Source organism: Geomicrobium sp. JCM 19039 (genome assembly GCF_000698145.1).
Taxonomy (GTDB): Bacteria; Bacillota; Bacilli; order Bacillales; family Marinococcaceae; genus Geomicrobium_A.
Genome location: NZ_BAXB01000005.1, coordinates 1 through 57,671, shown reverse-complemented (window position 1 = coordinate 57,671; position 57,671 = coordinate 1). Strand labels below are relative to the sequence as shown.

The following is a 57,671-nucleotide window of genomic DNA, read 5'->3' as shown; positions in this document are numbered from 1 at the left end:
ACAGATCAAGTTCAAAGTGATGTTATTGATGAAAAACAGAAACAAGAGCTCATTCAAAAATACGACCGCGAATCGAATGTGCGTCAAAACCTCGGAAAGTGGATATGGATTGCCGCCATCATCGGGATATCACTCACTTCATTTCACTTATACACTGGGCTTAGGGGGACGTTTGGTTCATTAATGCAAGGTGCGGTTCACCTCGGTAGTGGACTCGCACTCATTTATATTCTTTATCCGATTAACCGTAGAGCAAGCAAAAAGATTGGCGTTCCGTTTTATGACGCGATACTTGCACTAGCGTCTTTATACTGCTGTTTTTATATTGTTTGGAATTATGATTACTTAACGTCAGCAGTGTTATTTGGCTTTTCCACTCATGACCAAATCGTTGCACTCGCAGCCATTCTCTTATTGCTCGAAGCGACACGCCGGGCCGTAGGAATGCCGATCGTCATCATTGCAGTGCTTGCCATGCTTTACGGTGTGTACGGATCTGCGAGTTGGCTCGGAGTGTTCTCTCACCCTGGGTTCACGTGGGAGTCAATGGCCACACGGCTCTTCTTTACGACCGAATCTATTTTTGGAACACCGATTCAAGTATCTTCCACATTTATCTACTTGTTCCTTTTGTTTGGGGTCTTACTTGTTAGAACGAATATCGGTCAGTTCTTTAATGACATCGCTTTTCGTTTAACAGGGAGATATACAGGAGGGACTGCAAAAGCGGCTGTTGTTGCGAGCGGTATGCAAGGGATGGTGACGGGTAGTTCTGTCGCCAACACGGTTGGGTCAGGTTCTTTTACGATTCCAATGATGAAACGTGCGGGCTTTAAACCGGAATTTGCCGGTGCTGCCGAGGCCTCTGCATCAACAGGCGGACAAATTATGCCACCAATTATGGGGGCGGCTGCCTTTATTATGGCAGGGTACGTTGGCATCCCTTACAGCGAGCTCATTATTTACGCACTCATTCCAGCACTTCTCTATTTTCTTGGCGTATTCTTAGGCGTTCACTTTGAAGCGAAGAAACAAGGGATCGTTGGATTACCGGTTTCGGAACTGCCTACCTTCCGTTCCTTTATCACTCGAATGGATATGATTTTGCCTTTAGTTACCATTATCGGCTTGATGCTTATTGGTTACACCCCTACATATGCTGCACTTTGGGGTATCCTTGCTGCGTTTGTCATTAGCTTGTTACGAAAAGAAACACGCCCGACACTGCTCGGAACACTTGATATTATGGAAAAAGCAGCTCGCACTGCCGTGCCGGTTATTGCCGCATGTGCGACTGCAGGGATTATCGTAGGGATTGTTGTTTTCACAGGGCTCGGTGGCGTTCTTGCTCGAGGTATTCTTGTTCTTGCTAGCGGCAACTTCTTCCTCGTCCTTTTCTTAACGATGGTTGCTTGTATAATTCTCGGAATGGGTCTGCCGACGACGGCGAACTACGTCGTTACAGCGACAGTTGCTGCTCCTGCGATTCTCTTGTTTGATGTAGAGCCGATTGCAGCACACATGTTTGTGTTCTATTTCGGAATTGTCGCAGACATCACGCCTCCGGTTTGTTTAGCCGCCTATGCCGGGGCCGGTATCGCCAGGGGGAATCCGATGCGAACCGGTGTGACAGCCTTTAAGTTAGCGATTGCAGCCTTTATCATTCCGTATGTTTTTGTCATGAACCCGGTATTATTGCTCCAAGATTGGACATTCGCCACTTTGTTGCCGCCGTTAATAACAGCCATTATCGGTATGGTTGCCATCAGTGCAGCGATCATGAATTTCTTTGTTGATCGAACAAAGATTCTAGAGCGGTTCGCCCTTGTGACCGGTGGAATTATGGCTGTATATCCGAACGACATTTGGATCTCACTCGGGGGTATTGGCATCATTGCGATTGTCGGTTTAATTCAATACTTTAGAAAGAAAAACAATCAAACCCCAGATCAAGCAGACACTGCTACTGCATAAAAAATAACCGGTCGGAAGTATTCCGATCGGTTATTTTTCATTTATGAAACACATCAAACGCATCCCACAGTTCCTCTAAACTTTCTAATCGTCGTTCTACTTTTTCATGTTCAGATCTCGTTACTGCTGTTATAAGGCACTGACGATGCTTTGAGGTGCCGAAAATGAGTCAATAAAGGAGTTGATTTCTGTAGCTGCAAGTAATTTACGATCCCATAGGGGACTAGAGGAGATAGCATGTGGTCGGTAATGACGACCGTTTTTGCATGCTTTTGCTTTACATATTTCAATACTTCGACCGTACGCTTCGTATAACGGTTAAACCCAAATGCAATGACAAGGTCATCTTTTTGGATATCAATTAAGTGTTCTGGCACGCCGTCAGCGGAGCGAATCATCTCTGTGTTCTGCAAGACGAGATCCAAATAAAATTCCAGAAATAAGCCGACACTCATCGCGCTTCGGTAGGCAATAATATAGATCCGTTTTGCTTGAATAATGTCTTCAATGACCGCTTCAAATTCCTTCACATCAATTTGTTGCAATGTCGTACTCAAATTGTTAATGTCGTCGGCTAACACTTCACGTAACGTGTCCACAGGCTCGTCTCCGTGCTCGGTTGTTGAAGCGAATACTTCTGCTGATGTCCATTTACGTTGAAGCGCCTCTTGCATATGCCGTTGGAAGTCGGGATACCCTTTGTATTCTAAAAAAAAGGCGAAACGAACGACTGTCGCTTCACCCACTTCTGCATTCTTCGCTAATTTAGATGCTGTTAGAAAGGGCGCTGTTTCTTGGTGATCAATCAGGTAGTTGGCGATCTTTAACTGTGATTTACTCATTTGGTTTTGTTTGCTAATCATTTGTTCATATACATCGGCCAATACGCTCTCCCCTTCTTTTTGAAAAGCGCCCCCTCCCCTAGCGGTCCATAATCGTTGGAAGAACTCTTTCATAAGCTTCCAGTGCTTGTTGCAAAGCCTCGTCATCATGAACGACTGACATGCTGTAACGATTGCCTGGTTTCACATAGACCCCTTCGGAGAATAACGCGCGATCCAAGTCATTTCTAAATGCTGTATTTAAATGTTTTAAGCTTCGATAATTGGATATGTCTTCTACATCAGTAAATAATACACTAAACATTGCACCTCTGCCAACTGTTTGAGCTGGAATGTTGTAAGATGCAAACAGTTGGCAGAGCGCTTGTTTGAATGTTTCAGTACGCTCTAGAAGACTGTTATATTGTTCATCCAGGACATCAAGCGTTGCCAACCCTGCTGCTAAAATCATCGGGTGACCATTGTACGTACCGCTATGAAAGAGCGCCTTTGACGAGCGATCGGCATGTTGGTCGGCAAAAAAGTCGAACCCTGAAAGAGGAGAGGATAATTCCATAATCTCTGCCTTTCCACCTACGACGCCAAACGGAAACCCACCGCCGATTACTTTCCCCATCGTTGTGATGTCTGGTGTGATCCCGTAAACTGCTTGCGCACCGCCCATACTTGAACGAAAGGCTGTTTTTACTTCATCAAAAATGAGAACGATGCCGAGTCGATTCGTTACTTCTCGCAGTTTCTTTATAAATTCGTGATGAGGCTCAATGATGCCGCCTTCAATCGGCTCAATAATAACCGCACCTAACTCATCTTTATGTTCAGTCAAAATCTGTTCGCAACTAACGGGATCATTGAAAGGGAGAACGATCGTATCGACGAGCCGCTCGTGATTCATGCCCCCAGAATCCGCGACAGAAAGAGGCGATGTGTGAGCACCTGCTTCACTTTCTGTAGGACTTACACTGACGAGCAAGGAATCAATCGCTCCGTGGTAATGACCTTCAAACTTGGCCACCTTATATTTGTTCGTGTACGCCATCGCTAGGCGCAAAGCGAGGAGGTTGGCTTCTGTTCCAGAATTCGTATAGCGGACGCGTTCAACAGAGGGAAAGTAATGCTGTAGTCGCTCAGCAAAAGCGGCCTCCTTATCGTGGGGGGTGCCAAACAGCCACGTGCCGTCCTGTAGAAGTTGGTTTTCAATTGCTTTCTTAACTTGTGGGTGACCGTGACCGAGCATTAACGCACCGTATCCCATCAGAAAATCGATATATTCATGCCCGTCAAGGTCATAAAGGCGGCAACCGTTCGCGCGTTGAATCGTAATCGGATACGGAGCATAATGTTTAATGTTTGCCGTCATTCCTCCTGGCATGACCCGTTTCGCTCTTTCCATATGCTGTTTAGACTTTTGTGTTTGTGCCTCATACGACAATCGTTCATTTGCAATACCCATAATCGTCCCCCATAACAAAATAATTTCATAAACAAAATAAAATGAATGATTTATTTCATTTTAAGCGATAACCGCAAAAATGTGAACCCATAATTTCATATGTTAATGATTTATGAAATATTCGTTTCAAAAATAAGTAAGTATGCAAAAGGTTTCTGATGGTTGAGAAGGTAAGAGATTGTCATTTAACGTGGTTCGTAGACCGTAATGAGGTCAAGAAGTTCCCCTTCACATTTATGGTCACTGGAGACATCCTCATCATGAAATTCTACTTTCACTTTTTATTATTTTGAATTTTTTTATTCTTTTTTGACCTTTAGAATGACTCTTGTTATACTAATTCCACTGTATTTCACTACTAGAATTGGGGGATGCTTATGGCACAGCCGAAATATATTACGAATATTGATAAAATTGCAGAGATTCCTGAAGCAGAACGAGAAAAACTTAAAAAGATTACGGACAAGTTTGTTTTCCGTGTTAATGATTACTACCTCGGTTTAATTGATTGGCAAGACCCGAATGATCCAATCAAAAACCTCGTCATCCCTAATGAACAAGAACTTTCTGAGTACGGTCGCTGGGACGCCTCTGATGAGGATACAAATTACGTAGTCCCGGGATGTCAACATAAATATGAAACGACTGCACTACTCATTTGCTCGGAAGTGTGCGGGGCGTATTGTCGGTACTGTTTTAGAAAGCGCTTATTTAGAAATGATGTCAAAGAAGCGATGAACGATGTTGACCCTGGCCTTGAATACATTCGCAATCACCCTGAAATTAACAACGTGTTGCTCACAGGTGGAGACCCAATGATTCTTGCAACGAAAAAGCTTCGGTATATCATTGAGGAGCTTCGAGCGATTCCACACGTGAAGATCATACGGATTGGTTCGAAATTGCCAGTGTTCAACCCGATGAGAATTTATGAAGATGAAGAATTACTCGCACTGTTTAGAGAGTATTCAACACCAGAAAACCGCATATACGTTATGGCCCATGTGAACCACCCTCGTGAGATTACTGAGGAAGCTAGAAAAGGGTTCCAGGCGCTTCATGATGCGGGTGTAATTGTTGTGAACCAAACTCCTGTACTTAAAGGCATAAATGACAATCCTGACGACCTTGCCGAGTTGTTGGACAAACTCTCATGGGCGGGTGTCACCCCGTATTATTTCTTTATTAACCGGCCAGTTGCCGGAAACAACGATTTTGTGCTCACGTTAAAAGAAGCGTATGAAGCAGTGGAAGAGGCAAAAGCACGAACGAGCGGTCTCGGAAAACGCATCCGTTTATCAATGAGCCATACGTCTGGTAAAATTGAAATTCTAGCAATCGAAGACGGCAAAGCCTATTTAAAATATCACCAATCTCGTGACGGAAATTACGGGAAATTTATGGTGTTAGATTGCCCTGATCATGCCGCCTGGTTTGATGACTTACCAGGGAACGAAGATTATTGGGAAATGCCGAAAAAGAAAGTGTCGGAAGTGGCGTCTGTAAATGACATGTCTGACATGCCTGAACAGCGAAGAAAGCGTGTCCGCTCATCATAACGACAAAAAGGAGGGGCTATGCCCAAGGTCTTAGAATAGACCTTGGGCATAGCCCCTTTTCCTATAAATAAATTTCATCACTTCAATCATTTACAGCTTTCCGGATCTAAAACCAGTGTTTTTTGATTTCCACTGCAGACGGATGCTTTACACTCCAGAGTACAAGTGCAACATCGGTGGCCCAAATACACCCACCGTGTTTTCTAGGCCGCGGAGGACAGGATGGGCCTCCTCGGTCTACCGACGAGGGCGATGAGAGTATGGGATTTGAATAAGCGGAGTAGGTCGGGTCGAGCAGCGTAGTGAACACTACGCTTTTTTAGTGACTTGGCGCTTTTACGTAAAAAATCCTCGGAGTGGCTCCTGGCTATGGTAAGATTTTAGCCCTACACCTTGCTCGATGCATAACATGGGTGATGGAGTTTGCACTGAAAAGGGAAATTGGAAGGCGTATACTCGTATTTTTGCTTGTTGAAAATTTAAAATTTCCTACTAACAGTTTTATGATGGGATTTTCTACATTCGCACCGCCTAAGTTGACCGAATCCCCGTGCTTAACGGGCGACCTAGTTCCAAAGATCATCGATTGGAATCAGCTTCACTCATCTTTGACCGTTTTGTCTCTTTCTGATTCCAATCGATCGGCATCTACTTCCAAACATCCGTTAATGGAATTAGATTCAGCATTTTAGAGAGAATAAACGGCAATCTAGTTCCAAAGCGAAGTTCATTGAGTCGTACGCCCTGCCCCAACACTGAGTTGAAAACCCCTAAATTCTGTCGGCGCGAGTCGCGCCGAATCGAGAACGATTTCGGTTCGGTCCCGCTGGGGCCGACAGGTCATAAGATGTTCGGTATAGTCCAATCTGCGCTCCAGTTAGAACAAACTACGCAGGAGTTTTACGAAATGAGCGCTAAAATCGCTAAAAAGAGCAAACTCGATCGCAGAATGTGAGAACTAGCGCGCACAATACGAACCGTGCCCTACCCCACCCAGTATAAACACCATTGAAGTGATTACGCTCTCGTCATTACGGTCTATTCGAATGAAAGACACGATGGAATCTCTACATCCTGGCATCCAGTGAATTTCTTTCGTTCATCTATATAGATTCTATGACCTACGAGGGCTCGTCCCGCAGAAGGCACTGCCTTTCGTCCCCAGCAGTCGGAATGGTCACCAATGCCTTGCTCGATAAATGGTATAATGAAAGGTCTTACATAAAAAATGGCAGTACAGATCAAAAGCGATCTGTACTGCCATTTTACTTTAAAGGCTTTTGATACAGCACCTGTTCTTTAAAGTTTATCGAATCATCGTGTTCTCTAGTGTTCCAATGGATGGCAGGTGAACACTTACGTGGTCGCCTTCTCCTAAAAATTTCGGGGGGGTCATGCCCTTTCCAACGCCTGACGGTGTTCCTGTGGCAATAATATCACCGGGCAGTAACGTCATTCCTTTAGAGATCACATGCAATAATTCAGGAATATCAAAAATCATATCCGTTAAAGGCGCCTGTTGCCGAATTTCACCGTTTACCTTTGTCACGATGGTGTCTTGTAGCAACGTTTCCCGTTCACTGCTGAGTAAAACTGCTGGGCCCATTGGACAGAAACCGTCAAGACTCTTTCCTAAATAAAACTGTTTGTGTCGAGCTTGTAGGTCACGAGCGGTGATGTCATTTAATAACGTAAATCCAAACACGTAGTCCCACGCTTCTTCCTTTTGAATAGCATGAGCTTTTTTGCCGATAATGACGGCAACTTCACCTTCATAATCTACTTGATCGGTCACTTGCTCATGAAGGGGCACAGGTTGTTTGTGCGCGTTGATCGTGTTTTCTGATTTTGTGAAAATCAGTGGGTGTTCAGGAATGTCTTTAGCAGACCCCATTTCAATTGCATGAGCCGCATAATTCTTTCCTACACATAATATATTCTTGGGTGGTGATTGTATCGGCGCTAACCACTCAAATTCTTCGTTTATCCAAAAGTCAGCGTCTAGTGTTTCATTAGCTTGTCGTAATACGTCAGCAGTAAGTACAGTAAGTGTCTCACTTTTATGAATGAACTGAATCAAATTATTCGGGCACTCTACCTCGGGTGCAAATTGTTGGAACGCTGCTTTCAATCGCAACAAGCGATTTTCGTTCGTCGCTTGGACGACAAGCTCACGCTCTCCTTTATACGAAACCATTGCATATTTCATTACACATCCCCCTATTCATGGAACTTTTCTACATATCGCCTGACGCTTTTGAGCATTGCTTCATGCTCGTCTCGGTCCGCCTGGACAACATACCCTAAGTGTAAAGGCTCCACCATCTTAAATCCACAAAAATCGGCGATGCTTGCTTTCACAATTCCTTCTGCACATGCTTTTTCTTTTTTGGCCCATGATGATGTTGGTGAACCCGTCGTATAGATCATACCTAGTGGTTTTTCATTCATTTTTGGGATCGGCGTTTCTCCGTCAAGTTCATACGCAAATCCATAAGAGAGAACCCGATCAAGATACCCTTTACCGATTGCAGGAAAACTGCCCCACCAGATAGGATAGATGAATGTAACAGCGGTCGCACTTCGCCACAGTGCGTGTTCTTTTGTCACCTCTGCCGGATAGGAAGAAGAAAGAGAGTTCGTGTACTCTTCAAGACCGAGAACAGGGTCGAACGATTGTGCATATAAGTTACGTATGACGACGTCTTCATCCCGTTGTCTCCATTGTTCCCGGTACGTATGTAGCACTTGCCCGTTAAAGCTGTCAGTTGTCGGGTGCATGTATATGATAAGATGCATCGCTCACTTCTCCTTTTCTTCATTTTTGTTTCAATTGCTTAAAAAGAGGTTATAGATATAATACCTAACTGCGGTATGTGGATTAGTAAACATAAAGAGGTGACTCCCATGCATAAGTTCTCAACTGCACTTGCGGTATGGGCCATCTTCATTTTCTTAACTGGACTGTTGTTCCCTTTAGAGATGACAAGTGGCGCGGGTCAAGTGACGCAAGTGTTACACAGCTATACAGTTTATGGGTTCTTTTCGATGATCCCGATTGTGTTTTACGGTGGTTTTTTGTCATTCATGGCCGACTGGATTGCCAAGCATTACAATCGCTTCCAAGAAACCATTTCACTTAGCATTCATATGGTGGGTGGCCTCTTTGTTTATGTATTTACAGTGAACATTGACATTACGATCCTCGCCGTTGTCGCGACGATTCTCTTTTTTATCGTTGACCGTGCTTTGCTTTTACTTGAGCATCGGAAGGGGGGCGTACAACTCGCAAACGGATTATCCTTGTTTGTCGGTTGTAGTGGTGTGATGACGATGATCATCGCAAGCACCTTATAATGGCATGTTTCCATGGTTCGTTGCTGATCTTTTTTTATTGCGTAACACTCGAAGCGCCTGAGCGAGTGTGTCTGGTGTATCCATTGGATCAATAATGTCATCCACTTGACCTAAATGGGCAGCATAGTATGGATCCATGTACTCCTCTTTGTACGCTTTTATCTTTTCTTTTCGTAATTGCTCTGGGTTCTCAGACTCGCTCAACTCCCGGTGGTAAAGCACTTCTACGGCCCCTTCAGCACCCATCACAGCCACTTCTGCAATCGGCCAAGCGTATACAAGGTCCGCACCAATCGCTTTGCTGTTCATTGCTACATACGCACCTCCGTAAGCCTTTCTAATGATGACTGTCACTTTAGGCACCTCACTCTCGGCATAAGCATATAGCAATTTTGCCCCGTGACGTATGATTCCAGATTCTTGTTGCTCAACCCCTGGAATAAACCCTGTCACATCTTCAAACGTAATGACCGGGATTTGAAAACAGCTGCAAAAGCGGATAAACCTTGCCGCTTTGTCCGACGCATTAATATCGATGGCCCCGGCTTTCACTTTTGGGTTGTTCGCAACAATACCGACGGTTTCTCCTTGCAATCTAGCAAAACCAACGACCATGTTCATCGCGAACTCTCGTTGGACTTCCATAAATGAATTCGCATCAAACACCGCTTGGATGACAGATTTCATGTTATACACTTTTTTTTGATCCACGGGGACGATGTCACGCAACTGTTGCCGAACCCCCGTTTTTCTCTTAGCTGGAGCGCTCGGACATGGTGACGTGGCGTCTTGCGGTAAATATGCGAGTAACTTACGCACTTCTTGTAAACACTCTTCTTCATTATCAGCAATAAAGTGTACGTCGCCACTACGCTTCCCATGAAGCTCACTTCCACCAAGATCATGATGATTGACTTCTTTGCCTCCGACCGATTTCAGCACCTTCCCTCCAGTTAAAAACATATGCGAGGTTCGTTTCACCATAAAAACAAAATCCGTCAATGCTGGAGAGTAAACAGCACCTCCGGCGCAAGGACCATAATGACAGAGATTTGTGGGATTTTCCCAGAGTATTGAACATTTCTATAGAAGAGTTGACCGTACCCTTCCAACGCACTGACGCCTTCTTGAATACGCGCTCCTGCAGAGTCACACAAGCCAATAATCGGACAGCTGACTTGCATGGCTAAATCCATCAGTTTCGTAATCTTTAAGCTATGCATCTTCCCTAATGACCCACCGTTAACCGTAAAGTCTTGAGCAAACACGCACACATCTCTTCCGTGGATTTCTGCTGTACCCGTAACAACGCCTTCAACGCCGGAGTCTTGATCAGAATGAAAACGAAACAACTCATGAAACGTACCCGTGTCAACCAGTTGATCGATGCGTTCTCGAGCCGTTTGCTTCCCGCGGTCTTTCTGGCTTTTGGCTCGGGACTCGCCACCCCCTGCTTCAATAAACTGTTTGCGATTATTTAATTTGTCTACCGCGTCATTCATCTCCATTGTACACAATCACCCCGTAGTGTCGGATAGAAAAAAGAAGCGACGGTATGTCGCTCCTACGTATAGTGTACAAATTCTTCTATTTTTACCCATTTACGCTTTTACAAGAAATAGAGGTTGTCCGTAATCTACGAGTTCACCGTTTTCAACGAGAACTTCCACGATTTCACCAGACACTTCTGCTTCCAATTCGTTCATGAGCTTCATCGCCTCTACGATACAAACAATCGATTCATTGTTTACTGAATCCCCAACTTTGACATACGGTTCGGCATCAGGAGAAGCCGCTCGGTAAAACGTACCAACCATCGGCGACGTAATTTGTTCGGTGTTTTCACTGACTGATGGTTTCGTCGACTCTTGTTTTTCCTGTTGGTCAGTACTTGGAGTCACACCTTGGTCACTCCCCCCGCCACTTTGCTGGACGCTCGGTACATGGGATACGACAGGCGCTTGTTCAACCACAGTCGTCGTCTGCTTTCGCAGGGTAATAAACGTGTCATTATCAGACTTCAGCTCAAGCTCAGTTAAGCTCGACGTATCTACTGCCTCAATGAGTTCTTTAATTTCCTTGATCGTATACATGGTCGTGCTCCTTTGTTAGACTGTATATTTTTCTAAGAAACTCGTATCAAATTCACCTGATTTAAATACTTCATGATCCATGAGATTCAGGTGGAATGGGATGGTCGTGTCGACTCCCTCAATAACAAATTCTGAAAGCGCACGCTTCATTCTCTGAATCGCTTCTTCCCTTGAATTGGCGCGTACAATCAGTTTGGCAATCATTGAATCATAGTGAGGAGTAATGGTATAACCCGTGTACGCCGCACTATCTACTCGGACGCCAGGCCCTCCCGGTGGTACACACATGGAAATTTTTCCTGGTGAAGGTCTGAATCCTTTTTTGGCATTCTCCGCATTAATTCTACACTCAATTGAATGGCCTTGAACACGGATGTCAGCCTGCGATACCGAAATTGACTGCTTATTCGCAACATGCAGCTGTTCTTTAATCAGGTCCACTCCGGTCACCTCTTCAGTGACTGGATGTTCAACTTGAATTCTCGTGTTCATTTCCATAAAATAAAAGTTTTTATGTTTGTCCAACAAAAACTCAACCGTACCGGCTCCACAGTACGCTACCGCTTTAGCTGCAGACACGGCTGCTTGGCCCATTTTCTCCCGAATGTCTTCGTTTAATGCTGGAGAAGGGGCTTCTTCAATCAGTTTCTGGTGCCTGCGCTGGATTGAGCAATCTCTTTCGCCGAAATGAACGGCATTGCCAAAACGGTCCCCGACAATTTGAATTTCAACGTGCCTTGGCTCTTCAATAAACTTCTCAATATAAATACCGCCGTTTCCGAAGTTCGCCAACGCTTCCCGTTTTGCCATCGCCAGCGAGCGTTCTAACTCTTCTTGATGATAGGCAACGCGCATCCCTTTGCCACCGCCACCAGCGGTTGCTTTTATGATGACAGGATAGCCAATTTTCTCTGCAATCAATACAGCTTCATCATCTTCCTCAACAAGCCCATCACTACCTGGAACAATCGGGACCCCTGCATTTCTCATCGTATCCCTTGCCATTGCTTTGTCACCCATTTTATTGATGGCATTTGGAGACGGCCCAATAAACACGAGACCGTGATCTTCACAGATCTCGGCAAACTCCGCATTCTCAGCGAGAAAGCCATAGCCAGGATGAATGGCATCACACCCTGTTTTCAGTGCCGTCGCAATAATATTCGTCTTTTTTAAATAACTTTCTGCTGCAGCATGTGGACCAATACAATAGCTTCATCCGCCATCACCGTATGTAACGATTCGCGATCGGCTTCCGAATACACCGCTACCGTTTCAATGTTCATCTCTCGGCAAGCACGAATAATTCGAACCGCAATCTCCCCGCGATTCGCTATTAAGACTTTATTCATCATACTCATGAAGCTCCCTTCTAGTATCGGACCGGGTTCAATTCGTCCGCTGCAAAAAGCTGAATCAAAGCTCTTTGCTTTTATGGCACCTGATCCTAATAACAACTGCCATCACTTAAAGTGTAAAAAAATCCGACACAAACGTCAATGTCATAATTTATTCCTTGATTTTCATTCATACATTGACTTTGTTCAGACGTTTACATAAAATAGATGAGTAATTGAAAATGATTATCAATTGATAAGGAGGCACTTATGCTTCGACGTTTTTTTACCTACTATCGGCCTTATAAAAAATTATTCATGATTACCTTTATAAGCGCGATCTTCGTATCGTTGCTTGAACTGGCATTTCCGATCATTGTCAATCAAGTCGTAGACCGACTTTTACCTCAAGGAAATATTACGGTCATTATTATTGCTTGCGCAGTTTTGTTCTTGATTTACATATTTAATTCGGGTGCTCATTACATTGTTACATACTGGGGACATATTCTCGGGATTAACATTGAAACAGACATGAGAAGAGATTTATTTCAACACGTTCAACAACTTTCATACAGTTATCATGATAACAATAAAACTGGACATTTATTGTCGAACCTTACGAATGATCTGTTTGAAATTGGTGAAGTTGCTCACCATGGACCTGAAGATGTATTCACCGCACTCATGACATTATTTGGATCATTTGGGGTTATGCTCTACATCAATTGGCAATTGGCTGTCCTTACATTTATTGTCGTACCATTTCTCGCTTGGATCGTCATTTTTTGTAACCGAAAAATGTCAGGAGCGATGCGCGTCATGTTCCACAGGATGGCTGCCTTTAACGCACGAGTTGAAGACACACTCGGCGGCATCCGACTCGTACAAGCTTTTGCGAATGAAAAACACGAACAAAATTTGTTTAAAGAAGATAATGAGAATTTCAAAGAAGCAAAGATTCGCTCCTACCGCATTATGGGTATTAACAATTCATTAAGCTACATGATGATGAGAATTATGACCCTTTTTGTCCTACTCGCAGGCGCTTACTTTATGCTACAAAACCAGCTATCCGTCGGTGATTTTATGGCATTTATTCTTCTTACGAACATTTTCTTTCGACCGATTGAGAAAATTAATGCCATCATTGAAAGCTATCCGAAGGGATACGCCGGCTTTAAACGTTACATCGCCATTATGGACACAGAACCTGAAATTGACGATCACCCAGAAGCACATGATCGGTTTGGGTTAAAAGGAAACATTGAATATAACAATGTGAGCTTCGGCTACACTAAAGAACAACCTGTACTTGAAAACATTAACCTGACGATTTCTCAAGGAGAAACAATTGCCTTTGTTGGTCCATCTGGTGCAGGTAAAACAACGCTGTGCAGCCTCCTCCCTCGATTTTATGAAATTGATTCTGGTTCAATTTCGATTGACGGTCATGACTTGAGCGCCATTACGTTGGAGTCGCTTCGCCATCAAATTGGCGTGGTTCAACAAGATGTATTCATGTTTTCCGGCAGCCTGAGAGATAACATACGATATGGTAACCTTGACGCATCTGATGAAGAGGTGATGGATGCTGCCCGGCTCGCTGAGCTTGAAGAGTTTGTCTATTCACAACCTGACGGGTTAGATACGATCGTTGGTGAACGAGGGGTTAAACTATCCGGTGGACAAAAGCAACGTCTTTCCATTGCGCGCATGTTTTTGAAAAACCCTCCTATTCTCATTCTTGATGAAGCAACTTCTGCCCTTGATACAGAAACTGAAGCTGCCATTCAACGAGCACTACAACGACTTTCTACAGGTAGAACGACGCTAGTCATTGCGCATCGATTGGCAACCATTCGTCATGCTGATCGCATCGTTGTCGTCACAAAAGATGGGATTGCTGAAGAAGGTAGTCACGAACAATTGCTGCAAAAAGGTGGTCACTACAGCCGTTTGTACCATGCACAACAAACCCTTATTTAAGAGGAGGTTTGTTCCCTCCAATGGATTGGGTATAGACAAGTAGTCAATCACTTGGAGGTGCTTTTTGTATGAGTACAGCAAAAGAACAAGTTGCCCAGTTAAATGGCTGGGAGTTACAAGAGGAGACGATCGAGAAAACGTACGGGTTTAACGCCTACTTGGTCGGCATCACGTTTGTATCGAACGTTGCCAGATATGCGGAAGCCGTTCAACATCACCCACATGTCACGATCGATCACACGAATGTAACCGTAAAATGGACAACCGTAGACCAGGGTCAACTTACTGAGAAAGACATCCATGCAGCCCAAGCGTCTGACAACTTGTATGCCAGTCAAAACGAGTAGGAGGACACTAAATGAAAAGGCTGCCAGATAAAGAACGTAATCAGCAAGAACAGGAAGAAAAAATCAAGAAACTTGAGCGATTAATTGATAAAATGGAAGAGATGACGACAAGCGCTCGCTTAAAAGATATCGCCTATCATTTTAATGACAAAAAAGAAGTGATTAAGGTAAACATCATTGCAGGGGTAGCCAGAGGCGTCGGACTCACGCTTGGAACCGCCGCTGTCCTGGCCCTACTCGCCTACATAGCCACACAAGCAGCGAGTTGGCCTCTTGTCGGACAATTTATTGCTGATCTAATTAACGAAGTTCAGCGTCACATGCCAAGTACATGATGTAAGAAAGGAGAACAGAAATGGATTTACTAGGAATTGCAGCACTCGTTGCCGCTATCGCATTTGCCGTGTTGGTCATTTTTCTTGGAAAAGTATTATCCAACTTAAGTGTTGTGCTCCAAAAAACAGGAGAAACGGTCGGGAAGCTCCCAGACCAATTGGATGAAATCAGTAAAGAAACCGGCATTATTTTGCATAATACGAACGAGACCATTCTCGACCTAAACGAAAAGATTAAGACACTAAACCCAATCTTTGGTATGGTCCAAGATGCTGGTGAGGCATCCCGCAAACTATCATCCAGTCTTGTTGATATGACAGAGAGCATGAGGTCACAAACGAACCAAGCAGCCAAAATGACAGACAACAAAGACTTACGAGGCATGTACGGCCTCGCTGCATTCGTCTACTACTTGAATCAGAAGCGTAAAGAACACAAAACGACCGACTCCAATTAAAAAATGAGAATGAGCGATGCCTATGGTTTCCATCCGTTGGAGACCGTAGGTTTTTTTGTGCTCCTCGTCCGTTCTCCTCCCCGCCCTTGTTCCTTTTTCCCCATAATACCCGGACAACATTTCGCCTTCTCTCCACAAATGATGATGCACAGTTACATGTTTTGCATACACTGCTCTTAGAAAGCATAAATTGTAATCGCTTTCAATATTATTTTTGTTTATTTATCGTCTTTAATGGCGAGAATGTATACAGCTTGTAAGTACGGAGGAGGGAGTTGTTCATGTACTCATATATTGATATTGGTGAGCGTAACAACGATGTTCTTGTACTTGTTCACGGTCTTGGTAGCCGCAAGGAATCTTGGAAGTACCAATTTGAACTATCGAAAAACTTTCGTTTAATCGCCCCTGACCTTCGTGGACATGGAGATTCATCACTTGATGATGACATTACGATAAAAACATTTGCACGAGACATCATTCATTTACTCGAACAACTGGGCATTTCCGCGGCACACTTTTGTGGATTATCACTCGGAGGCATTGTCGTCCAAGAAATCGTCAAAACAAAGCCAGCGATCGTCCAGTCACTTATTCTTAGTAACACCTCTTCTTACATTCCGAGAATGACAGGTCTTTACGCGCTGTCAGAAGGAAAGAAAAACCTCGCCAAAATGAGCGATGATCTATATGAGCAGCATATAATTAAACAATGCATGTACGATGCCAAAAATGAGAAACTTTTCCACGATATTCACTCATTCTATTTTAAGCTTAACCGCAAAACGTATTTAAAAGCGGCGAAAAGCGGTGTAGGCATAAATTATCTCTCGACGTTAATGTTCTGTCCGAAGCCAATCATTATTATCGCATCGCTTAACGATCGCATCACCCCCTATTTAAATGCAACGACGATGAGTCTAGCCGCACCCTTTTCCAAAATGCATACGTTTGATCAATGTGGACATACGCCTAATGTAGAGTGTCCAGCTGAATACAACCGTGTTCTCCTTAACTTTCTCAACGAACATCGCAGCAATAAAGCGGCCTCTCAATAAGTGAAGCCATCACCATTATCAGAAGTTAACGCCGCGACAGTTTGACATGTGCAGAAAAAGCACGGATATTCTGCAGGAAATAGTTGCGTTCTCTATATGGGAGAAATTGATCTATATAGGTTGAACTTGACATTTTCCTGCTATGTTCTGTTGTTTGTTGTTTTCAATGTAGAAGGATGTTTTTACTCGATGTGCCTACTATGCTGTCCGGACTACAAGCATCCGCCTGAAGTGGAAAGCAACTTCCATCAGCTCAAATCAGGAAGATCTTAAGTTCATTCTACCTAGTCTCAACCCTCCAAACTCAATAAACCAGCCCCTTGTCTACCTAACAAGGGGCTGGTTTTATCTTATTGCTTAATTTGAGCGTTCTGCAAGCCAATCTCCTACAGTTGGATACGTCATATTCACCGCTTTTGGCCCAAAGATCACGCTCACATGCCCTGTTGGCATTTCTTCATAACGCTTATCTTTACTAGAGATCTTGTTCATCAGCGCCTCTACTTGAGCAGGTTGGGCAATATGGTCTCTGCCCGCGGAAATGTTGAGCACATTTGCTTTAATGTTCGACAAGTCGACCGTACGACCTCTTACCGTAAGTGTTCCTTGAATGAGCTTATTTTGTTGGTAAAATTCACGAATCCATTGCCGATAAGCCTCTCCAGGGAAAGGAACCCCGTCAGCTACCCACTTTTGCATCAATTTCCAACTTTGGATGAACGTTTCATTGTCCGCACGATCAACGAGATTCACGTACGGCCCGTAGAAGTTGGCGATTGGCTTCGTCATCTTATTGCCAAAGTCAATCATCTCGCCAGGCACTAAACCTAATGTTTCAACGACATGATCGACATCGAAATAGCGGTCATCTAAAAATGAACCGTACAACCCTGTATCAGAAAAATCAAATGGACTCGTCATAAAAATAAGGTTTCGAATTGGGTATTCATCGTATAGAGAAGCAAAAATTGAGGTCATCGTTCCCCCCATACAATAACCGAGAATTGAGCATTCACCAGCCCTGATTTTTGAAGAACTTTTCGGACAGCTCGCGGAATGTAGTCGACAATATAATCATCAAGCTTCATGTGTCGGTCCTCCATTCCTGGCGTTCCCCACTCGAGCAAATACACATCAAAACCTTTGTTAGTTAAATATTCAACGAGACTATTCCCTTCGGTTAAATCAAGAATATACGGTTTGTTAATCAACGCATAAACGAGTAGCAAAGGAACAGAATGTTCTCTCTCTACAGGGGGGACGTATCGATACAATGTCGCTTTGTTTTTTGTCCAAATGCTCTCCTTAGGAGTTGGACCGACTTGCGGATCCGCATCCGTTGTGAGGACTTCAAGGGCACGTTTAAATCGTGAAAATGATGCAGGCATTTGGTCCGTTAGCCATTGGTTGTTCTCTATCGTCATTCGATCACCCTTTCCATAACAACGTTTCTAGAATCTTTACATGTACAAGCCACCATTAATATTGAGCTGTTGACCTGTAATATACTCTCCGTCTTTGCAGAGGAATACTACGCCTCTTGCGATTTCTTGCGCTTGGCCTAGTCGTTGTACTGGCACGCTAGAAACGATTTGATTGAGCACCTTTTCTGGCATCTCTTGCACCATTTCTGTCTCAATAAATCCTGGGCACACAGCATTTACTGTAATGTTTTTTCGGGCAAGTTCTAACGCAAGCGACTTCGTATAGCCAATCATCCTGCTTTTGCCGCTGCATAATTCGTCTGTCCAAACCCGCCTTGTTGCCCGATAATCGAGGAGATGTTAATGATTCTTCCTGACTCAGATTCAAGTAAGTGAGGCAAGGATTTTGATACCGTATTGTACACACTGTTCAAGTTTACATTAATAACTTCTGACCAATCTTCTTCAGAAAGTTTCTTAAACGTTGAATCACGGGTAATTCCGGCATTGTTAACAAGTATGTCTAGCTGACCGAACGTATTCACAGCCGATTCGACAATTTGGCTGGCATCCTCTACGTTTGACACGTCACCTTTGACGGCCAAAGCCTCTCCACCCGAGTCATTAATTTCTTGCACAAGCTTCTCAGATGGCCCTTGGCTCGTATTGTAATTGATGACGACCCGAACACCGTTATTTGCTAATTCTCTCGTAATGGCTGCACCAATTCCTCTTGCACCGCCCGTTACAATGGCTACTTTATTATTGAGGTCTGCCAAAGATCTTCCTCTCCTTTATTCCAAATTGGACGTTGTTTAGGATTTCCCTGAAGTTGCTGCTGCTTCACTTGCACCGGACTGCACATGCTTTAAAATTGTGTCGAGTTTTTCATCTAACCCTTTCATTTCTGTTTTAAGTTTCGTGATTTCCCGTTTTATGTCTGACTTGACTGCAGTCAGGTTCATATCTTGCAATTGATCATCCAGATGATCCACTTTTTCATCAACGTTAATAATCAGTTTAGAAACCTTGGATAAATCATCAACACTTGGGACATTCGCTTGTTCCAAGTAACGACTCATCGTTTCATCCATCATTTTCTTGTACAAAAGATTCATTTCAAGCGTTGTGCCCATCCATTCTGAAAATTGCTCTTCTCTCATCTTCTCATCCAGAATGCCACTCCAGTAGGAATCGTACTGTTGATACAGGTTCTTCCACATGTCAAAGGGATCAAATCCGTTTTTATCCGCCATTCTCCTGCCTCCTTAAATTCAACTCTTCCGTGAGGAAATCTCCCATCAATTTCTTTCTATTTATAATTATAATTATTTTCGGATAATTTGTCGGATATTGTCACCTCCTATAAATAACATCATTGTTTTCAATTCCTAAGGCATCCATACACCCTCTTGTACGTATAACTTTCGACACAAATCCTTCGATCCCTTTATAAAAAAAGAAATAAGCATTTTGCTTTTGCAAACGATTTCCTCAATTCTTCTTGACATATTTTTCATATAGGTGTAAATTACACTTAGGTGAAAAAGTTAATTGAGTAGGTGTTCACATGACGGAAAAAGACAAACGAGAAGACAAAGTAAAAACAAATGCACCTAAGAATTTAATGGTACCCATGTTACTGCTAAGCCTTCGTGGCTGGGATTTACACGGCTACAAGCTTATTGAGCAACTCTCAGAGTTTGGGATGCGCTCTGTAGACCAAGGGAATGTGTATCGAACATTACGACAACTAGAAAAAGACAACATGATCAAATCGGAATGGGACACGTCAGCGGGAGGCCCTGCTAAACGAATCTATTCTCTCACCGACGCGGGTGAAGAGTATTTATCATTATGGGCAGACTCATTGGAACAATATCAATCAATGCTCGATCGCTTCTTTTCAATGTATACAAATATGATCTTTCCCCCTAGACAAAAAAACGACGACGATTAGTAGTGACCCTGCAGGATGACCTGCATCACAATACAGAGAAATTCTATAGGAGGAGTAAATAATGGCTACAACGGCTAAAAAGCAAACGGAGAAACCTGTTGCTACGTTCATTGATGCGACATGGGATGCATGGAAAAACAGCATGCACATGGTGTATTCAACGCAAAAGGAAGCAGAGAACTTGACGCTTCGCGCAATGGAACAGCAACAAGATTTGTGGCAGTCATTCCAAACGAACATGAATAAAGTGCAAACTGAGCAAAAAGCGTGGGCTGACGAAGTGAACGATCAAGTAAAAGAAAACCTTGCCAATACGAGTGGCGATGAAGCAAAACGTGTGTATGAACAATGGAATGGACGTTTCGAAGAAGTTGCGAATCGCGTTGGACAATTAACGTATACGCCGTATCGTGAAATGTTCACATTGTTTACACGCTCTCAAGAACAAATGCATGATGCAATGAAGAAAAGCGTGTCGCAACAACAGAAGAACCGTGAAGACCTTCAGCCTCTTTTTGATGATTTCACAGAGCAAATGAAAAAGACACAAAACGGCTTTTATGATGTATCAGAGAAGAATCACCAATTGCTTGTCAACTATTACAAAGCATAAATAAATGAACGAGCATGAAGACCTCAGTGCTTCATGCTCGTTTTTCGTCACAATAAACGGACAGCCATCCACTTTCGAAAACGCTTACTATTTTATTGAACGATAGGAGGAGTACGACCTTATGAAACTATTAAACAAAACAACGATTATTACGGGAGGCGCACGAGGAATTGGGAGAGCGACCGCTTTAAAGTTTGCCAATGAAGGGGCACGAGTAGTGGTCGCCGACCTAAACGCCGCTGATGTGAGATCTGCTGTACAGGAACTTGAACAGACAGGCGCTGAAGTACTTGGTGTGCAAACCGATGTGTGCAAGTATGACAGTGTGAACAATCTTATGGAACGTGTGCTCGAGCGGTTTGGCTCGGTTGACGTCGTTATTAATAATGCCGGTATTACTCAAGACGCCCTGCTCACTAAAATGACGGAAGACGAATGGGATCAAGTAATGAACGTGAACCTGAAAGGGGTGTTTATCGTTGCTCAAGCAGCCGCGAAGATTATGAAAGCTAAGCAGTCTGGCGTCATCTTAAATGCCTCTTCAGTCGTCGGTACATTTGGCAACTTCGGACAATCCAATTATGCTGCAAGTAAATGGGGTGTGAACGGGATGACGAAAACGTGGGCAAAGGAACTGGCGCGCTATAATGTTCGCGTAAACGCGATTGCTCCTGGGTTTATCTCAACACCTATGGTTGATAAAATGCCTGAAAAAGTGCTAAATAAAATGAAAGAAAACGCCTTGTTAAAACGACTAGGCAGTCCAGAAGACGTCGCGAACGGCTATGCTTTTCTTGCTTCTGATGACGCAAAGTTCATCACCGGCACGATTTTAAGTATTGATGGCGGCGTTACATTGTAAGATGTAACGACCGCCATGTGTCTTATTTCAATGTGAACCCTTGATCTTTTAGGAAGGTTGTCACTTGTTGACGTCGGGGCTTGTTTAAATAGTTCGCCATGTTCTCTCCCCAACCTTCGGTACGTTTGCCGTTGGTCCTACTTTTATAGTAATCACTCGTCTCTTGCTCATATCGGTCCAATCCTTCATGGATGCGGGATCCTTCATAACGATCTTCATGAAGTACGACCTCAACAGGAACTCGGTTTTTGCCCTGGGTCTTGATCTGGATAGCCGAGGCATAATCCCATGACTGGAAATGTGTACGACGGTAATTCCAGAATTCGCGCCACTTCATGAAGGTCATTTCTTATGCCACCAATCATTACACCTCCAAGTCCATACGAACGTGCAGTGAGCAACACGTTTTGTGCAGCCAATGCGACGTCCACGGCTCCGACAATCACATTCTCGGTCTCTTCCATCTGCATCGGCGCTTCCCATTTTTCATTATTAATCTTATGTTTGTGCCAGTCTGCGGTAAAAACAAGAAATACCGGAGCCGTTTCCACCCACGGTTGTCCCCCTGCTACATCTTTTAGTGCTATTCTTTTCTCATGGTCCGTCACCCGAATGATTGTGTATGCCTGTACATGGTGAGAACTTGGTGCCCAACGAGCGGATTCGATTAAGTCGGCAATGATGGCATCGTCTACACGTTTATCTTCATATTTACGGATGGATTGATGGGATTGGATAAGTGCTCTTGTGTCTTTCATTTTGCATTCCTCCTCGGAGTTACGAGCGTACCGACCGGTGTGCTGTCTACAATTTCTCCATCTGCCATTACCGTTTTTCCGCCAATAATCGTGCGCACCGGCCAGCCCGTAATTTCACGGCCGTCGTAAGCAGATATCTTGCTTTTGCTATGCAAGTGCTCTTTTTGGATCATGTTCGTCTTCTTTAGATCAACAATGGTTACATCGGCATCCGTACCTGGATGAAGAGTGCCTTTTTGATCCGAAATGCCATACAACCTTGCTGGGTTTTCGCTCAAAAGCTGTACGATTTGGTTGATCGTCAACCGTCCAGTGTTTACTTCGTTTAGCATGAGTGGAGCTAACGTCTCCACCCCACACATTCCTGCAGGAATTTCACTCAGTTTCCCTGCGTACTTCTCTTCCGCTGTGTGCGGAGCATGGTCGGAACAGACGACCGTGATCGTTCCGTCTTGAATTCCCGCCCAAATGGCGTCTTGATCTTTCTGCTCTTTAACGAGAGGAAAGATTTTCATATCTCGTCCTACCGATTCATAATCTTCATTCGTCAAAAACAAATAGTGAGGACATGTTTCTACAGTCACATGTTGCCCGTTTGCTTGTGCTCTTCGCACCGACTCGACACTTTCTTTCGCCGATACGTGCAAAACATGAAAATGAACCCGCTCTCCTTGGCAAGTGTAATGCCTGTATCAACAGTGAGCGTTTCTGCAACTGCTGGTCTGGACCGAAGCAATGCGTCGTATGATTCATCTTCAGGGTCTTTCTCTTCGCTTAACTGCCGTATTAACTCATGGTTCTCCGCGTGTACGGCAAACACTTGTCCCGTTTTTTCGGTTTCTTTCATCATTTGATACACTTCGCCGTCATCAAACGGCTGGATAATCGACTCATCCGCATCATCAACATTGTAGAGAAGCTGATACGTCTCCTGATGAATGCCGTAACCCCAAAAGTATTTAAATCCAATTACACCTTTTTCATGCATGTCTGGAATTTGTTCACGGTTTAGCGGTCCGAGGCAAATCCCCCACAAACCAAAGTTAATGATTGCTTTACCCGTGAGGTTCTCTACTTGCGCGTCAAATGTCGGTGCATCTTTTACCGGTGGGGTTGTGTTCGGCATTTCAAACAGTGTTGTAATGCCACCTGCTGCTGCAGCTTGTGTAGAAGTGAAGAAGTCCTCTTTATGCGTCGGCCCTGGATCTCTGGAGTGAACGTGTGTATCAATGAGTCCTGGAAGTACGTGATGACCTGTAGCATCAATGACTTCTCCCGCTTCTCGCACATCATTTGGACTTGTGACTGCCGCAATCTTCTTATCACTTATGTAAATCGTTCCCGGAAAAGTTTCGTTTCCGGTGACGATCAGGCCGTTTTCAATGCGTACATCATACATATTCTCGTCCCCATTCTGTCATATTTAAGAAAAACCGCTTCATCAAGAAGCGGCCATTCTTTTTAGTTAATATCTTTGTAAACACGGCTTCCGACGGCTTTTCTTTGTTTCTGATACTTCCCGTCGTATGGAGACGCTGCATTCTGGTCCATGCGAGCAAATACGAGTTGTGCAATTCTTCGCCCTGAGATGAGGCGAATGGGCAAACGGTTTGCATTGAACAACTCTAGCGTGATCTCCCCCTCAAAGCCAGGGTCCACCCATCCTGCATTTTGGATAAACAATCCCATTCTACCGATCGAACTTCTCCCTTCAACAAACGCAGTTAAGTCATTCGGGAGCTTTATGTACTCTCGAGTTGTTGCGAGTAAAAATGAATTCGGGGGGATAATTACTTCGTCTGCTTCAAATTCAACATATTGCGCGGGGGTATCTAAAGAGATCGATTCAATCGCATTCTCATCAATCTTCAAATAATGATTTCCAAGACGGATATCGACCGACGCAGGCTGAATTTGCGCATCGTCAATGGGCTCAATCATTAGTTCTTGTTGAGCCATCATATTCTTAATGGTTGTATCTGATAAAATCAACGGATTCTATACCTCCTGAGGACACTTCTTCTGTTATTAGTATACTAGATATTGACGCGAAAAACAAAAAACCAGCAGCTGAAAAATCAGCCACTGATTGGAGGTTTCCCGTCTTCGAAATTACATTCTAATTCATACCCATGCTCGGATATTGTGTTCCCTGTCTGATATTTAACAATCCATTCATTATACTTTGTTGTGAGTGTCGTAAAAGCGTCTTCATCTTTTTGATCGAGAGCTTCATCAATGAGTCGTTCATAGCGAGCCTTTGTAAACTCATATACAGAATACTCCAACATCATACGTGCGTATAGCGACTGTAACACTTGTCTAGGTGCCCTGTACCCCTGACGGATCATTTTCAGTTTCTCAAAGAGTTCATTCTCGTAAGTTGAACCTGCCATTGCTGCTCCCTCCCATAACTCATCGTATTATTTACGTATTATGAAGCGTTCGTCCTTGAGAGTCAATACCCGAATTTTGACAATTCCAAACGTTCATTGAAAAACGTTTCTAGTATCTTATTAAATTCTTTAAGAGAACATTCCGATCAACCGAATGCTTTTTTTCTTCTTCCTGCATTTTCTTGTTGTAAATACGAACACGCATTCGTATACTGAGCATATACTCGGTTCAGGAGGTGCGATGATGCCTGTCACTAAGGATGAGCTAACGCTGATTCATTATGCGGTTATTTTGCCGCTCGTACGCAAATCTTTTCAACGCTCTCGCATTCAGGCAGAGCAGTCTCTAAGCTTGCACGAGCCCTACTTGACGCTTATTGATGAAGCACTGGCACTTGTGCATGAAGATTTACGAACATTAAAGCAAGAACAACAAACCCGATCGATTCGCGTCTACAAAATTGACAGTGACTCGACATTTTCCGAATATGGTTACGTTTGCGGACGCTACGAAGGACAAAATCGCTATGTGAACACGAACCTAAAGCGACAGACGAGCGCCTGCATGGAACGCTATCTTCACGGCGAACGGGTCGAACCGGATTTCTTTAACAACTTGTAAACGCCATACATGATTAAAAAGACGACAAGTGACACCGCTTGAAGCACAAAAATGTAATATGGCCATGGCCCAAACCAATCAAAAGGTGACGGACTTGGAGGTTTCTCCATCAAGTACATGTAATTGGCGTACGGAACAAACCAGTTCACCATAAACACACCTGCTGCATACACGTTTAAATACACCCACACTCGAAATACAGATCGAAGAAAAACATGCTTTCTATGCACGAAAAGCATATACACGACCGCAACAATGACGAGCGCATGTGTGGAGAAGAAATGAAAAAATCGAAAGTGCGGAAATCCAAAGTTCCCAACATCAGGTGTAACTAAGGTTAAGAGAGCACTTCCGACTCCAGCAAAAAATGTAATTTCAAACCAGCGCTGCCCTTTTGTAAGAAGCATCACCACAGCTGTAATCCACGTAATACTACTCAAATGAAGGGCAAAGCAAAGTGCGCACCCCACACGCCATTCACGACGTACCACATCTGATAGACGGCCTCAAGTAGAACAAACAGCGAAACGAGAACGTAGCGAAAACTTGCATCGACAGTCGGGCGACTACGAATGGCACGCCGAAAAACAGCGATTATTACACAAACGAGAATAAGCACGCCAAAAACGGCAAGGTGTGCAGGACCGAACAAAACAAAGTCCGGACTGGGTTGTGAATAGGAAAATAAGGACACCTTAGAACCTCCACATCTAGGGAACTAGACTTTAATCTGCAGATCTTCCTCCTCCTCTACTTGAGCAAACAGATCCGTCATAATTTGCATTCCTTTCCCGATCTGTTCATCAGTTGCATGTGTATAATTAAGCCGAAGTGTATTGTATTGAGGCGTGCCCGCATAAAACGGCGCACCAGGCACGTAGGCAATACCGCGACGAACAGCCTCCTTTAATAAGGAATCGGTGTTAATACGCGGGTCTACTTCCAACCAAAGAAACATGCCACCTTCAGGATCAACAAATTCCGCTGTCTTTAATCCAGATGAACGAATGGCATCGACCATTACGTTTTTGCGATGTCCATACAGGTCACTAATTTTTTGAATATGGGCATCTAAATCAAAGTTCATACATAGCTCATACAACGCTTGATGGGCTAACGAATTCGAATGCAAATCATTGGCTTGCTTTGCTTGCGCCATCATGCGAATAATTTGGTAGGGACCTACAATCCAACCCGTACGTAGTGCTGGAACGGCTGTCTTTGAGAAAGTGCTCGTGTACACAACGTGAGAACCATCATCCAAAGCAGCCATCGGCGTGTAACCCGCATCATGATATTGAATATCTCCGTAAGGGTCGTCTTCAAACACGATAAAATTCTGCTTGTGAGCAAGTCGAACTAACGCTTCTCTGCGTTCCAAACTCCAAACTCTACCACTAGGGTTTGAAAACGTTGGAACGACGTAAACGACTTTCGGTCGGTATACTTTCGCTTTTTCTTGTAGATCATCTAAGTCCATACCATTCGCATCGCAGCGAATCGGTACGATCTTCGCTTCATACGATTGAAATACTTGTAAAGCGGCCAAATACGTCGGTTCTTCAGTGAAGATAACATCCCCTGGACCAATCATTATTCGTGAAAACAAATCGATGGCTTGTTGCGAGCCTGTTGTAAGCAATACATGTTCGGGCGTAAACCCTTGTATTCCCTTGTTTTTCATCCGTTCAATGATTACTTCCCGAAGGGGAAAATACCCTTCAGTCTCCCCATACTGCATCGCCTTCTTTCCTTTAGATAATGCTCTGGAAAAGGCATCCTCAATCGCTGCTACTGGAAAAAGATCATCATCTGGCAGCCCTCCCGCAAACGATATGACATTGCCTTGGTTGACAATTTTCAAAATGTCCCTCACTGCTGATGACTGTAGGTGTCTTACACGTTTAGCAAATGCGTATTTCATCTCCGTCTCTCCTTAGTTGTGTTCTCCTATGTCTTTCACGAAATGTTTATAAAAGTCCTTCTATTTTAGCTCATTTCACAAAAAAGTCAATCGATTCACACCGTTGTCAGCCACCAAAAAACGTGCAGGGAGCCTCCCTGCACGTGAATGATTGCTATAAGAATTGAAGTAATGTCGTTGCGATTGAGAAATAAATCGTAATGGACACAATATCATTAAATGTCGTAATAAACGGACCGGATGCAATGGCTGGATCGAGCTTAAATTTGTTAATGATAAGCGGAACAACCGAACCTACCACCGCAGCCATTGCAAGAGAAATGAGTAAGGAAACACCAACAATTCCAGCTAGATAAAGGCTATCATCGAAAAAGAACGGGATAATAATTAAGAGCACAAGCGCACAGGTAATCCCAATTAACAAGCCTGTTCCGAACTCACGCCCGAGTGCACGTACGAGACCTTTCTTCTCGAAGTTGCCGAGTGCCAAGCCACGAACAACGATCGCAAGAGACTGCGTACCGACGTTTCCTGCAGAGCCCATTAACATCGGAATAAAGGCTGAGAGTAACACGACTTGCTCCAACGTTTCTTCAAATGAACCGATAATACCTGCGGTTAGCATTCCAAATAACATGAGTAGAACAATCCAAGGTGCACGCTTTTTTGCCGCTTGAAATGCAGAAATGTTTACGTCTGTTGCCCCTCTCGTGGCAGAGAATTCGGCAAGGTCTTCCGTCGCTTCTTCTTCAAGAACATCCATCACATCATCGACAGTGACAATTCCAAGCAATACCTCGGTATTAGAAATAACAGGTACAGCTAAGAAATCATATTTCTTAATGAGTTGTGCGACGTCCTCTTGATCTTCATTAACATGGACAGAAACGACCCTCTTGCTCATCACTTCCCCGATCGTTGCATCGAGAGAAGCGACCATCAAGTCACGTAAGGAAACAACACCTGTCAGCTTTTCAGCCTCATCAACGACATATAAATAATAGATCATTTCAGCGTCAGGGGCTTCATTTCTTAAACGCTCAAGCACGGTGCTCACTTGCTCTGTTTCATGCAAGCTGACAATTTCTTTCGTCATGATGGCACCGGCGGTTTCTTCTTCATACGTTAATAATTCTTTTACATCTTCAGCATCTTCATCGTCCATGGATGTAAGGATGCCTTCACGCTGATCTTCGTGTAATTCACCTAAGAAATCGGCGACATCATCAGCATTCATATGGTTGAAGACATCACCCATCGCACTGTCTTCCCAATTGCTTGCGACCTCTTTTTGCTCTTCAAGCTCTAACTCCTCAAAAATATCGGCCAATTCCGAAGGCGTCATGAGCGTATAAAACTTCTCTTTCGCCGTTTCATCCAACTGCTGAAAAACTTCCACTTGATCAACAGGGTGCAGGTCAAGAAATTTTAAGCGAAAAACAGTTGTTTGATCTTGTTCTAATAACTCAAGTAAATAACGGCTGTAGGCTGCGCGTGTTTCTTCGTTTAGTTTTACCATCGCTTACTCCTCCTGTTCAGCCGTCAATCCTCACCTTTTGATGAGGGACAGCTCTCCAATTTACCGGCTTGCACCTATCATATTCGTCTGTACTCAAACTGGGATCCATGTCGTCCCTCACCTCCCGTGTTACCTCTTGTTATTGTGGCTCGGCGTCACTACGCCCATACGAAAAAAGAGCCGTCTACGAGAAGACGGCTCACTAAAAACAAAGCTACCTGTATCACAGAAGCTTCTTTCGCTCATATCGTCTCCGTCGTAGAGCTTTAGCACTGTACGGCATAGGCATGAATGCCAGCTACATTAAAGAGTACCTTATCTCGATAATCTCTGTTCACCCATTGGCGTCTTTGGACATTTTTGGGCAGCAGCGTATCTCCGTACAGGAGCCTCACCTAACGAGGTATATTCGTTTTGATTTCGTCTACGACTATACAGCCGTCTATCTGTTCTGTCAACCATTATACTCGAACGCTTGCATCCATGCATGACGATTCGCGGCTTCGAACATAATAACCGTGACGTAAAGGAGTGAGCAAAACAGATGAAGCGTACGCTTTCAGATCGTTATGAAGAGAATACAGAACTGTTAACGAAAGAATTGAACGTTGATAAAAACTTCGACATCATTAAACACGAGTTTCAATCTGGAGGCGTCCGCCTTTGCCTTTTTCTCGTTGACGGCTTCGGGAATGATCTGTCCATCATTCATATGCTCGAAAACCTATCGAGACTGGAAAAAGATCAACTAAAAAAAGACCCCCTCTCCATTCTGCAACAGCGTATGATTCCTAATGCAGAAATTGAACGCAGCCAAGAAATAAAAGAAATCGCAACAATGGTATTAGCCGGTCAGTCTGCGCTCGTTGTTGAAGATTGCGATGAGTTATTGCTCATCGACGCGAGAGAGTATCCGATTCGCTCGCCTGAAGAACCTGACTTGGAGCGAGTCGTACGCGGTCCACGGGATGGGTTCGTGGAAACACTTGTCTTCAATAGCGCACTCATTCGCCGTAGATTACGCGACCCTTCTTTAATGATGGAGTACTTACAAATCGGAAGAAGATCTAAAACCGATATCGTGATTGGCTATATTGGCTCGATTGCCGACCTGAACTCATTCGTAGGCTTAAGAAAAAGCTAAAGGGGATCAAGATCGACGGCTTAACGATGGGAGAGAAAACACTTGAAGAATTTCTATTTAAAAAGATGATGTCACCTTATCCACGAGTTCGTTACACCGAGCGTCCGGATACGGTAGCCTCCCACCTACTGGAGGGACACGTCATTATTATTACCGACGGCTCGCCAAGTGTCATGATTTTCCCTACGACTTACTGGCATCATATGCAACATGCTGAGGAGTATCGTCAAGAACCGATTGTCGGTGCTTTCCTAAGATGGGTAAGACTCGTTGCGGTTTTTGTATCCATCTTTTTATTGCCAGTTTGGTTTTTATTGGAGGAGAATGAAGCGCTCGTTCCTGAGGCTCTTAGTTTTATTGGCATAAGTGAGTCGTTTAGTGTACCTGTATTCGTGCAAATCCTTATTGCAGAATTCGGACTCGAGATTCTTCGCATGGCAGCGATACACACGCCAAACGCACTCGCAACCGCCCTCGGTCTTGTCGCCGCCATTCTTATTAGTGAAATTGCAATTGAAGTCGGGGTGTTTACAAGTGAAATCGTACTTTACACAGCGGTTGTTGCTATGGCTGGCTATGCGACACCTAGTTATGAGATGGGGCTATGCAACCGTCTCATTCGCCTCGGGTTAATTCTAAGCGTAGGTTTTTTTGGTCCGATCGGTTTTTTCATTGCTCTAATGGCCTTCTTTTTGACACTCGTAAAAACAAAAACGTTAAATACTCCATACATGTGGCCGTTTCTCCCCTTTAACGCGCGGGCAGCTGCGGATTTTATCTTAAGAATCCCTCAACCGTACAAAAATAATCGGCCCTCGATCGTTCATCCCATCGACAAAAAAAGACAGCCGTAATGTTACCGACGCTCGCTTGCATCGCTCAAATGATGCAAGCGAGACATTCTCATAAAGACATGATTACCATTCTTCGTGAAAGCTGACAGAAGAAGTGGTATTCTGCTATATTAAAGAAGGAATACGTAGAAATGAGGCTGTACATAATCTATGAAACAACAACAAAGAATTGAACGGAGTCGAAAATGGCTCATTGTTTTCTTACTGCTAACGACGATTTCAGCATTCGGTGTCGCCATTGCCAGCATCTATGAATATATGACGCTGTTGGACATGCCTGCAACGGCCAGCACGGAGGAGATCCCTGCTGAAACAAGACAATTGCTCGGGCAAATTAGTATTGGGGCGTTTATGCCGCGACTGTTGTTTTTTCTCATTACCGCTGTCGTTTTTTTAATATGGACGTATCGACTTTTTGACGGTGCAAGTTCAGTACTTAAAGACGATTCGCTCAATAACCCTGGATGGGTTGTTAGTTTCTTTATTATCCCATTCATGAACTTCTTTTTGCCATTGCTCTCGTTTCTTGACTTATCAAAGAAACAATCGGTGCAACGGTTTGGACACAAAGAAAGAAAAAAGTCAGCGCTCGTGATCAGTTGGTGGATGTTCTTTTTATTCTCTTTGCTCGTGTCCATGACGACTGGTTTTTTTGTAACAGAAGACGCGACAGTTGGCATGTTACGCAATGATGCACTGTCTACAAGCATTTCAGAATTCACGCTTACAATTGCGGGTGTGTTGGCGGTGCTCGTCGTCAATATGCTCACCCGGCAACAAGAAGCAATCATTGAGGAGGAAAGCACATGAAACATGTCATTATTACAGGCGCTTCCAAAGGCTTAGGGCTCGCACTGACTGATGAATATCTAGCTGAAAACGCCGTCGTTCATGCGCTTTCACGGTCAATCATGCAAGTGAAGGGCGGACACCATTATGAGATTGACCTTACGAAAGTAGACGCACTCAAAGACACGTTCACTGCGATCTTTGAACAAATCGATGCCTCTTGTACAGAACTCATTCTCATTAATAATGCAGGGATGGTGGAGCCTGTCGGTACGGTCATTGAGAACACACCTGCCTCCTTGGAAAAAAGCGTAACCTTGAACTTAACCGCACCGATGGCAACATCAAGCTTATTCTTACAGAAGAGTCAACACCTTAACGTAAAGAAAACCGTTTTGAACATTAGCTCTGGTGCCGGGAGAAGCCCGATGGAAGGGTGGAGTGCTTATTGTAGTGGCAAAGCTGGCCTGGATATGTTTACGAGAACCGCGGCTGCAGAACAGAGCGAAGAAAACAACCCTGTGCTCTTTCTGTCCCTCGCTCCAGGAATCATTGATACGGGTATGCAAGAAACGATACGCAGCTCAAGTGAAGATAGTTTCAAACATGTGGATACATTCAAATCGTATAAAGCAAATGGAGACCTTGCAAAGCCAGAGACAATAAGCGGAACGATCGTTCACTCGTTACTCAAAGACGACCTTGAAAACGGAGCCCTTCTAAGTATTCGTGATTACCTCTAAATATAAAAAGCGAGAAGACCACTTAAGGCCTTCTCGCTTTTTGTTACTCTCCATCATTTCGGTTTTTACGATCATTACGTTTTAAGAAATAGACGGTAACGCCAGCAAAGACTAGCGCGCCAATCATCGAACTCGTAATCATAACGAGGTAAGGAATTTCGTTTTCATCCTCATCTTGAGGTTCAGCGACCAATTCCATAAAACTACCGTCTAACGAAAAAACGTTCATCACTAAAAATAACACTACCCACTTCAAACGATCGTTCCTCCAATCAATCCCTCCACCTTTATGTCAACCGGTGGGCGATGACAAAATGCAAAACCGTGCATGCATTTGTAGGGTTTATATATGTATGCGGCGAATTGCCCATGAAACGAATTGTATCATAAGAGTCGAGTTCGTATTCATGGTCTTGTACACTAATCTTCAATGTTCCCTCCATTACGGTGACGTATTCAACAACGCCCGTGCGATGAGGGTCAGATTGATACACCGCATTCGCTTGCAAATAAGCTCGGTACATCTCAATGCCATTTGTTTGGAACAAAGGCTCGGCGCGAAAATGTTCATTCCCACTAGAAAGTACCATCCCTCACCCCTTCTAGCAATCTCAACGTCTGAATCGACAGATAAGAGAGACGATATCGGAATGTCTAAAGCATCGGCAATTTTCCAAATGACAGCAAGGGTAGGGTTCCCTTCTCCTTGCTCAATCTTCAGCAAAGTCAACTTACTTACACCGAATTGTTTGGCCATCGCTTCAATGCTCATTTCCTTTGCCAAACGAATGCTTCGTAAATTTTCACCTAACCTTTGGACAGGAATCTGTTTCCGTTGATGATCCATAATTCCTCCTAAATTACTCACTATATCGGTTTTCGTTATTGTACCACACCGTCACTTACTGGTATACTTTAATAAACTTATATATTATTATAATATACCAAGAGGTGGTAGAATGATTGACAAACTGGCCATTAAACAAGGGTGCATCGATGCTTTTCCTTTAGCGATCGCCATTGGTGCATACGGCCTTTCATTCGGGATGCTTGCCATTCAAGCAGATTTCACCGTTTTCCAAAGCGTAATGATGAGTGTGTTTGTATTTTCAGGAACGGTACAACTCGCATCGGTAGCGATGATCGCCTCAGGCGCTTCGCTGTTAAGCATTCTTACCGCCGCAACTTTACTGAATCTTAGAAACCTTCTTTACGGAGCAACCCTTTCAAAAGGACTCCGAAATGTAAAGAAGAAATGGCGCTTTTTACTCGCGTTTGGCGTCTCTGATGAATCCTTTGTCCTCGGTACACAGAAGTTTAAACGAGACGGACCTGCTCCTGTATATTTTGCGACTGTTGCCTTATTTTTTTACATGAGTTGGATCATCGCCACGCTATTTGGTGCACTCATTGGGGATCAAGTTGATCCGTTACAATTCGGGCTCGACCTCGCGTTCCCAGTAACGTTCGCAGCATTACTTGCACCATCGTTAAAAGAAAAAGCATCGATTACGACGGCGATTTGTGCACTCATCATCGCCACGAGCATGGAAGTCACCGCACCTGGAAATGAGTTTACGATTGTCGTTACCGGTCTTGTCGCCCCATTCGCAGGCGTGATGCTCAACAAAGGAGGACACTGATCAATGATTCAACAATGGCTATTAATCATTGGGCTCGCCATATCCACATACATATCGAGGCTTATTGGGCTGGAAGCGATGACCCGGATAAAGGCATCTCCACTTGTCGAACTCTACTTTCGATATATTCCAGCAAGTATGATCACCGCCCTCATCGTTGTGCAAATGATGAGCAGAAAATGGGCACACGTATATTTCAATTCCTGTTCTTATTGCTAGTATCGTCGGCATGTTGACGATGTTGAGGTCGAAATCGCTACTCTTGTCCCTCATCACCGGCATTCTCTCAGGGATGGGCGTTCGATATTTCTTTTGAAAATCGTAGAGAGCGGAGCATGTCTCGTCAAGAGCTTTTTAAAACGTTTAATAAAGGCGTGCAGTCAGATGGTCATAGAAGCGCTATGTGTCTAAAAAAACGAAACGGGGGTACGCGGCACATCTGTTTATTTCGGATAGTGTCCCTACCCTGAACATAATCATTAAAGACAATACCATTTGTTCCCGCCCTCCCTTGATGCACTCATTTTGTCTTATATACATGACTAAATCCGCCCGTAAAACGTCTTTTGGGCGGATTTTTTGTTGTGATGACTACCAAGTTATCATCGTTCAGATTTTTTCTACGTGCTCGCTGGTGTATCTTTGTTGGTTGATCGTTTTCGTTTGACGAGCTTGATCAACAATGGATATGAGAATGATAGCAATGTGAGTAAAGCCAATACGATCGTGATTGGTGAAGCAAACAACATATCGACGGGTTGGTCATAAATGACTAATGACCGTCTTAAGTTCTGCTCCATTTCCCCTCCGACAATTAACGCCAGAATTAATGGCACAATTGGGTAATCGAGCAGACGCATGAAGAGCCCTAATACGCCCGCAAAAATGAGGATATAGAAATCAATCGTACTATACCCGAGCGTGTACGCACCGATAAAGGACAAGATCAGTACGATCGGGTACAACACTCTCGGTGGTGTTTTCAAAATCTTGACGAGAACACCAACCATGGCAATGTTAATGATGAGAGAATGATATTACCGATAAACATACTATTAATAAGTGTCCAAACGAGATCTGGACTGTTCTCAAATAATAGCGGTCCAGGCGTAATGCCGATCATGACGAGTGCACCTAGCATAACAGCTGTTGTTGCTGAACCTGGGATTGCCATCGTAAGCATCGGAATGAGTGATCCTACGGCAGCGGAACTGTTTGCCGACTCAGGAGCCACCAGACCTTCAACCGCTCCTTTTCCGAACTGTTTTTTATTTTTTGATATTTGTTTTTCGGTGCTGTACGCCAGTAATGATGAGATCGTTCCTCCAGAACCTGGTAGCACTCCGAGAAAGAAGCCAATCGGACCACTACGAACGATCGGTGCAATGGAACGTTTCCATTGATCTTTAGTAAACCATTTACTCCCGATACTTTTGCCATCAACATCTTTCGGTTGTTTGTTAGCAAACATATTGTACAGCACTTCGCCAATAGCATAAATCCCGATAATGATGACGACAAAACTAATGCCCTCGGTAAAATGGGGAATATCAAACGTGTGGCGGTGCACACCGGTTTGTAAATCAATACCAATGGTACTAATGCCAAGCCCTAAAAACATCGTAATAAATCCTTTGACCATATTGCCGATGGAAAGGGCGACGACGGCAGAGAGGGCAAAGAAAAACAGAAATAAGTACTCAGCAGGCCCGAAATTCAACGCAAAGTTTGCCAAGGGAATGGCTAAAAAGATAAAGCCAAAAATCGCCATTACACCACCGATCAATGACGCGATGGCGGCAATACTCATCGCTTGGCCTGCTTGACCATTCTTTGTCATCGGATACCCATCGAATGTTGCTGCAATCGACGAACCATCCCAGGGGTATTAATGAGAATTGAACTTCTCGAGCCCCCAAACAAAGCACCATAATAAATCGCTGCCATGAGAATGAGTGCACTCACAGGTTCCATCCCAAACGTTAACGGAATCAGCACCGCAACACCTGTTGCCGGTCCTAACCCAGGAAGAATCCCTACAATTGTACCGAGAAATGCTCCAAGAATGAGCCATAGGAGGTTAATCGGTTGAAGCGCTGTCCATAAACCATCTAACACAAAGCTTAAATCCATACCGACTTCCTCCTTACGGTAAACTAATTTCTAGCAAATAGCTGAACACGTACCAACTGCTTCCTGCCACAACGACCGTTACAATGAGATTGAGCAACCACCGTTTCTTTCCGTTAAGGAAAAACATGAGCGCTGCTAAAAAGATAAATGTGGAAATGAAGAATCCTAGACGTTCAAAGATCAATGTATATAGCAAACAAAGTGCCAATATAATTCCTAGCGTGTATATGGTTTCTTTTTTTAGTAATGCTTTTAAGTCGTCATTCTCTGTATCAAAATGTTGTCGTACCTTGACAAGGTCGATGACAGAAAAAACGAACAACCCTGCGCTCACGACGAGCGGGAAATACATCGGCCCATACGGATTGCCGAGCTGTGCATGAGGCAATTGCAACGTGAGAATAGCAAGTGCTATGCTAATGACGATAAAAAATACAGGTAAAGAGATTCGAACGGCATTCATTGCGGCTCCTTTCTACGGCGCTAAACCTGCCTGTGTAATTATTTCAGCGAAAAACTCTTGCTGCTCTTCAAAAAATGCACCTGTTTCATCACTACTCATATAAAAATCTTCGAGATCATAATTATCGAGTACGGTTTGCCACTCTTCTGTTTCCACCATCGCGCTAAGCCACTCGTCCCATTTTTCAACTTCATGCTCTGGCATATCCTGAGGGCCATAATGCCACGCCAATGGGGAAATACCATATCAATGCCTTGTTCCTGCCAAGTTGGTATATCTGGAAAACTATCTAACCGCTCCGGCGATGTGACCGCTAAGATGTCGACTTCACCAACTTCATACTGGTCTGAAAGGTCAGACATCGAGTTGCTCGTCACATCGATATGTCCACCGAGTAGTGCATTCATAATGTCTCCTCCGCTGCTATACACAAGAAATTGCAGTTCTGTCGGATCTACGCCTGATTCAACAGCGGCTTGTACAAATGAAAGGTGATTTCCACTTCCAAGCGACGGACTTACACCGATGGTTAAAGATTTCGGATCTTCTCTTAACTGTGCCATCAGTTCATTTCCATCAGTAAACCCAGCATCCGCTCGTGTTGCGACCGCTAACCACTCCGTTGATAACATCGCCAATGGGGTGAAATCTTCATGTGTGAGTTCACTCTGCTCTAACAAATTACCTGTAACGAGTAAACTTGAGTTCACCGCCGCAAAATGACCATCTTGTTGATTTAAGTATTGCCAACCAACTTCCCCGCCCCCGCCTGGCTTATTAACGACGGTAATATCTTCTTCCACTGAACCTTCAGCATCCATTGATCGTTGAATTGACCGTGCTGTCATATCCCAACCCCCGCCTGGTGTTGCCGGCGCAATAATTTCAATCGGCTGATCTGGAAATGTATCGGCCGATGAAGAAGAATCCGAACACGATGCTAATAGAAATACAACACCGATCATCGATAACTTCTTCCACATATGTAACCCTCCTTTATGCAAGTAACCGCTTTCAATGTTTATGAATATATCATTCATCATTTCCAGAGACAATATTTCGAATTTTTATTTCTTTTTATCCTTTTTGACCACCATTTTTTTGTCGATAAAAAAGAGGAACCCAACCACGGGTCCCTCCTCAATTACACATGTACATATTTTCTTTCAGGTCGACCGATGACACCGTAATTCAACTGTGTTCGTGCATGACCTGAAGCGACCAAATGCTCTAAGTATCGACGGGCTGTCGTTCGAGAAATGCCGACCGCTTGGCACGTATCTTCAATCGTTACACCGTCAGCTACATGTTCTAATGATAGCTGAACTTTGTAGAGTGTGATGGAATCAATTCCTGAAGGAAGTGACGGCTCTTCATAACCTCCACTACCTGAACTCGTTAAAAATCGGCTAACATCCGCTTCTGTAAATGCAGACGAGTGAAGAAACCAACCTCGGTGCTGTTATATTGGCGAAGCGTTGCTCAAATCGTTCTTTAGACACCGGTTTTACGAGAAAGTCATACACACCAAAACGCTTCGCAATCAAAAGATCTTGTGGTTCATCAGAAGCGGAGATCACAATGATATCCATATCAGGATATTCACTACGAATGTGCATCAAGAGATCTGTCCCCCGCTCATCAGGAAAATAAATATCTAACAAAATCAAATCGACATCGGCTGCTTTTAGACTTGAGCGTAGTTCTTTACCGTTAAGCGCTCGGCTAACCACCTGAAAGCCTTCGACGGATGTCACGTAGGCTTCATGAATTCCTGATACCCGAAAATCATCTTCGGCAATAATAACGTTCATGAGCCGATTCCCCTTTCTTTTTTTGGTAGGATAATGGATACACAAGCACCTCCAAGTTCTGAATTAGCAATTTCTAATGAACCGTTGTATTCACGCAACGTGCTTTCAACATTGTATAAGCCGTACCCTCTTCCGGATCCTTTTCGAGAATAGCCTTGCTCTACAACGAGATGTTGCTCATCACGTGCAATACCCACTCCACTATCCTCAATTTCAATGATGATGTCATCACCAATATCCGTCATAAAGATCCCAATATTCTTTTGTTTTTCATCTTGCACAGCCTCAATCGCATTGTCAATCACATTGCCTAGCATGATCGTCATTGAGGAAATAGGGATATGCGTCGGTGATAGAGATGAGCGATCTTCTATAACCATATGAATGTTCTTCTCAGCCGCCTTTCCCATACTAGCAAGAAGAATGGCTTGGATGCCTGCATCTTCAATACGGTTTAACTTAGGTAAAAATTGATCGGTAACAATCGCTTCCTCTTGAACAAAACGAATCGCCTCATCATATTGTTCTAGTTGCAATAAGCTCATAATCACATACAGTTTATTTTTGAATTCATGAGTTTGAGCGCGCAGCCCGTCCGCATAACTTTTCATTTGATCCATCATCAGTTGAAGTTGTCTCATGTCCGTTTTATACCTGAAGCTACAGATCGCTCCAACTAATCGTTTATTCGTATACATCGGACGGAGGTTCGCAATTAATGGGTAGCCGTTAAACGTCCGCTCTTCATCATATACGAAGGTCTCCTTTTGAATCACATCATGGAGACCGAGTGCTTCTATAAGAAGTATTTTGTCTTCTTCGTGATGAAGAAGCAACCGCGCCGACGGATTAATGAGTGTAATCTTTTTATCGGTATTAATTGCGAGTATGCCCTCCTTCACGGATTCCAACATCGCTTGTCGTTCAGTAAACTTACTCGCTATCTCCACCGGCTCCATCCCTAATGTATCTTCCCGAATATTACGAGCAAATAAAACGACACCGGTGCCGAGTACCGCCAAACTGATCAACGCGACAATTCCCAGTCGAATAAACTTATCCGCAATCGAACTCATCAGTGTTTCCCGAGGATACTCAACACTCACAGCACCGACCAATCGCTCCCCATTGTCAGCCATTTGTTGATAGACCGGGGCAATAATTTGGATACTCATCTCATCCAATTCAGAATTATTCTGATAGGAACCGAACATAATGGTCCGGTCGTAGACTTCATCTGATGGCGAGAGCTGCGCATTCAGATCAAGTGAATGATATACAACATTCTTTTCGTCGTCCACAACAGAAACGATGGGCTGTTGAACTTGTAGTCGAATCCGGTCAATATGTCCTTCAAGCTCTTCTTGGTCTTGAATGGCTACCGCATCGGCAATTGCTGGCATATACCCAATTGTATTTGCGGTTTGTCTAGCTAATTGTTCATACTCGCTTCTCGTATTATCAACCTCTATAGAAGCAAAAGCGATAATAAAAATAATAAATAAAAATGAAGACAGCAGTGTAAAAAAAAGAAGCATACGTGTCCGGATTTTCATTTTTTTCATTTACATGTTGCCCCTCTCATCCATCATTCGGATTGAACATGACGATTGGCTGATGTTTTGCGTAAATGCCAGCCAAGAATTGTATTGTAAAGAGCATGGGCAATCACCGGGGCGAGCAAAGACCCTGTAAAATAAAATAAAAACGCTAACCAAAACCCCATGACGAGGATTGTCAGATGCATGAATGGCTCTCCTCGATATTGAGGGATATGTAACGCCATAAACAACAAGGCATTTAGTAGAAGGACAAGCCAGGCAGGAAACGTATCAAGAAACAAACCGACGAGTGCTCCGCGAAACAAAAACTCCTCAGCAAACCCCGCACCCAAACCGACTGTAACGAGCCCTCCGGGCATTCGAATAATTCTTTCCAATATTCTCGTCATCTCATTGTCAGGTAATTCTGTCCCCGTTAACACGAGCACTCCGGTGACGACTAGCGCCATGACTAATCCACTTAAAACGCCAATTCCGATCACAAGCAATAACGATTGATTGTCGATGGTAAACAACTGGATGAGAAACGGCAACGTCTCCCCCCATCGAAAAATGATCATGAGCACAAGGGCGGCCACAATCATTAGACCAAAACCTTGCCATATAGCAAAGAGCAGTTGTACATCAGATCTTTTCACGTCGTCACCTCCAACACATGCGTATTTGCGAGTCCAGCTCCAGGCGTTTTCTATGTTTATTTTTTTATACCATGCTCAGTTTTTCGTTTAGACCCGAGCCATAAAAGAAAGGCTGCACCTATTAGGAAGCAGCCGGATCAATCATTTCCATGAAGTTTTCAACATGCTCTTGGCTCATGCCACCTGCACGTTTTAGCACAACTTCCCCGTGTTCATCAATCAGATATGTTGCGGGAAGTTGGCCGACACCATATGCGGCAAGCACGTCACGCTGACTGTCCATGAGTATTGGGAAGTTCAAGTCATGACGATTCGCAAAACGGTCAATTTGTAGCTCACTCTCTCCTACATTCACCGCAAGAATTTCTACATCTTTATCTTTATAGTTTTGCCATTCTTCTTCCATATACGGCATCTCATCTTCACATGGTGGACAGAATGTGCCCCAGAAGTTCAAGAATACGCCTTGTCCTTCATAGTCCGCCAGCTCAACCCGCTCTCCATCCATGTTGACGAGCGAGAAGTTTGGCGCTTGATCCCCTTCACTCACTACACTAGCCTCTGCCATAAAAAAGTTGGTTACGAACACATACCCAATGGCAGCGACAATGGATAAGAGGATTGCGGTACGCATGAACATTCTACGTCGTTTACGCTTAACTCGATCTTGTTTGTCCATGGATTCACCTCTATCTTAAGTAAATATCACGATACAGATAGCATCTCATATTCTCAGAATAATAATCAAGTCACAGCGATCTTTGTAACGAATTGTTTACATTTTACTAGGATCACAAACGAATTTCCACTGAAACATCCCCATGCAGGTCATGCGATGGCCACGTTCGTAACCCTAATACTTTATAGAAAAAAAAAAACGCTACACTTGATCACCTCCACTCTCTTTGATTATTCCCAGCGATCACTTGCCAGACTAAGCGAGACTGTTTCACGCTTAAAAGCAGGTATGAGCGGCTCGAACCTACCTTTACAGAACGGCTGAACAGAATTTCACATCCGTTTCATGTTTCGGAGTAATTATGATAACAACTTCAATCCGACAGCTGAGGCTAGAATTAATGAAATGGCGAAGATGCGCTTTACGTCTTTACTTTCATTGAACAAAATCATCCCGAGAACGGCTGAACCTGCTGTTCCAATGCCCGTCCAAACACCGTATGCGGTTCCCATTGAAATATCATTCATCGCATACGTTAACAGCGCAAAACTAATCCCGAAAAATAAAACTACATAACCAATCGCGTGCCATTGTTTCATGGCCATCTTTTTTAAATTGATGACCCCAACGACTTCAAATAATCCAGCAATGATGAGTGCTGTCCAATACATTTTACGTGGCCTCCTTTATCGCTTCTGATTTCTTCTCTTGGTCATCGCTTAACAACTTCAATGAAATGACACCGGTTAATAGCGTTCCGATTAAAAGAATTTTCAACGCACTGAAGGGTTCTCCGAAAAAGAGAATCTCAACGATAACCGTTCCTGCAGTTCCAATACCCGCAAATACGGCATAGACCGTTCCAATTGGCAGTTCCCTCGTCGCTAAAATTACGAATGTAAAACTAATGCCTATTGCAACGATGGTTACGATCCATTGCCATAAGGCTGTAGAATAATTTAGTCCCGCAACCCAAAAAATCTCCAATAAACCTGCGAGTAATACGAGCAGCCAATTACGATTCATTGTTGATCACTCCAAACATGCAATTACTAACTAACGTTAGTTAGTATAAGTAAAACACGCTTTGAAAATGCCGTCAATGGTAACCACCGGAAATTGCCGTTTGACTCGTGCCATTTACACCACCGTTTCGATGCGCGGTATCGCCCATTCATATATAATGAAAGAAACGACGATGGAACAAAGAAAGGAAGGTAATCATCATGACCACAGCGCTACTCGTCATTGACTACACGAATGATTTTGTCGCTGACGATGGAAAGTTAACGTGCGGAGAACCAGGACAAAGGATTGAACAGCGGATTATGAAATTGGTACAACAGTTTCATGACACGCGCACTTCGATTGTATTTGCTGTCGATGTGCATGCAGAAAACGATTCGTATCACCCAGAAACAAAACTCTTTCCAGCTCATAATATTGAAGGTACAAAAGGCCGCGAACAGTACAAAAGCATTCAACACTTTTTAGATGGATTTACTGAACAATTGCCGGAACACATTCGCATGATGGACAAAACGCGCTATAGTGCGTTTGCTGGAACCGACCTCGCGATTCGTTTACGAGAACGTAACATCTCTACAGTTCACCTGACGGGTGTATGCACTGACATTTGCATCTTGCACACCGCTGTTGATGCTTTCAATTTAGGGTTTTCCATTGTCGTTCATGCTGATGCTGTTCAAAGCTTTAATCAACAAGGGCATCATTTCGCACTCCAACATTTTAAAAACTGCCTCGGTGCTGAAGTTGTAGAATCCTCAGACGTGCACACAATTGACCAACAGTAGACAACTTGGTTTTCCATAAAAAGGGGAATGTGCATCATGCGCATTCCCCTTTTTTATGAACGGCTCATTCGTCCTCTAGTTCTTCTCCTTCTCGAAGCACAACCATCTCGTTATAAAGCAAACGCTCTCGCAATTCATACGCTTCTCGAATGGCTAAGTGACCCGCTTGAATTTGCTCATCTATAAACACCCTTCCTTGCTGGATGCCTGCTAAATGAATGCGTTTGATTTCTTTTCGATCTTCTTCTCCTTGTTCAAGCGGTGCGTATAGTACGTGTAAATGTTGGTGCTGTTCTTCTTTTACATACATCACTTCTCGTCGGTTGTGCAACGTCTCTTCGTTTGTTAGCCTGTTCATTACGTTCGGATGAATCACATCTTCAATTTTCTTCAATAACTTAATCTCATGGGCAGCTTCTACGTGACCACGTGTAAACTGCCGTGATTCGAGCAGACCTAATTTCACGTTGAACCAATATCGTTTTAGTACCGACATGCGGATGTAAGAATCGACCTTACTTCGATACGCCGAATAAATTTGCGCGGTTCGCTTCTCCACCGTTCGTTCGTCAATGAGTACTTTTAATGTGGTTCTTTCAATCTCTTTGACGAGATCTCGCAACCTGTTGATCTCCTGCCGAGAATGACCAAGCTCGACCCCTCGTTCCACATAAATTAATTGCTTCTTAAATCGAGCAATCACCGTATGATAAAACAACATATTTGTCGTCGTTACCTTTTTCTCTAGTGAAGTCACGATTGCATCTATCATGTGCGCATGAGCTTCATTCAATGACCACGAGCGCTGCTTTTCAACCTTTTCTGCTTTGCCCATCATCGGTAAAAAGATCGTCGCTGCAATCATCGAAATTAACACGACGCCCGCTGCAATAAACAGTACGGTATCTCGCAATGGAAAAGCAGTTCCATCATTTAACTGATCTGGGATTAACAGGGCTGTCGCTAAGGTGATTGTACCGTGTATGCCACAGACTGCTGCAAACAATGCATAATAACTTCTGGAGAATTCAGAGCTGTCCTTGCCTTTTGATTGCTGACATTCTTCAATAAATAACAGAGACTTTGTAGGTGAACCTGAGAATAATGGATGCCAAACGTACACCCATACGTACCGAATGATAAATAAAGCGATGGCAATACACACGGTTAGTAACGTAATCCAGCCGAGTGGATATTCCTCACTTGCTGTTAGCCCTTGCCAAACTTCTGGTAGTAAAAATCCGAGCAGTACGAAAACGAAACCATTTAATAAATAACCGACAATCGACCACGTATTGTTGGCAACCACTTGCATTTGCATCGATGTTTGTTGGAGTTTATCCCGTTCGATGCCATACACCACACTGGCAGTGACGACAGCGAGAATTCCCGAAACGTGAACGGCCTCTGCTAGAAAATAGACGACAAACGGTGTGAACAATTGAATGGAAACTAACGAATACACATCTTCAAACCCAAATGTGCGTAACATGATGCGAATCTGAACGATAATAAGTGCGCCTAAAAAACCGACGAGCGCTCCTCCTAACGCAACAAAAACGAAGTTTGAAGAGCCTTCCCAAATTGAGAATACTCCTGTAATTGTTGCCGCTAAAGCGATTTTAAATGAGACAATCCCCGCAGCATCGTTAATGAGCGACTCCCCTTCAAGAATGGTCATTAAGCCTTTTGGCAGTTTCATTCCTTTTGTAATTGACCGCACTGCGACCGCATCCGTCGGTGATAAAACGGCGGCGAGGGCAAACGCGACACCTAAAGGCATTTCTGGGATCAATATATGAATAATGAACCCAAGACCCGCAACGGTAATGAACACAAGACCAAACGCCATAAGTAAAATGGGCCAACGATACGTCCAAAAAGCCGTTCTTGAAGCGTGATACCCGTCAAAGAAAAGAATCGGTCCAATGACTGCCATTAAAAACAATTCCGGTTCAAATTCAAACGTTAAACCCGGAAGTAGCACCCCTAAAACAGTCCCTAAAAAAACTTGAAATAATGCCGCGGGAATTTTTGAAAACTGCCGGTGCAAGATTGTGCCAACGACAACAAGAAGTAATAACATGAGAATTGATATAAATACGTGCATAACGTTCCCTCCACTACCTAACCATTGTTGCCAGTTCCAACCTTTTCCATGCAAACCAATCTGTCACCATGAGAAAAATAACAACAAAGACCATTGTCAAAATGATTCTCTAGGTAAAAGAACGTCTGCCATGCCCCGCCCATACACTAGATTTATGCCTACGTATGAGCTCATCCAAATTTCTATTTTTGGATTGACATTTATACATGTGAAGTGTAGGATTACGTTATAAGTTGCACTAAGGCAACATTCATAGCTAGAGTAAATTTGTTTGTCCTAATCAAATATTTATATAGAACTTGAGGAGTGAGAGAAATGAAGAAACAATTGCTGGTATTTGGAACAGGATTCACTATGGTGGCACTCACAGCTTGTGGTACAGAAGAAACGGAAGGAGATGCTTCCTCTTCAGGTGATGACCCAATCCAGGTCGTTTCGACGATCGGGCAGCTTGATGACGCGGTTACGAATATCGGAGGTGACCTCGTCGATAACCATGCACTAATGGGCCCTGGAATTGACCCACACATGTACAACGCGTCTCAAGGCGACGTTCAGCTTCTCGACGATGCGGATATTGTTTTTTATAATGGACTAAATTTAGAAGCGAACATGGAAGATATTTTGGAACAAATGGGTCAAGGTAAGCCCGTTTACGCTGTCGGTAACAATGTTCCAGAGGACATGATCAAAGCAGATGAAGAAGAGCAAAACATGCCTGACCCACACATTTGGTTTGATATTGACTTGTGGTCTTACGCTGTAGAAGAAGTTCGCGATGGCTTAATCGAGCTAGACCCTGATAACGAAGACGTCTATACTGAAAATGCAGAAACCTACTTGAGTGAGTTAACCGAAGTTCAAGAATGGGCATATAGTGAAATTGAACAAATCGAGCAAGACCAACGCGTACTCGTGACCGCCCACGACGCATTCCAATACTTTGGTGATGCCTTTGACTTTGATGTATTAGGGCTTCAAGGGATTTCAACTGAAGCTGAATACGGACTAAGCGACGTTCAACGCATTATTGATGAAATGATTGAGCGTGACATTACGGCGGTATTTGGTGAAACAAGTGTATCTGACAGTGCCATTGAAGCTGTGATTCAAGGAGCTGGGCAACAAGGACATGATGTTGAGCACGGCGGTGAACTTTATTCCGATGCTATGGGTGAAGAAGGAACAGAGGAAGGAACGTACATTGGTATGTACCGTGCGAACGTTTCACAAGTCGTAGACGCCTTGAAATAATAAGGACAGATAGGAGTATTTTTATGTACCCGGTATCCGCAAGCAACATCACCGTGGCTTATCACCGAAAGCCTGTGCTTCAAAACGTCAGTTTTGAAGCACCAGAGGGAAACTTGATAGGAATTATTGGTCCAAACGGTGCCGGAAAATCGACACTGATTAAAAGCATTTTAGGTCTCGTTCCAAAAGCGTCCGGAAACGTGACGATTTTTGATCAACCGTACAAAAAACAGCGGCAATTAATTGGCTATGTCCCACAACGCGGCTCTGTCGACTGGGATTTCCCGACAAATGCTTTGGACGTTGTTCTGATGGGGCGATATGGAAAGATCGGGATGTTTAAGCGACCGAAAAAAACCGATATTAACAAAGCGATGCATTGCCTAGAACAAGTCGGGATGGAACGATATGCCGACCGCCAAATTAGTCAATTATCAGGTGGGCAACAACAGCGGGTATTTCTCGCAAGGCACTCGCTCAAGACGCTTCTGTCTACTTCATGGATGAACCGTTCGTCGGTGTTGATGCAGCGACAGAGCGAGCGATTATCTCATTATTAACCTCATTAAAAGCACAAGGTAAAACGGTTCTCGTCGTTCATCATGACTTGCAAACGGTCGAAGACTATTTTGATTGGGTCATGTTACTCAACATCCGCAAAATTGCATTTGGACCGACGGGTGACGTCTTTACGAAAGATAATTTACAAAAAACGTACGGTGGGCGTCTCTCCTTTTTAGACCAAGATCAAAAGGGAGTGAGCCCCTTGCTTGATGTGTTATTACAGCCCAATACCCAGTGGGTACTTCTCGGTACGATGCTGCTCGGTATGACGAGCGGCGTGCTTGGAAGCTTTGCCTTACTTCGCAGGCAAAGCCTCATTGGAGACGCCATGAGCCACGCCGCGCTACCCGGCATTTGTATCGCGTTTATCATAGTGGGCTCTAAAGAGATGATTTTCTTAGTACTCGGAGCCGGAATCACTGCCTATTTTGGCACTTTTCTAATTCAGACGTTCGTGAAACATTCACGCATAAAGACAGATACAGCAATCGGACTCGTCTTGTCGGTATTTTTTGGAATCGGCATCGTGCTTTTAACGATTATTAATCGAAGCGCCGGTGGCAACCAAGCCGGTTTAAATGAGTTCATATTCGGTCAAGCAGCCGCCATGGTACGCAGTGATGTGTATATATTTACAGGCGCTGCCATCCTATTACTCGCCACTACTTTTCTTTTGTTTAAAGAACTAAAGTTAATTACCTTTGACCGGGAATTTGCTGAAGGTCTCGGTCTTCCTGCAACGTTAATTAACGGAATTCTCATGACGATGATCACCGCTTCGGTCGTTATTGGTCTTCAAGCTGTAGGTGTTGTACTCATGGCAGCCATGCTCATTGCACCGGCCATAACTGCTCGCTACTGGACGAACCGCTTAAGTGTGATGATCATCTTGTCAGGCATTTTAGGAGGATTTTCTGGAATTATTGGCACACTTGTCAGCACGCAGATTTCTGGAATGCCAACAGGACCGCTCATTATCGTCTCGGCTTGTTTACTGTTCTTCCTCTCACTATTTATCGCGCCTAAAAAGGGCCTCATCACAAAAGCGATTCACTTATATCGCTTGAAGAAACAAACATCTGAAGCGCAAGTGATGCAAAGTTTATATGAACTTCACGAGGAAGAACCGCGCGCCTTTACGTCGGAAGAAATTCAAGACGCCAGGCCAATAACCCCAATCATGTTTCGACGGACAATCAACTCATTGATACGAAGGCAATGGATTACGACTAAACACGATAACAGCTACCAATTGACGAGCAGTGGACAAAAGAATGGATACCGAATCACATTGAACAATCGCTACTTGCAACTGTACTCCATGTATGAGCTGCAATTTGCTCACTTACCGATGGAGAAAATGAATTGGAACTTCTTATCCCTACCGAAAGAAGACCTTCAACCTTTCGATGAACTGCTCAAAGAACACGACATGGAACCCTTGTCAGAGAAGGGAGGCGGTCACCGATGAGTTATGCCGCTTGGATTATTATGACTGCTTCTCTTGTCGGGATTACGTGTAGCATAATTGGCGTGCTTTTGGTCCTTCGCAGAATGGCAATGATTTCTGACGCCATTAGCCATACCGTACTTCTTGGCCTCGTCTCCGCGTATTTGGTCACAAACTCCTTAGACGGCCTTGCCATGTTCATTGGCGCTGCGATTACTGGGGTGCTAACTGCCGTCTTCATTCAGTTATTGAATTCAGCAGGTGTGCAAGCAGACGCATCAATTGGCATTGTGTTTACCTTTTTATTCGCCATTGGTGTCATTCTTGTTTCCATGTTTGCTCGAGATGTTCACATTGATACCGAGCATGCAATTATGGGAGAGCTTGCCTTTATTCCGTGGACGACAGTGGAATGGTTCGGGCTGCCACCCATTCCGCAAGCCGTGTGGGTCATTGGCATCGTTCTTGTCATTAACATCGTGATCTTGGTGTTATTGTACAAAGAATTTAAATTAAGTTCCTTTGACCCAGAGCTTGCTGCTGCACTTGGATTGCCTGTCGTCTTCCTTCATTATGTCCTCATGGGAATGACTTCAATTACCGCTGTCGCAGCTTTTGATGCTGTTGGAGCCATACTTGTCGTCGCCATGATCATCGCCCCTCCTGCAACGGCTTATCTTTTGACTGAGCGGTTATGGATGATGTTTGTATTGAGTGCGGTATTCGGTGTTATTTCTGCTGTGGCAGGATACTATACCGCCGCTTGGCTCGATGCTTCCATCTCTGGCATGATGGCTACAATGACTGGCATTTTGTTCATGCTCGCCTTTTTGTTCTCTCCAACACACGGCATGATCGCAAAAAGAATCAACAACCGACGCATTCGCCTGAGTCATAAGCTCAGGCGTTTTGCTGTCATTTTGTTTTGGAGGATACCGTGATATGATTAGTCACAAACCTACATACTAGATGAGGGGCAAAGAAATGATAAAACATGCATTCATTTTCGTGTTGTGCTCGTTCATGCTCTTTGGATGTGCCTCAACCTCATCCATACATATTGATCGTGCGTCATTGCAGGAAAAGCAGGTCGTTATGCCGGAGAAGTCGTTCACGAATTATCAAGCCTTTGTCGAAGAACGTCCCCCAACAGAATGGGGCGAAAACGTCACTGGTGTAATGACACGCCTGGACACTGACGATCCTGTTGTAGCTCTCACGTTTGACTTGTGCGGCGGCACACACGGGAACGAGTTGGATGAAGAGCTTTTAGATTATCTCATTACAGAAAACATCCCGGCGACACTTTTTGTAAACTATCGATGGATTCAAGACAATGAAGAACAATTTCTCGCGCTCAATGACAACCCTCTATTTCAAATTGAGAATCACGGTACAGAGCATCGCCCACTTTCAGTAAGTGGACAAGCAGTTTGGGGAATTGAAGGCACGAATAATGCTGATGAGGTCGTTACAGAAGTCATGACAAATCAAGATGAAATCAAACGTCTCACAAGCAAGACCCCTACGATGTTTCGCTCTGGAACTGCGTACTATGATGACGTCAGCGTGGAAATCGTCGAAAGTTTAGGGCTTCAAGTCGTGAATTTTGATATTGCTGGTGACGCAGGGGCAACATTTTCTGCCGACCAAATTGAACATGCACTTCTACAATCCCAGCCAGGGAGCATTGTGCTACTGCATTTAAATCAACCCGACAGTGACGTGGCAGAAGGTGTGATGCGCTCACTTCCACAGCTTGAAGGTCGCGGACTCACTTTTGTCCACCTTGATGACTACACATTAACTTCATAAGAAAGGACATTGATTATGAACATAAGAAAAGCTTCAGTAACAGTCGCAGCAGGAGCAAGCGCTGCAATCGTTTGCTATAAAGCCATTCAAAATTGGAAAGCCGCCACGCTCTTCTCAGAACATTCAAGAATCAAACGATTTCAACATATGAACGATGTGATGCCATCTAACCTTGTAAAGACATCAGAAACGCCGAGTCAGACTTTTGAGAAAGCAACTTCTCACGTTCATCGAAGTTATCTGTATAAAGGCAGAGAGCAATCCCTCGATCATTTCTTGAAAAGAACGACAACGACCGGCTTTATCGTCATAAAAAATAATCAGATCATGCTAGAAGAATATTTACATGGTAGCGACGAGCATACACGCTTTACGTCTTGGAGCGTTGCGAAATCGATGGTTTCAGCACTGATCGGCATTGCCGTTGACGAAGGCAAGATTCAGAGCATTCAAGATCCAGTCGATCAGTATGTGCCTGAACTTGCAAACAGCGCTTATCGAAACGTTCCGATTGAACATGTGCTATTAATGGCTTCGGGAGTTCAATTTAATGAAGACTACAGCCATCCGTTGTCAGATATCCGTAAGCTCTTTTATTCGACGCTCGTATTTAGCCAGTCCATTGACAATTATGTTCAGAGTCTTAGTAGCAACCGGCTATCTGGCACAATGTATCGTTATGCTAGTGTCGATACGCAAGTACTCGGCATGGTGCTCCGAGAAGCGACGGGTGTACAGCCCTCAGAATATTTCTCTCGGAAAATATGGAAGAAAATAGATGCTGAGCGAGATGCGTATTGGAATACCGATCGCAAGGGAAATGACCTCTCTTTTTGCGGCTTTAATGCCACACTTAGAGACTATGCCCGCTTCGGCAAGCTATATTTGCAACAAGGAAAGTGGAATGAAGAACAAATTATTCCTGCCGATTGGGTGTCCGCTTCTACGCAAATCGGTGACACGTCTCTTCGTAAACAACCGTCGCTCGGATACCAATATCAATGGTGGGTTCCTCACCACGAGAACAAAGATTATCTTGCGATGGGGGTATGGGGCCAATTTATATACGTTCACCCAGAACGACAGACGGTAATCGTGAAGACGAGTGTGGATCCTGATTTTGAGAAACACGAGAAAGAGACGATTGAAGTGTTTCGCCAACTCGCTGAACATATGTAACCAAAACAAAAACGAGCGCAAGGTTATCCAAACCTTGCGCTCGTTTTATTATAAGATTTTACTTAAGAAGGATTGTGTACGTTCATGTGACGTATGATCAAACACTTCACTTGGTGTACCTTCTTCAAGAATTAAACCTTCGTCCATGAAAAACACACGATCGCCTACCTCTTTTGCAAATCCCATTTCGTGGGTGACAACGACCATCGTCATCCCTTCGTTCGCAAGGTCTTTCATCACTTGCAACACATCGCCGACAAGTTCAGGATCAAGTGCTGACGTTGGTTCATCGAAGAGCATAATTTTAGGGTTCATCGCGAGTGCCCGCGCAATCGCAACCCGTTGCTTTTGCCCACCTGAAAGGCTGGATGGATACGCCGATGCTTTATCCTCTAGGCCGACCTTTTTCAAAAGCTCCATCCCTCTTTGATTTTGGTTTTCGCCTTTTGCCTTTTTCAACTTGGTTGGTGCTAACATAATGTTTTCCATGACCGATTTGTGAGGAAACAAATTAAAATGTTGAAACACCATCCCGACGTCTTGACGAACGATGTTAATATTCACTTCCCGATTGGCAATGTTTGTTCCATCAATGATGACTTCTCCAGCTGTAATATCTTCCAAACGATTCAAGCAACGAAGAAATGTACTTTTCCCCGAACCCGACGGCCCAATGACACAAACGACTTCTTGTGCATCAATCTCGGTCGTTATGCCCTTTAAGACTTCATTGTCTCCAAAGGATTTATGTAAGTCGTTCACTTTGATCATGATTTATCGAGCCTCCGTTCCGTGTAACGCAATAAAATAGATGCAGGTATAGTTATCATGAGATAGAAAATACACACCATAAAGTAGGTTTCAAACATGTTAAACGATATACTCGCAAATTGCCGGCCTTGATACATAAGTTCTGCAACCGCAATCGTTGATAGTAGCGACGTATCTTTAAGACTAATCACAAATTGATTTCCAAATGGTGGAATCATGACTTTTACAGCTTGTGGCCAAATAATGTAGCGCATCGTTTGTCTACCATTAAGCCCGAGGGACCTCCCGGCTTCCATTTGCCCTTTATCGATGGACTGCACACCACCACGAACAATTTCAGCGATATACGCCCCTGAATTAATTGCGATGACGGCAACCCCAGTAAATAACGGGTCAAAATTGTAATTAAACAATGCAGGAATACCGAAGTGAACGAATAAGATCTGTGCGAGGATAGGCGTTCCACGGATAAGTTCTATGTACGTAATGGCCATCCATCGAACCACTTTGAATCTCGCAATACTCATGAGGCCAAACATTGAACCTATGATACAACCAATTGCCACACCGACAAATGTGATAATAACGGTATACCATAAGCCTTGCGCAAGGTAAGGCATCACTTGAATAAATGCATCTGGATTTAAATTCATGACTGGCTCCTTCCAAAAAGAGAATGAAACTGCTCATACAATGGTTGTATGAGCAGAACCTGAATGATTATGTGCCCATCGGGCGCTCACCGAAATAGTCTTCATAAATATCATCATAGGTTCCATTCTCCATGAGCACTTCCAGTGCATGATTAATCGGATCAACGAGCTCATGACCTTGCGGCATGCCGATTCCATAATCATCTGCTAAAAGTGTATCACCCACGGTTACAAGCTGACCTTGTGCTTGTTCCTCAACATAATACAATACGTTTGGTTCATCGTAGAGCACAGCATCAGAGTGTCCTTGGATAACGTTCTGATAGGCTTCAACAACATCTGGTAACGCTTGAATGCTCGCATTCTCAAGGTTTTCATCGAGATAATCGTGAGAAGTCGATCCTTGGTTAGTCGCAATTGTAATCCCGTCTTGATCCAATTCTTCTAACGATCCCCACTCTCCTTCGTTATCCGCAGCAACCGCAACGATAATCCCTGCATCTAAGTAGTATGGATCGGAAAAATCAATCGTGTCTTGACGTTCTTCAGTAATGCTCATCGCATTAATGGATGCATCATATACGCCAGACTGGATGCCAGCGAGAGCTCCTTGGAATTCCATCGTTTCAAAGTTCACTTCAATTCCCATTTCATCTGCGAGTGCTGTCATCAGCTCAATATCAAATCCTGATAGTTCATTTGTATCAAGATCCATAAACGCGAAAGGAACGAAGTTGTTATCTGTAGCGACCGTAAACGTTTCGCCTGCTACGTCAGCATACGCGTCATCATCGCCTCCAGTTGCTGCATCGTCGTCACCTTCGGCGTCTTCATCACCATCTTCATCTTCCACTTCTTCCGTATCTCCGTTTGTGTCATCTACCTCTTCATCTGCTCCAGTGTCGTCATCGCCACATGCGGCTAACGCGAGCATAGATGCTCCTAAAACACCTGTAAGTAACAAATTCTTCTTCATCTTTTCTCTTCTCCCCCTAATAAATCTATAAATTAGTAATAGGAAAATCTACCTTAGTGTATCATAACTACGGAAAAATACAAAAAATGTTATGCACATTCAGAACATTTCACGTATTCATGACAGGAAATCTCACACGTTATTTGACGGGGGATACAGCCTCACAGCCATCCGCCGAAAAACGTAAACCTTCCGAACCTCAAATTGTTGAAGCGAACTATTCGTTGAAGATGGGATTCGGACTTAAAAAAAAAGGGCCTAAGAAAAACCGAACCCTTCTCCGCAGACGCTCTCTCTTTAGGGTGGTTACATGGGTCTGGAAGCAATCTATACATGTTGAAGGAAAGAAATTTACTGAGCGTTCCGTTCGAGATTAAAGTGAACCTCCTTTCCACAGCCTTTCAACGGGAAAATCTACCGGTTTTTACGGTTAAACGAAAGCACATTTCCTGCCTTAACCCTTCTGTGTTACTTTGACATCTTCGATTCCGATGGTTGTGGGCAGTTGTAACACTTTTGACCACGTGTAGAAAGACGCGAACTGCAGTCATCAAAAAGACCAACGATCGTCACTCTCTCTGCTTGTTCTTTGTGACAATTCGCCTCTCAAACGGGTTTCTTAAAATACAAACTGCATCATATATTTCATATTGTGACAGTTGGTGGCGTTTATGTGACCATTTAGGTGAAGTGTGATGCCTTTTCCTTAACTATTCGTCACTAAAATGGGTTTTTGTGACGATTGGAGACTCTCTCTAAACCCTAAGTGAACTCTGATGGGCAGCGGGGCGGAAATTGTACCATATAAATCGTGCCCCCTCGTTCATGTTAACGAGTAAATCAAAGTTCCTCTTGTTAAGTATTGTTCCTTTCAGTTAGAAAGAGCGAGGTGCTAATTTTCAGTGATTCAGGTAGACAAAAGCTGTGCGATGTTACCCTACAAACCTCAATTAAAAGCATCCGATTATCGTTACGCTTTTAGACGCTCAGATTAGCCTAACAAATTTAGGCTCTACACGAACCTATATAAACGGATGTTCCATGAGAACAAACGGTTTTTTATCTTATTTGATTAGAGCATTTTCTTTTCAATTGTCACCAACTCTATACAAACACATAGCACTTGCAATGCCTTCGCAAGCTCTTCCATGCTTGGATACGTTGGTGCGATACGGATGTTTTGATCATTCGGGTCTTTTCCATATGGGAAAGTTGCTCCTGCACCTGTGAGTGTAACACCGGCATCTTTCGCCATTTGCACAATCTTCTTCGCTGTGCCTTTGGCTGTATCGAGACTAATGAAATAGCCCCCTTCTGGTTCAGACCATGTCGCAATGCCTTTATCACCAAGTTGCTCACGGAACGTTTCATACACGAGGTCAAACTTCGGCTTAATGATACGCGCGTGCTTTTTCATATGTCCTTCAAGTGACGTCACTTCAGTGAAAAAGCGAACATGACGAATTTGATTCATCTTATCGTAACCGATTGTTTGTGCTGCCATTTTACTTCGAACATCATCTAAATTTCCTTCACTTGCAGCAAGTGTTGCGATTCCAGCTCCTGGGAAAGTGACTTTGGATGTTGAAGCAAAGATATAGGGCCGGTCTTCATTGCCCGCAGCTTTTGCGGATTTGAGTATGTTCTTCAGCGAGAGTGGCTCTGTGCCTAAATGATGGATCGTATACGCATCATCCCAAAAGATTCGAAAGTCTGTAGCTTTTGTTTCCATTGAAGCCAATCGGTCTACAACTTCATCCGAGTATGTTGTCCCATTTGGGTTGCTATATTTAGGGACACACCAAATGCCCTTGATCGTTTCATCTTGCTTTACAAGCTCTTCGACCTGGTCCATATCCGGACCGTCTTCCTTCATATCAATGATAATCATCTCAATGTTATAACGTTCACATATTGCAAAATGGCGGTCATACCCCGGGCTTGGCGCAAGAAATTTGATTTTATCATAATTTGACCAAGGTTTTTCACTCCCTTTAACACCGTCAAACATCGCACGTGTTACAGCATCATGCATGAGCGTAAGACTAGAATTACCACCAACAATGACTTCTTCTTCACCTACATCAAGAAGGTTAGCAAAAAAGCGTTTCGCCTCTGGAATTCCATCCAATTGACCATAATTTCGAAGGTCTACGCCATTTTCAGAAACCATGGACGAGCTTGAATCCAACACATCCAACATGCCCATAGATAGTTCAACTTGCTCCGGACAAGGTTTTCCCCTAGCCATATTCAGGTTCAAGTTTTGCTGAACGGCATTTTTGTACTGTTCTTTTAACTCATCCAATCTTTCGGTTAATTGATCTTTAGACCATTCACTTAACTGTGTCACAAGTTTTAGCTCCTTTGTTTTTGACTCACTTACTATTGTAAAACAACCAACAAACAAATGTCAGCTATCGCCCCGTTGTGGACTTCCCCATTCGAGTAAAAATTGTTCTAAAAACACTTCGATGAATTGATGCCGCTCTTCAGCGATCTTTTTACCTGTTTTTGTATTCATCAAATCCTTTAATTTAAGAAGTTTCTCATAGAAGTGATGAACAGCCGAACTTTGTCCATGTCGATACTCCTCTAAGGTCATCTTAGAACGGACTTCCCGCTGTGGCTCATAGATTGGCTGACCTTTTGCACCGGAATATTGAAAAGTTCGTGCCACACCAATTGCACCCAATGCATCGAGTCGGTCGGCATCTTGTACAACTTTTGCCTCTATTGTTTTTAACTTCTCTCCATTTCCACCTTTATAAGAAATTGAAGTAATGATTGTTAGAATATGTAGCCTGTCGGACTTACTCACATGAAAGCGATCAAGCCATGCTTCAATTCTGTCCAGCCCTGCCTGTTCGTCTTTCACTACTTTGTCGTCTGCTAAATCATGCAAAAGCGCTGCCATCGCAACAATGAATGGGTCTGCCCCTTCTTCCTTAGCTAGACGAATGGCCATTTTATAAACTCTATCAATATGATACCAATCATGACCTGTCTTTTCAGCAGTTAACTGTTGTTCAACCCATCGTTTCGTTTCGCTGATCACTTTGTCCATCTAATCCCTCCAAAAAAAGTCACAGCTCATTATACCATTGAGCTGTGACGATCTACTAACCGACTGTACCTGTCGCTGTACTTATCGTTCCCGTAGCATTTGCTGCATAGCGAAGAATTGATACATGCCCTGCAGTACCAGTAATACCAGTACCGTTCACTAAACTTACAGCGGCTGGTGAAGAATTGACAATTTGGATGGTCGTTCCTGCAGTATAGAAATTCGAACGGTGCACATCAATGATTCCGCCACTGTCAGCATTACCAATCGCTGCCGCTAGTGTACCGTTGATTAATAATCCAAAAGATGCTCCGGCAGCTGTAGCCGCTGCCGTGTTGAGTGTAACGTTAAAGAAGTACAGACCTGGGACCTGAATTGTAAACAAGCCTGTGGCAGGTGTATACGTGATACCTGCAAATTGCCGTGGAATTAAGTTGATAACTGGAGCTCCTACGGCTACAGTCTGCGCCTGAACGTTACTATTAAAGAACGGAGATGAATCATCGGCTGTAGGTCCAGTTGGTCCAGTGACCCCCGTTGCTCCTGTTGCTCCGAGCAAACCTGTCGCCCCTGTCGGCCCAATGATGCCAGTGACTCCAGTGACGCCTGTAGGTCCTGTAATTCCAGTGACACCCGTGGCTCCAGTGACGCCTGTCGCTCCGGTTAGACCTGTTAC

54 protein-coding genes, 9 pseudogenes and 1 riboswitch (1 of these 64 running past the window's edge) are annotated in these 57,671 nt (G+C 43.8%); of the genes and pseudogenes, 24 read left to right on the top strand and 39 right to left on the bottom strand.

What is annotated here, in order from left to right; genetic code table 11:
• On the top strand, positions 1-1,974 hold the 3' portion of the coding sequence (locus JCM19039_RS06910; RefSeq protein ID WP_042425347.1) for a TRAP transporter permease. The gene continues 6 nt to the left of window position 1, outside the view; 1,974 of the gene's 1,980 nt are visible here — the last part of the coding sequence; its start codon lies beyond the left edge, outside the window; it ends in the stop codon at positions 1,972-1,974.
• A 110-nt stretch (positions 1,975-2,084) separates the two neighbouring features.
• Here the strand turns inward: JCM19039_RS06910 and JCM19039_RS06905 are convergent, their stop codons facing one another.
• Both JCM19039_RS06905 and JCM19039_RS06900 read right to left on the bottom strand, forming a co-directional pair.
• Positions 2,085-2,858, bottom strand: coding sequence for a MurR/RpiR family transcriptional regulator (locus JCM19039_RS06905; protein ID WP_307190185.1), 774 nt, complete (start codon positions 2,856-2,858; stop codon positions 2,085-2,087).
• A 37-nt stretch (positions 2,859-2,895) separates the two neighbouring features.
• Complete coding sequence (locus JCM19039_RS06900; protein ID WP_042425344.1) at positions 2,896-4,269, bottom strand: aspartate aminotransferase family protein; 1,374 nt, start codon at positions 4,267-4,269, stop codon at positions 2,896-2,898.
• Positions 4,270-4,646: 377 nt separating this feature from the next.
• Between JCM19039_RS06900 and JCM19039_RS06895 the strand changes: the two genes are divergently transcribed.
• On the top strand, positions 4,647-5,828 hold the full coding sequence (locus tag JCM19039_RS06895; RefSeq protein ID WP_042425341.1) for a KamA family radical SAM protein: 1,182 nt from the start codon (positions 4,647-4,649) through the stop codon (positions 5,826-5,828).
• A 1,306-nt stretch (positions 5,829-7,134) separates the two neighbouring features.
• Here JCM19039_RS06895 and JCM19039_RS06890 read toward each other — a convergent pair.
• The gene (locus JCM19039_RS06890; RefSeq protein ID WP_042425338.1) at positions 7,135-8,037 is read right to left on the bottom strand and encodes a fumarylacetoacetate hydrolase family protein; all 903 of its coding nucleotides are present in this window, start codon (positions 8,035-8,037) and stop codon (positions 7,135-7,137) included.
• A gap of 11 nt (positions 8,038-8,048) precedes the next feature.
• Positions 8,049-8,627 carry an NAD(P)H-dependent oxidoreductase gene (locus JCM19039_RS21755; RefSeq protein ID WP_052398587.1) on the bottom strand — a complete coding sequence of 193 codons (579 nt, stop codon included), beginning with the start codon at positions 8,625-8,627 and terminating at the stop codon, positions 8,049-8,051.
• Between the two features lie 108 nt (positions 8,628-8,735).
• Between JCM19039_RS21755 and JCM19039_RS06880 the strand changes: the two genes are divergently transcribed.
• The gene (locus JCM19039_RS06880; RefSeq protein ID WP_042425336.1) at positions 8,736-9,185 is read left to right on the top strand and encodes a hypothetical protein; all 450 of its coding nucleotides are present in this window, start codon (positions 8,736-8,738) and stop codon (positions 9,183-9,185) included.
• On the opposite strand, the pseudogene JCM19039_RS06875 reads toward JCM19039_RS06880, so the two are convergent.
• The 3 genes and pseudogenes from JCM19039_RS06875 to accC form a co-directional block, all read right to left on the bottom strand.
• Positions 9,180-10,693, bottom strand: a pseudogene (locus JCM19039_RS06875) (acyl-CoA carboxylase subunit beta). The gene JCM19039_RS06880 and the pseudogene JCM19039_RS06875 overlap by 6 nt on opposite strands.
• Positions 10,694-10,786: 93 nt before the next feature.
• A complete protein-coding gene (gene accB, locus JCM19039_RS06870; protein ID WP_042425334.1) occupies positions 10,787-11,278 on the bottom strand; it encodes an acetyl-CoA carboxylase biotin carboxyl carrier protein in 492 nt (163 codons plus the stop codon).
• A gap of 15 nt (positions 11,279-11,293) precedes the next feature.
• Positions 11,294-12,633: pseudogene (accC, locus tag JCM19039_RS06865) on the bottom strand (acetyl-CoA carboxylase biotin carboxylase subunit).
• Between the two features lie 252 nt (positions 12,634-12,885).
• Between accC and JCM19039_RS06860 the strand changes: the two are divergent.
• The 5 genes from JCM19039_RS06860 to JCM19039_RS21750 all read left to right on the top strand — a co-directional run bounded on the left by JCM19039_RS06860 (position 12,886) and on the right by JCM19039_RS21750 (position 16,802).
• Positions 12,886-14,604 (top strand): ABC transporter ATP-binding protein, encoded by a 1,719-nt coding sequence (locus JCM19039_RS06860; RefSeq protein WP_042425332.1) that lies wholly within the window; start codon positions 12,886-12,888, stop codon positions 14,602-14,604.
• A 68-nt stretch (positions 14,605-14,672) separates the two neighbouring features.
• Positions 14,673-14,951, top strand: a complete 279-nt coding sequence (locus tag JCM19039_RS06855; protein WP_042425331.1) for a 4a-hydroxytetrahydrobiopterin dehydratase — start codon at positions 14,673-14,675, stop codon at positions 14,949-14,951.
• A gap of 11 nt (positions 14,952-14,962) precedes the next feature.
• Positions 14,963-15,286, top strand: a complete 324-nt coding sequence (locus tag JCM19039_RS06850) for a DUF5665 domain-containing protein (protein WP_042425329.1) — start codon at positions 14,963-14,965, stop codon at positions 15,284-15,286.
• 20 nt (positions 15,287-15,306) lie between these two features.
• The gene (locus JCM19039_RS06845; RefSeq protein ID WP_042425327.1) at positions 15,307-15,744 is read left to right on the top strand and encodes a DUF948 domain-containing protein; all 438 of its coding nucleotides are present in this window, start codon (positions 15,307-15,309) and stop codon (positions 15,742-15,744) included.
• 281 nt (positions 15,745-16,025) lie between these two features.
• Positions 16,026-16,802, top strand: a complete 777-nt coding sequence (locus JCM19039_RS21750; protein ID WP_052398586.1) for an alpha/beta fold hydrolase — start codon at positions 16,026-16,028, stop codon at positions 16,800-16,802.
• A gap of 357 nt (positions 16,803-17,159) precedes the next feature.
• On the opposite strand, the pseudogene phaC reads toward JCM19039_RS21750, so the two are convergent.
• From phaC to JCM19039_RS06825, 3 genes and pseudogenes are all read right to left on the bottom strand, one after another.
• Positions 17,160-18,226 (bottom strand): annotated as a pseudogene (phaC, locus tag JCM19039_RS06835) (class III poly(R)-hydroxyalkanoic acid synthase subunit PhaC).
• Between the two features lie 36 nt (positions 18,227-18,262).
• A pseudogene (phbB, locus tag JCM19039_RS06830) lies at positions 18,263-19,005 on the bottom strand (acetoacetyl-CoA reductase).
• Between the two features lie 36 nt (positions 19,006-19,041).
• Positions 19,042-19,482, bottom strand: a complete 441-nt coding sequence (locus JCM19039_RS06825; RefSeq protein ID WP_042425326.1) for a hypothetical protein — start codon at positions 19,480-19,482, stop codon at positions 19,042-19,044.
• Positions 19,483-19,796: 314 nt separating this feature from the next.
• Here JCM19039_RS06825 and phaQ point away from each other — a divergent pair.
• The 3 genes and pseudogenes from phaQ to fabG all read left to right on the top strand — a co-directional run.
• Positions 19,797-20,150 (top strand): annotated as a pseudogene (phaQ, locus tag JCM19039_RS06820) (poly-beta-hydroxybutyrate-responsive repressor); the annotation flags it as partial.
• A gap of 97 nt (positions 20,151-20,247) precedes the next feature.
• Positions 20,248-20,799, top strand: coding sequence for a hypothetical protein (locus JCM19039_RS06815; protein WP_042425321.1), 552 nt, complete (start codon positions 20,248-20,250; stop codon positions 20,797-20,799).
• 121 nt (positions 20,800-20,920) lie between these two features.
• Positions 20,921-21,661, top strand: a complete 741-nt coding sequence (gene fabG, locus JCM19039_RS06810; RefSeq protein ID WP_042425319.1) for a 3-oxoacyl-[acyl-carrier-protein] reductase — start codon at positions 20,921-20,923, stop codon at positions 21,659-21,661.
• A gap of 230 nt (positions 21,662-21,891) precedes the next feature.
• Here the strand turns inward: fabG and JCM19039_RS06805 are convergent, their stop codons facing one another.
• The 5 genes from JCM19039_RS06805 to JCM19039_RS06790 all read right to left on the bottom strand — a co-directional run bounded on the left by JCM19039_RS06805 (position 21,892) and on the right by JCM19039_RS06790 (position 24,815).
• Positions 21,892-22,419 (bottom strand): nitroreductase family protein, encoded by a 528-nt coding sequence (locus tag JCM19039_RS06805; protein WP_238544956.1) that lies wholly within the window; start codon positions 22,417-22,419, stop codon positions 21,892-21,894.
• Positions 22,416-23,033, bottom strand: coding sequence for a dihydroorotase family protein (locus JCM19039_RS26390; RefSeq protein ID WP_255343637.1), 618 nt, complete (start codon positions 23,031-23,033; stop codon positions 22,416-22,418). Before JCM19039_RS26390 ends, JCM19039_RS06805 begins: the two co-directional genes overlap by 4 nt.
• A complete protein-coding gene (locus JCM19039_RS26385; RefSeq protein ID WP_255343636.1) occupies positions 23,000-23,818 on the bottom strand; it encodes a dihydroorotase family protein in 819 nt (272 codons plus the stop codon). Before JCM19039_RS26385 ends, JCM19039_RS26390 begins: the two co-directional genes overlap by 34 nt.
• Before the next feature lie 62 nt (positions 23,819-23,880).
• Positions 23,881-24,411, bottom strand: a complete 531-nt coding sequence (gene dcd, locus JCM19039_RS06795; RefSeq protein ID WP_042425316.1) for a dCTP deaminase — start codon at positions 24,409-24,411, stop codon at positions 23,881-23,883.
• Positions 24,412-24,497: 86 nt separating this feature from the next.
• Entirely contained in the window at positions 24,498-24,815 is a 318-nt protein-coding gene (locus JCM19039_RS06790; protein ID WP_042403328.1) for an IDEAL domain-containing protein, read from the bottom strand.
• A gap of 244 nt (positions 24,816-25,059) precedes the next feature.
• Here JCM19039_RS06790 and JCM19039_RS06785 point away from each other — a divergent pair, with 244 nt between their 5' ends.
• Positions 25,060-25,437, top strand: a complete 378-nt coding sequence (locus tag JCM19039_RS06785) for a hypothetical protein (protein WP_042425313.1) — start codon at positions 25,060-25,062, stop codon at positions 25,435-25,437.
• On the opposite strand, the gene JCM19039_RS06780 is transcribed toward JCM19039_RS06785, so the two are convergent.
• The 4 genes from JCM19039_RS06780 to mgtE form a co-directional block, all read right to left on the bottom strand.
• The gene (locus JCM19039_RS06780) at positions 25,395-25,877 is read right to left on the bottom strand and encodes a TIGR02206 family membrane protein (protein ID WP_042425310.1); all 483 of its coding nucleotides are present in this window, start codon (positions 25,875-25,877) and stop codon (positions 25,395-25,397) included. The genes JCM19039_RS06785 and JCM19039_RS06780 overlap by 43 nt on opposite strands.
• Positions 25,874-26,131 (bottom strand): hypothetical protein, encoded by a 258-nt coding sequence (locus JCM19039_RS06775; protein WP_042425306.1) that lies wholly within the window; start codon positions 26,129-26,131, stop codon positions 25,874-25,876. The genes JCM19039_RS06780 and JCM19039_RS06775 overlap by 4 nt, the downstream gene beginning before the upstream one ends.
• Positions 26,132-26,155: 24 nt before the next feature.
• On the bottom strand, positions 26,156-27,361 hold the full coding sequence (locus tag JCM19039_RS06770; RefSeq protein ID WP_042425302.1) for a PLP-dependent aminotransferase family protein: 1,206 nt from the start codon (positions 27,359-27,361) through the stop codon (positions 26,156-26,158).
• A gap of 154 nt (positions 27,362-27,515) precedes the next feature.
• The gene (mgtE, locus tag JCM19039_RS06765) at positions 27,516-28,880 is read right to left on the bottom strand and encodes a magnesium transporter (protein ID WP_042425299.1); all 1,365 of its coding nucleotides are present in this window, start codon (positions 28,878-28,880) and stop codon (positions 27,516-27,518) included.
• Between the two features lie 244 nt (positions 28,881-29,124).
• A riboswitch (M-box (ykoK) riboswitch) is annotated at positions 29,125-29,290 on the bottom strand.
• A gap of 134 nt (positions 29,291-29,424) precedes the next feature.
• Here mgtE and JCM19039_RS27850 point away from each other — a divergent pair.
• The 3 genes and pseudogenes from JCM19039_RS27850 to JCM19039_RS06750 all read left to right on the top strand — a co-directional run bounded on the left by JCM19039_RS27850 (position 29,425) and on the right by JCM19039_RS06750 (position 32,410).
• Positions 29,425-30,878, top strand: a pseudogene (locus JCM19039_RS27850) (spore germination protein).
• Between the two features lie 150 nt (positions 30,879-31,028).
• On the top strand, positions 31,029-31,688 hold the full coding sequence (locus JCM19039_RS06755) for a DUF4328 domain-containing protein (protein ID WP_042425296.1): 660 nt from the start codon (positions 31,029-31,031) through the stop codon (positions 31,686-31,688).
• The gene (locus JCM19039_RS06750; RefSeq protein WP_042425294.1) at positions 31,685-32,410 is read left to right on the top strand and encodes a (S)-benzoin forming benzil reductase; all 726 of its coding nucleotides are present in this window, start codon (positions 31,685-31,687) and stop codon (positions 32,408-32,410) included. Before JCM19039_RS06755 ends, JCM19039_RS06750 begins: the two co-directional genes overlap by 4 nt.
• Before the next feature lie 43 nt (positions 32,411-32,453).
• On the opposite strand, the gene JCM19039_RS06745 is transcribed toward JCM19039_RS06750, so the two are convergent.
• Genes JCM19039_RS06745 through JCM19039_RS06740 form a run of 3 tightly spaced genes read right to left on the bottom strand, consistent with a single transcriptional unit; the run spans position 32,454 to position 33,257 of the window.
• Positions 32,454-32,666: a hypothetical protein gene (locus JCM19039_RS06745; protein ID WP_042425291.1), complete on the bottom strand. Its 213-nt coding sequence runs from the start codon at positions 32,664-32,666 to the stop codon at positions 32,454-32,456.
• A 31-nt stretch (positions 32,667-32,697) separates the two neighbouring features.
• Positions 32,698-32,853 carry a hypothetical protein gene (locus JCM19039_RS25280; protein WP_238544955.1) on the bottom strand — a complete coding sequence of 52 codons (156 nt, stop codon included), beginning with the start codon at positions 32,851-32,853 and terminating at the stop codon, positions 32,698-32,700.
• Positions 32,853-33,257 (bottom strand): helix-turn-helix domain-containing protein, encoded by a 405-nt coding sequence (locus JCM19039_RS06740; RefSeq protein WP_238544954.1) that lies wholly within the window; start codon positions 33,255-33,257, stop codon positions 32,853-32,855. The genes JCM19039_RS25280 and JCM19039_RS06740 overlap by 1 nt, the downstream gene beginning before the upstream one ends.
• A gap of 112 nt (positions 33,258-33,369) precedes the next feature.
• Between JCM19039_RS06740 and JCM19039_RS06735 the strand changes: the two genes are divergently transcribed.
• Together JCM19039_RS06735 and JCM19039_RS06730 are read left to right on the top strand one after the other, a co-directional pair.
• Entirely contained in the window at positions 33,370-34,053 is a 684-nt protein-coding gene (locus JCM19039_RS06735) for an AzlC family ABC transporter permease (RefSeq protein WP_042425288.1), read from the top strand.
• A 3-nt stretch (positions 34,054-34,056) separates the two neighbouring features.
• The gene (locus tag JCM19039_RS06730) at positions 34,057-34,272 is read left to right on the top strand and encodes an AzlD domain-containing protein (RefSeq protein WP_052398585.1); all 216 of its coding nucleotides are present in this window, start codon (positions 34,057-34,059) and stop codon (positions 34,270-34,272) included.
• Between the two features lie 401 nt (positions 34,273-34,673).
• Here the strand turns inward: JCM19039_RS06730 and JCM19039_RS06725 are convergent.
• The 10 genes and pseudogenes from JCM19039_RS06725 to JCM19039_RS06685 all read right to left on the bottom strand — a co-directional run bounded on the left by JCM19039_RS06725 (position 34,674) and on the right by JCM19039_RS06685 (position 42,368).
• Positions 34,674-36,186 (bottom strand): annotated as a pseudogene (locus JCM19039_RS06725) (tripartite tricarboxylate transporter permease).
• A gap of 13 nt (positions 36,187-36,199) precedes the next feature.
• Positions 36,200-36,649 (bottom strand): tripartite tricarboxylate transporter TctB family protein, encoded by a 450-nt coding sequence (locus JCM19039_RS06720; protein ID WP_042425287.1) that lies wholly within the window; start codon positions 36,647-36,649, stop codon positions 36,200-36,202.
• 95 nt (positions 36,650-36,744) lie between these two features.
• Positions 36,745-37,632 carry a tripartite tricarboxylate transporter substrate binding protein gene (locus JCM19039_RS06715; RefSeq protein ID WP_307190183.1) on the bottom strand — a complete coding sequence of 296 codons (888 nt, stop codon included), beginning with the start codon at positions 37,630-37,632 and terminating at the stop codon, positions 36,745-36,747.
• A 161-nt stretch (positions 37,633-37,793) separates the two neighbouring features.
• Complete coding sequence (locus JCM19039_RS27845) at positions 37,794-37,991, bottom strand: helix-turn-helix domain-containing protein (RefSeq protein WP_373975243.1); 198 nt, start codon at positions 37,989-37,991, stop codon at positions 37,794-37,796.
• A gap of 67 nt (positions 37,992-38,058) precedes the next feature.
• Positions 38,059-38,463 carry a response regulator gene (locus JCM19039_RS06710; protein ID WP_052398584.1) on the bottom strand — a complete coding sequence of 135 codons (405 nt, stop codon included), beginning with the start codon at positions 38,461-38,463 and terminating at the stop codon, positions 38,059-38,061.
• On the bottom strand, positions 38,460-40,028 hold the full coding sequence (locus JCM19039_RS06705; RefSeq protein ID WP_042425284.1) for a sensor histidine kinase: 1,569 nt from the start codon (positions 40,026-40,028) through the stop codon (positions 38,460-38,462). Before JCM19039_RS06705 ends, JCM19039_RS06710 begins: the two co-directional genes overlap by 4 nt.
• 23 nt (positions 40,029-40,051) lie before the next feature.
• A complete protein-coding gene (locus JCM19039_RS21745) occupies positions 40,052-40,663 on the bottom strand; it encodes a CPBP family intramembrane glutamic endopeptidase (RefSeq protein ID WP_052398583.1) in 612 nt (203 codons plus the stop codon).
• A gap of 121 nt (positions 40,664-40,784) precedes the next feature.
• The gene (gene resA / locus JCM19039_RS06695) at positions 40,785-41,342 is read right to left on the bottom strand and encodes a thiol-disulfide oxidoreductase ResA (protein ID WP_042425282.1); all 558 of its coding nucleotides are present in this window, start codon (positions 41,340-41,342) and stop codon (positions 40,785-40,787) included.
• Positions 41,343-41,701: 359 nt separating this feature from the next.
• On the bottom strand, positions 41,702-42,013 hold the full coding sequence (locus tag JCM19039_RS06690; protein WP_042425279.1) for a multidrug efflux SMR transporter: 312 nt from the start codon (positions 42,011-42,013) through the stop codon (positions 41,702-41,704).
• A gap of 1 nt (position 42,014) precedes the next feature.
• On the bottom strand, positions 42,015-42,368 hold the full coding sequence (locus tag JCM19039_RS06685) for a multidrug efflux SMR transporter (RefSeq protein ID WP_042425276.1): 354 nt from the start codon (positions 42,366-42,368) through the stop codon (positions 42,015-42,017).
• A 200-nt stretch (positions 42,369-42,568) separates the two neighbouring features.
• Between JCM19039_RS06685 and JCM19039_RS06680 the strand changes: the two genes are divergently transcribed.
• Complete coding sequence (locus tag JCM19039_RS06680) at positions 42,569-43,156, top strand: cysteine hydrolase family protein (protein ID WP_042425274.1); 588 nt, start codon at positions 42,569-42,571, stop codon at positions 43,154-43,156.
• Between the two features lie 64 nt (positions 43,157-43,220).
• On the opposite strand, the gene JCM19039_RS06675 is transcribed toward JCM19039_RS06680, so the two are convergent.
• Positions 43,221-45,266 (bottom strand): sodium:proton antiporter, encoded by a 2,046-nt coding sequence (locus tag JCM19039_RS06675; protein WP_042425271.1) that lies wholly within the window; start codon positions 45,264-45,266, stop codon positions 43,221-43,223.
• Between the two features lie 315 nt (positions 45,267-45,581).
• Here JCM19039_RS06675 and JCM19039_RS06670 point away from each other — a divergent pair, with 315 nt between their 5' ends.
• The 6 genes and pseudogenes from JCM19039_RS06670 (at position 45,582) to JCM19039_RS06645 (ending at position 51,528) form a co-directional block, all read left to right on the top strand.
• Positions 45,582-46,520, top strand: a complete 939-nt coding sequence (locus JCM19039_RS06670; RefSeq protein WP_042425266.1) for a metal ABC transporter solute-binding protein, Zn/Mn family — start codon at positions 45,582-45,584, stop codon at positions 46,518-46,520.
• Between the two features lie 23 nt (positions 46,521-46,543).
• Positions 46,544-47,259: pseudogene (locus tag JCM19039_RS06665) on the top strand (metal ABC transporter ATP-binding protein); the annotation flags it as partial.
• 18 nt (positions 47,260-47,277) lie between these two features.
• Positions 47,278-48,555 carry a metal ABC transporter permease gene (locus JCM19039_RS25275; protein WP_042425597.1) on the top strand — a complete coding sequence of 426 codons (1,278 nt, stop codon included), beginning with the start codon at positions 47,278-47,280 and terminating at the stop codon, positions 48,553-48,555.
• On the top strand, positions 48,552-49,475 hold the full coding sequence (locus JCM19039_RS06655) for a metal ABC transporter permease (RefSeq protein WP_042425262.1): 924 nt from the start codon (positions 48,552-48,554) through the stop codon (positions 49,473-49,475). Before JCM19039_RS25275 ends, JCM19039_RS06655 begins: the two co-directional genes overlap by 4 nt.
• 43 nt (positions 49,476-49,518) lie before the next feature.
• Positions 49,519-50,349 (top strand): polysaccharide deacetylase family protein, encoded by an 831-nt coding sequence (locus tag JCM19039_RS06650; RefSeq protein ID WP_052398582.1) that lies wholly within the window; start codon positions 49,519-49,521, stop codon positions 50,347-50,349.
• 15 nt (positions 50,350-50,364) lie between these two features.
• Positions 50,365-51,528 (top strand): serine hydrolase, encoded by a 1,164-nt coding sequence (locus JCM19039_RS06645; RefSeq protein ID WP_042425255.1) that lies wholly within the window; start codon positions 50,365-50,367, stop codon positions 51,526-51,528.
• A 48-nt stretch (positions 51,529-51,576) separates the two neighbouring features.
• On the opposite strand, the gene JCM19039_RS06640 is transcribed toward JCM19039_RS06645, so the two are convergent.
• The 6 genes and pseudogenes from JCM19039_RS06640 to JCM19039_RS25270 form a co-directional block, all read right to left on the bottom strand.
• Positions 51,577-52,299, bottom strand: coding sequence for an amino acid ABC transporter ATP-binding protein (locus JCM19039_RS06640; RefSeq protein ID WP_042403305.1), 723 nt, complete (start codon positions 52,297-52,299; stop codon positions 51,577-51,579).
• Complete coding sequence (locus JCM19039_RS06635) at positions 52,296-52,952, bottom strand: amino acid ABC transporter permease (protein WP_042425253.1); 657 nt, start codon at positions 52,950-52,952, stop codon at positions 52,296-52,298. Before JCM19039_RS06635 ends, JCM19039_RS06640 begins: the two co-directional genes overlap by 4 nt.
• Before the next feature lie 67 nt (positions 52,953-53,019).
• The gene (locus JCM19039_RS06630) at positions 53,020-53,928 is read right to left on the bottom strand and encodes a transporter substrate-binding domain-containing protein (RefSeq protein ID WP_052398581.1); all 909 of its coding nucleotides are present in this window, start codon (positions 53,926-53,928) and stop codon (positions 53,020-53,022) included.
• A 1,072-nt stretch (positions 53,929-55,000) separates the two neighbouring features.
• Entirely contained in the window at positions 55,001-56,281 is a 1,281-nt protein-coding gene (locus JCM19039_RS06620; RefSeq protein ID WP_042425248.1) for an aminotransferase class I/II-fold pyridoxal phosphate-dependent enzyme, read from the bottom strand.
• A gap of 60 nt (positions 56,282-56,341) precedes the next feature.
• The gene (locus JCM19039_RS06615; RefSeq protein ID WP_042425245.1) at positions 56,342-56,995 is read right to left on the bottom strand and encodes an HD domain-containing protein; all 654 of its coding nucleotides are present in this window, start codon (positions 56,993-56,995) and stop codon (positions 56,342-56,344) included.
• 55 nt (positions 56,996-57,050) lie between these two features.
• Positions 57,051-57,671 (bottom strand): annotated as a pseudogene (locus JCM19039_RS25270) (collagen-like protein); the annotation flags it as partial.

What these genes read in the sequence shown, in the direction of transcription:
- JCM19039_RS06770 (WP_042425302.1), bottom strand. Translation starts at nt 27,361, where the DNA reads ATGAAATACGCATTTGCTAAACGTGTAAGACACCTACAGTCATCAGCA.
- JCM19039_RS06630 (WP_052398581.1), bottom strand. Translation starts at nt 53,928, where the DNA reads ATGAAGAAGAATTTGTTACTTACAGGTGTTTTAGGAGCATCTATGCTC.
- JCM19039_RS25280 (WP_238544955.1), bottom strand. Translation starts at nt 32,853, where the DNA reads ATGGAGGGAACATTGAAGATTAGTGTACAAGACCATGAATACGAACTC.
- JCM19039_RS21750 (WP_052398586.1), top strand. Translation starts at nt 16,026, where the DNA reads ATGTACTCATATATTGATATTGGTGAGCGTAACAACGATGTTCTTGTA.
- JCM19039_RS06635 (WP_042425253.1), bottom strand. Translation starts at nt 52,952, where the DNA reads ATGAATTTAAATCCAGATGCATTTATTCAAGTGATGCCTTACCTTGCG.
- JCM19039_RS06790 (WP_042403328.1), bottom strand. Translation starts at nt 24,815, where the DNA reads ATGGCAGGTTCAACTTACGAGAATGAACTCTTTGAGAAACTGAAAATG.
- JCM19039_RS06740 (WP_238544954.1), bottom strand. Translation starts at nt 33,257, where the DNA reads ATGGATCATCAACGGAAACAGATTCCTGTCCAAAGGTTAGGTGAAAAT.
- JCM19039_RS06685 (WP_042425276.1), bottom strand. Translation starts at nt 42,368, where the DNA reads ATGAATCGTAATTGGCTGCTCGTATTACTCGCAGGTTTATTGGAGATT.
- fabG (WP_042425319.1), top strand. Translation starts at nt 20,921, where the DNA reads ATGAAACTATTAAACAAAACAACGATTATTACGGGAGGCGCACGAGGA.
- JCM19039_RS26385 (WP_255343636.1), bottom strand. Translation starts at nt 23,818, where the DNA reads ATGTATGATGTACGCATTGAAAACGGCCTGATCGTCACCGGAAACGAA.
- JCM19039_RS06855 (WP_042425331.1), top strand. Translation starts at nt 14,673, where the DNA reads ATGAGTACAGCAAAAGAACAAGTTGCCCAGTTAAATGGCTGGGAGTTA.
- resA (WP_042425282.1), bottom strand. Translation starts at nt 41,342, where the DNA reads ATGGACAAACAAGATCGAGTTAAGCGTAAACGACGTAGAATGTTCATG.
- JCM19039_RS06715 (WP_307190183.1), bottom strand. Translation starts at nt 37,632, where the DNA reads ATGTGGAAGAAGTTATCGATGATCGGTGTTGTATTTCTATTAGCATCG.
- JCM19039_RS06690 (WP_042425279.1), bottom strand. Translation starts at nt 42,013, where the DNA reads ATGTATTGGACAGCACTCATCATTGCTGGATTATTTGAAGTCGTTGGG.
- JCM19039_RS06785 (WP_042425313.1), top strand. Translation starts at nt 25,060, where the DNA reads ATGCCTGTCACTAAGGATGAGCTAACGCTGATTCATTATGCGGTTATT.
- JCM19039_RS06650 (WP_052398582.1), top strand. Translation starts at nt 49,519, where the DNA reads ATGATAAAACATGCATTCATTTTCGTGTTGTGCTCGTTCATGCTCTTT.
- JCM19039_RS06750 (WP_042425294.1), top strand. Translation starts at nt 31,685, where the DNA reads ATGAAACATGTCATTATTACAGGCGCTTCCAAAGGCTTAGGGCTCGCA.
- JCM19039_RS06640 (WP_042403305.1), bottom strand. Translation starts at nt 52,299, where the DNA reads ATGATCAAAGTGAACGACTTACATAAATCCTTTGGAGACAATGAAGTC.
- JCM19039_RS06845 (WP_042425327.1), top strand. Translation starts at nt 15,307, where the DNA reads ATGGATTTACTAGGAATTGCAGCACTCGTTGCCGCTATCGCATTTGCC.
- JCM19039_RS06880 (WP_042425336.1), top strand. Translation starts at nt 8,736, where the DNA reads ATGCATAAGTTCTCAACTGCACTTGCGGTATGGGCCATCTTCATTTTC.
- JCM19039_RS06615 (WP_042425245.1), bottom strand. Translation starts at nt 56,995, where the DNA reads ATGGACAAAGTGATCAGCGAAACGAAACGATGGGTTGAACAACAGTTA.
- JCM19039_RS06670 (WP_042425266.1), top strand. Translation starts at nt 45,582, where the DNA reads ATGAAGAAACAATTGCTGGTATTTGGAACAGGATTCACTATGGTGGCA.
- JCM19039_RS06730 (WP_052398585.1), top strand. Translation starts at nt 34,057, where the DNA reads ATGATTCAACAATGGCTATTAATCATTGGGCTCGCCATATCCACATAC.
- accB (WP_042425334.1), bottom strand. Translation starts at nt 11,278, where the DNA reads ATGTATACGATCAAGGAAATTAAAGAACTCATTGAGGCAGTAGATACG.
- JCM19039_RS06850 (WP_042425329.1), top strand. Translation starts at nt 14,963, where the DNA reads ATGAAAAGGCTGCCAGATAAAGAACGTAATCAGCAAGAACAGGAAGAA.
- JCM19039_RS06900 (WP_042425344.1), bottom strand. Translation starts at nt 4,269, where the DNA reads ATGGGTATTGCAAATGAACGATTGTCGTATGAGGCACAAACACAAAAG.
- JCM19039_RS06805 (WP_238544956.1), bottom strand. Translation starts at nt 22,419, where the DNA reads ATGAAAGACACAAGAGCACTTATCCAATCCCATCAATCCATCCGTAAA.
- JCM19039_RS06645 (WP_042425255.1), top strand. Translation starts at nt 50,365, where the DNA reads ATGAACATAAGAAAAGCTTCAGTAACAGTCGCAGCAGGAGCAAGCGCT.
- JCM19039_RS06890 (WP_042425338.1), bottom strand. Translation starts at nt 8,037, where the DNA reads ATGAAATATGCAATGGTTTCGTATAAAGGAGAGCGTGAGCTTGTCGTC.
- JCM19039_RS06675 (WP_042425271.1), bottom strand. Translation starts at nt 45,266, where the DNA reads ATGCACGTATTTATATCAATTCTCATGTTATTACTTCTTGTTGTCGTT.
- JCM19039_RS06860 (WP_042425332.1), top strand. Translation starts at nt 12,886, where the DNA reads ATGCTTCGACGTTTTTTTACCTACTATCGGCCTTATAAAAAATTATTC.
- JCM19039_RS06720 (WP_042425287.1), bottom strand. Translation starts at nt 36,649, where the DNA reads ATGAATGCCGTTCGAATCTCTTTACCTGTATTTTTTATCGTCATTAGC.
- JCM19039_RS21755 (WP_052398587.1), bottom strand. Translation starts at nt 8,627, where the DNA reads ATGCATCTTATCATATACATGCACCCGACAACTGACAGCTTTAACGGG.
- JCM19039_RS06755 (WP_042425296.1), top strand. Translation starts at nt 31,029, where the DNA reads ATGAAACAACAACAAAGAATTGAACGGAGTCGAAAATGGCTCATTGTT.
- JCM19039_RS06705 (WP_042425284.1), bottom strand. Translation starts at nt 40,028, where the DNA reads ATGAAAAAAATGAAAATCCGGACACGTATGCTTCTTTTTTTTACACTG.
- mgtE (WP_042425299.1), bottom strand. Translation starts at nt 28,880, where the DNA reads ATGGTAAAACTAAACGAAGAAACACGCGCAGCCTACAGCCGTTATTTA.
- JCM19039_RS06680 (WP_042425274.1), top strand. Translation starts at nt 42,569, where the DNA reads ATGACCACAGCGCTACTCGTCATTGACTACACGAATGATTTTGTCGCT.
- JCM19039_RS06815 (WP_042425321.1), top strand. Translation starts at nt 20,248, where the DNA reads ATGGCTACAACGGCTAAAAAGCAAACGGAGAAACCTGTTGCTACGTTC.
- JCM19039_RS06710 (WP_052398584.1), bottom strand. Translation starts at nt 38,463, where the DNA reads ATGAACGTTATTATTGCCGAAGATGATTTTCGGGTATCAGGAATTCAT.
- JCM19039_RS06655 (WP_042425262.1), top strand. Translation starts at nt 48,552, where the DNA reads ATGAGTTATGCCGCTTGGATTATTATGACTGCTTCTCTTGTCGGGATT.
- JCM19039_RS06735 (WP_042425288.1), top strand. Translation starts at nt 33,370, where the DNA reads ATGATTGACAAACTGGCCATTAAACAAGGGTGCATCGATGCTTTTCCT.
- JCM19039_RS06825 (WP_042425326.1), bottom strand. Translation starts at nt 19,482, where the DNA reads ATGGCGGATAAAAACGGATTTGATCCCTTTGACATGTGGAAGAACCTG.
- JCM19039_RS06895 (WP_042425341.1), top strand. Translation starts at nt 4,647, where the DNA reads ATGGCACAGCCGAAATATATTACGAATATTGATAAAATTGCAGAGATT.